At 72.4% G+C, this 49,414-nt stretch carries 39 protein-coding genes, 1 tRNA gene and 1 pseudogene; 16 read left to right on the top strand and 25 right to left on the bottom strand.

Translation table 11 applies throughout. From position 1 onward, the window contains the following. Both ACFCZ1_RS33370 and ACFCZ1_RS33365 read right to left on the bottom strand, forming a co-directional pair. Positions 1-1,221 (bottom strand): annotated as a pseudogene (locus ACFCZ1_RS33370) (hypothetical protein); the annotation flags it as partial. 7 nt (positions 1,222-1,228) lie between these two features. Then, a complete protein-coding gene (locus tag ACFCZ1_RS33365) occupies positions 1,229-2,242 on the bottom strand; it encodes an SMI1/KNR4 family protein (protein WP_376682017.1) in 1,014 nt (337 codons plus the stop codon). 335 nt (positions 2,243-2,577) lie between these two features. Here ACFCZ1_RS33365 and ACFCZ1_RS33360 point away from each other — a divergent pair, with 335 nt between their 5' ends. Continuing rightward, complete coding sequence (locus ACFCZ1_RS33360; RefSeq protein WP_376682016.1) at positions 2,578-3,096, top strand: YwqJ-related putative deaminase; 519 nt, start codon at positions 2,578-2,580, stop codon at positions 3,094-3,096. A 2-nt stretch (positions 3,097-3,098) separates the two neighbouring features. Beyond that, positions 3,099-3,623, top strand: coding sequence for an SUKH-3 domain-containing protein (locus ACFCZ1_RS33355; protein ID WP_376682015.1), 525 nt, complete (start codon positions 3,099-3,101; stop codon positions 3,621-3,623). 88 nt (positions 3,624-3,711) lie between these two features. Here the strand turns inward: ACFCZ1_RS33355 and ACFCZ1_RS33350 are convergent, their stop codons facing one another. Next, positions 3,712-5,004: a sensor histidine kinase gene (locus tag ACFCZ1_RS33350; protein ID WP_376682014.1), complete on the bottom strand. Its 1,293-nt coding sequence runs from the start codon at positions 5,002-5,004 to the stop codon at positions 3,712-3,714. Positions 5,005-5,135: 131 nt separating this feature from the next. Here ACFCZ1_RS33350 and ACFCZ1_RS33345 point away from each other — a divergent pair, with 131 nt between their 5' ends. The 7 genes from ACFCZ1_RS33345 to ACFCZ1_RS33315 all read left to right on the top strand — a co-directional run bounded on the left by ACFCZ1_RS33345 (position 5,136) and on the right by ACFCZ1_RS33315 (position 11,182). Next, complete coding sequence (locus ACFCZ1_RS33345) at positions 5,136-6,041, top strand: hypothetical protein (RefSeq protein WP_376682013.1); 906 nt, start codon at positions 5,136-5,138, stop codon at positions 6,039-6,041. 12 nt (positions 6,042-6,053) lie between these two features. Beyond that, positions 6,054-6,124 (top strand) — tRNA-Gln (locus ACFCZ1_RS33340). Between the two features lie 123 nt (positions 6,125-6,247). Next, positions 6,248-7,693 carry a bifunctional UDP-N-acetylglucosamine diphosphorylase/glucosamine-1-phosphate N-acetyltransferase GlmU gene (glmU, locus tag ACFCZ1_RS33335; RefSeq protein WP_376682012.1) on the top strand — a complete coding sequence of 482 codons (1,446 nt, stop codon included), beginning with the start codon at positions 6,248-6,250 and terminating at the stop codon, positions 7,691-7,693. A gap of 134 nt (positions 7,694-7,827) precedes the next feature. Then, a complete protein-coding gene (locus tag ACFCZ1_RS33330; RefSeq protein ID WP_030723354.1) occupies positions 7,828-8,805 on the top strand; it encodes a ribose-phosphate diphosphokinase in 978 nt (325 codons plus the stop codon). A 191-nt stretch (positions 8,806-8,996) separates the two neighbouring features. Continuing rightward, entirely contained in the window at positions 8,997-9,578 is a 582-nt protein-coding gene (locus ACFCZ1_RS33325) for a 50S ribosomal protein L25/general stress protein Ctc (protein WP_376682011.1), read from the top strand. A gap of 99 nt (positions 9,579-9,677) precedes the next feature. Next, positions 9,678-10,268 (top strand): aminoacyl-tRNA hydrolase, encoded by a 591-nt coding sequence (gene pth, locus ACFCZ1_RS33320; RefSeq protein ID WP_376682010.1) that lies wholly within the window; start codon positions 9,678-9,680, stop codon positions 10,266-10,268. Positions 10,269-10,435: 167 nt separating this feature from the next. Beyond that, positions 10,436-11,182: an LPXTG cell wall anchor domain-containing protein gene (locus ACFCZ1_RS33315; protein ID WP_376682009.1), complete on the top strand. Its 747-nt coding sequence runs from the start codon at positions 10,436-10,438 to the stop codon at positions 11,180-11,182. A gap of 88 nt (positions 11,183-11,270) precedes the next feature. Here ACFCZ1_RS33315 and ppc read toward each other — a convergent pair whose 3' ends face one another. Further along, positions 11,271-14,033 (bottom strand): phosphoenolpyruvate carboxylase, encoded by a 2,763-nt coding sequence (gene ppc, locus ACFCZ1_RS33310; protein ID WP_376682008.1) that lies wholly within the window; start codon positions 14,031-14,033, stop codon positions 11,271-11,273. A gap of 428 nt (positions 14,034-14,461) precedes the next feature. Here ppc and ACFCZ1_RS33305 point away from each other — a divergent pair, with 428 nt between their 5' ends. Both ACFCZ1_RS33305 and ACFCZ1_RS33300 read left to right on the top strand, forming a co-directional pair. Then, complete coding sequence (locus ACFCZ1_RS33305; protein ID WP_376682007.1) at positions 14,462-15,451, top strand: acyl-CoA desaturase; 990 nt, start codon at positions 14,462-14,464, stop codon at positions 15,449-15,451. After that, on the top strand, positions 15,448-16,122 hold the full coding sequence (locus ACFCZ1_RS33300) for a TetR/AcrR family transcriptional regulator (protein ID WP_215144732.1): 675 nt from the start codon (positions 15,448-15,450) through the stop codon (positions 16,120-16,122). The genes ACFCZ1_RS33305 and ACFCZ1_RS33300 overlap by 4 nt, the downstream gene beginning before the upstream one ends. 32 nt (positions 16,123-16,154) lie before the next feature. Here the strand turns inward: ACFCZ1_RS33300 and ACFCZ1_RS33295 are convergent, their stop codons facing one another. Then, positions 16,155-16,532: a VOC family protein gene (locus tag ACFCZ1_RS33295; protein WP_376682006.1), complete on the bottom strand. Its 378-nt coding sequence runs from the start codon at positions 16,530-16,532 to the stop codon at positions 16,155-16,157. Further along, positions 16,526-17,392 carry a trans-aconitate 2-methyltransferase gene (locus ACFCZ1_RS33290; protein WP_376682005.1) on the bottom strand — a complete coding sequence of 289 codons (867 nt, stop codon included), beginning with the start codon at positions 17,390-17,392 and terminating at the stop codon, positions 16,526-16,528. Before ACFCZ1_RS33290 ends, ACFCZ1_RS33295 begins: the two co-directional genes overlap by 7 nt. A 161-nt stretch (positions 17,393-17,553) precedes the next feature. On the opposite strand from ACFCZ1_RS33290, the gene ACFCZ1_RS33285 reads away from it, so the two are divergent. Next, positions 17,554-18,051: a MarR family winged helix-turn-helix transcriptional regulator gene (locus ACFCZ1_RS33285; protein ID WP_376682004.1), complete on the top strand. Its 498-nt coding sequence runs from the start codon at positions 17,554-17,556 to the stop codon at positions 18,049-18,051. Here ACFCZ1_RS33285 and ACFCZ1_RS33280 read toward each other — a convergent pair. From ACFCZ1_RS33280 to rsmI, 13 genes are all read right to left on the bottom strand, one after another. After that, positions 18,010-18,792 carry a LuxR C-terminal-related transcriptional regulator gene (locus ACFCZ1_RS33280; RefSeq protein ID WP_376682003.1) on the bottom strand — a complete coding sequence of 261 codons (783 nt, stop codon included), beginning with the start codon at positions 18,790-18,792 and terminating at the stop codon, positions 18,010-18,012. The two genes, ACFCZ1_RS33285 and ACFCZ1_RS33280, sit on opposite strands and share 42 nt — an antisense overlap. A 477-nt stretch (positions 18,793-19,269) precedes the next feature. Continuing rightward, the gene (galE, locus tag ACFCZ1_RS33275) at positions 19,270-20,244 is read right to left on the bottom strand and encodes a UDP-glucose 4-epimerase GalE (RefSeq protein ID WP_376682002.1); all 975 of its coding nucleotides are present in this window, start codon (positions 20,242-20,244) and stop codon (positions 19,270-19,272) included. Between the two features lie 96 nt (positions 20,245-20,340). Continuing rightward, positions 20,341-21,033 (bottom strand): response regulator transcription factor, encoded by a 693-nt coding sequence (locus tag ACFCZ1_RS33270; protein ID WP_376682022.1) that lies wholly within the window; start codon positions 21,031-21,033, stop codon positions 20,341-20,343. A gap of 124 nt (positions 21,034-21,157) precedes the next feature. Next, positions 21,158-22,909, bottom strand: a complete 1,752-nt coding sequence (locus ACFCZ1_RS33265) for a PQQ-binding-like beta-propeller repeat protein (protein WP_376682001.1) — start codon at positions 22,907-22,909, stop codon at positions 21,158-21,160. Between the two features lie 40 nt (positions 22,910-22,949). Continuing rightward, positions 22,950-24,611, bottom strand: coding sequence for a PQQ-binding-like beta-propeller repeat protein (locus ACFCZ1_RS33260; RefSeq protein ID WP_376682000.1), 1,662 nt, complete (start codon positions 24,609-24,611; stop codon positions 22,950-22,952). 156 nt (positions 24,612-24,767) lie between these two features. Further along, on the bottom strand, positions 24,768-26,570 hold the full coding sequence (locus ACFCZ1_RS33255; RefSeq protein ID WP_376681999.1) for an ABC-F family ATP-binding cassette domain-containing protein: 1,803 nt from the start codon (positions 26,568-26,570) through the stop codon (positions 24,768-24,770). A gap of 29 nt (positions 26,571-26,599) precedes the next feature. Next, complete coding sequence (locus tag ACFCZ1_RS33250) at positions 26,600-27,922, bottom strand: acyltransferase family protein (RefSeq protein WP_376681998.1); 1,323 nt, start codon at positions 27,920-27,922, stop codon at positions 26,600-26,602. Positions 27,923-28,206: 284 nt separating this feature from the next. Next, positions 28,207-29,115 (bottom strand): 4-(cytidine 5'-diphospho)-2-C-methyl-D-erythritol kinase, encoded by a 909-nt coding sequence (locus ACFCZ1_RS33245; RefSeq protein WP_376681997.1) that lies wholly within the window; start codon positions 29,113-29,115, stop codon positions 28,207-28,209. Then, positions 29,112-30,014, bottom strand: coding sequence for a 16S rRNA (adenine(1518)-N(6)/adenine(1519)-N(6))-dimethyltransferase RsmA (rsmA, locus tag ACFCZ1_RS33240; protein WP_376681996.1), 903 nt, complete (start codon positions 30,012-30,014; stop codon positions 29,112-29,114). The genes ACFCZ1_RS33245 and rsmA overlap by 4 nt, the downstream gene beginning before the upstream one ends. Beyond that, positions 30,011-31,231 carry a ubiquitin-like domain-containing protein gene (locus tag ACFCZ1_RS33235; protein WP_376682021.1) on the bottom strand — a complete coding sequence of 407 codons (1,221 nt, stop codon included), beginning with the start codon at positions 31,229-31,231 and terminating at the stop codon, positions 30,011-30,013. The genes rsmA and ACFCZ1_RS33235 overlap by 4 nt, the downstream gene beginning before the upstream one ends. Positions 31,232-31,850: 619 nt before the next feature. Continuing rightward, positions 31,851-32,732, bottom strand: a complete 882-nt coding sequence (locus ACFCZ1_RS33230; RefSeq protein WP_376681995.1) for a TatD family hydrolase — start codon at positions 32,730-32,732, stop codon at positions 31,851-31,853. 10 nt (positions 32,733-32,742) lie between these two features. Further along, entirely contained in the window at positions 32,743-33,228 is a 486-nt protein-coding gene (locus tag ACFCZ1_RS33225; protein WP_376681994.1) for a hypothetical protein, read from the bottom strand. A gap of 160 nt (positions 33,229-33,388) precedes the next feature. After that, positions 33,389-34,243 carry a 16S rRNA (cytidine(1402)-2'-O)-methyltransferase gene (gene rsmI, locus ACFCZ1_RS33220; protein ID WP_376682020.1) on the bottom strand — a complete coding sequence of 285 codons (855 nt, stop codon included), beginning with the start codon at positions 34,241-34,243 and terminating at the stop codon, positions 33,389-33,391. A 132-nt stretch (positions 34,244-34,375) separates the two neighbouring features. Between rsmI and ACFCZ1_RS33215 the strand changes: the two genes are divergently transcribed. Together ACFCZ1_RS33215 and ACFCZ1_RS33210 are read left to right on the top strand one after the other, a co-directional pair. After that, on the top strand, positions 34,376-36,142 hold the full coding sequence (locus tag ACFCZ1_RS33215; RefSeq protein ID WP_376681993.1) for a dolichyl-phosphate-mannose--protein mannosyltransferase: 1,767 nt from the start codon (positions 34,376-34,378) through the stop codon (positions 36,140-36,142). Positions 36,143-36,526: 384 nt separating this feature from the next. Next, positions 36,527-38,173 carry a penicillin-binding transpeptidase domain-containing protein gene (locus ACFCZ1_RS33210; RefSeq protein ID WP_376681992.1) on the top strand — a complete coding sequence of 549 codons (1,647 nt, stop codon included), beginning with the start codon at positions 36,527-36,529 and terminating at the stop codon, positions 38,171-38,173. Positions 38,174-38,260: 87 nt separating this feature from the next. On the opposite strand, the gene ACFCZ1_RS33205 is transcribed toward ACFCZ1_RS33210, so the two are convergent. The 4 genes from ACFCZ1_RS33205 to ACFCZ1_RS33190 all read right to left on the bottom strand — a co-directional run bounded on the left by ACFCZ1_RS33205 (position 38,261) and on the right by ACFCZ1_RS33190 (position 42,205). Continuing rightward, positions 38,261-39,427: a serine hydrolase domain-containing protein gene (locus ACFCZ1_RS33205; RefSeq protein WP_376681991.1), complete on the bottom strand. Its 1,167-nt coding sequence runs from the start codon at positions 39,425-39,427 to the stop codon at positions 38,261-38,263. Positions 39,428-39,455: 28 nt separating this feature from the next. Next, complete coding sequence (locus ACFCZ1_RS33200; protein ID WP_376681990.1) at positions 39,456-40,217, bottom strand: energy-coupling factor ABC transporter ATP-binding protein; 762 nt, start codon at positions 40,215-40,217, stop codon at positions 39,456-39,458. A 115-nt stretch (positions 40,218-40,332) separates the two neighbouring features. Continuing rightward, positions 40,333-41,094, bottom strand: coding sequence for a cobalt ECF transporter T component CbiQ (gene cbiQ, locus ACFCZ1_RS33195; protein WP_376681989.1), 762 nt, complete (start codon positions 41,092-41,094; stop codon positions 40,333-40,335). 1 nt (position 41,095) lies between these two features. After that, positions 41,096-42,205 (bottom strand): energy-coupling factor ABC transporter permease, encoded by a 1,110-nt coding sequence (locus ACFCZ1_RS33190; RefSeq protein ID WP_376681988.1) that lies wholly within the window; start codon positions 42,203-42,205, stop codon positions 41,096-41,098. Between the two features lie 183 nt (positions 42,206-42,388). Between ACFCZ1_RS33190 and ACFCZ1_RS33185 the strand changes: the two genes are divergently transcribed. After that, positions 42,389-42,787, top strand: coding sequence for an SsgA family sporulation/cell division regulator (locus ACFCZ1_RS33185; protein WP_376681987.1), 399 nt, complete (start codon positions 42,389-42,391; stop codon positions 42,785-42,787). A 95-nt stretch (positions 42,788-42,882) separates the two neighbouring features. On the opposite strand, the gene ACFCZ1_RS33180 is transcribed toward ACFCZ1_RS33185, so the two are convergent. Both ACFCZ1_RS33180 and ACFCZ1_RS33175 read right to left on the bottom strand, forming a co-directional pair. Next, positions 42,883-45,093, bottom strand: coding sequence for an MMPL family transporter (locus tag ACFCZ1_RS33180; RefSeq protein ID WP_376681986.1), 2,211 nt, complete (start codon positions 45,091-45,093; stop codon positions 42,883-42,885). A 132-nt stretch (positions 45,094-45,225) separates the two neighbouring features. Then, positions 45,226-45,804, bottom strand: a complete 579-nt coding sequence (locus ACFCZ1_RS33175; protein ID WP_376682019.1) for a TetR/AcrR family transcriptional regulator — start codon at positions 45,802-45,804, stop codon at positions 45,226-45,228. A 188-nt stretch (positions 45,805-45,992) separates the two neighbouring features. Here ACFCZ1_RS33175 and ACFCZ1_RS33170 point away from each other — a divergent pair, with 188 nt between their 5' ends. Beyond that, on the top strand, positions 45,993-49,277 hold the full coding sequence (locus ACFCZ1_RS33170; protein WP_376681985.1) for a S41 family peptidase: 3,285 nt from the start codon (positions 45,993-45,995) through the stop codon (positions 49,275-49,277). Positions 49,278-49,414 lie beyond the last annotated feature (137 nt).

The raw sequence follows: 49,414 nt of genomic DNA, 5'->3' as shown, positions 1-49,414 counted from the left end.
CTGACCCGTCACCGCAGGACCCGCCAGCATCGTCGCGGCATGATCGAGCCCACGCCCCACCGAACCCCCCGCACCACCGGGAACACCCGGAGCACCAGGAGGACCGGGCGGACCAGGAGGCTGCGGCGCACCGGCACCCGGAACCCCGGGCGGACCAGGAGGCGCCACGGGCTGACCCGTCACCGCAGGACCCGCCAGCATCGTCGCGGCATGATCGAGCCCACGCCCCACCGAACCCCCCGCACCACCGGGAACACCCGGAGCACCGGGAGGACCAGGAGGCGTCGCCGGCCGACCCGCGCCCGGACCCCCCGCACCACCGGCGGCTCCACCCTCGCCGGAGCCCGGCCGGGAGACCCGGGCCTTGCTCGTCGGCGCGTCGGCGATGCTCTCCGCCTGCGGCCCCAGCGCCGGCACCACGGCGGTCCTCGGCAGCTGGCTGCCACCCGGCATCAGCGTGGTCTGCGCCTCCGGCGCCACCCGGGACGACGGCGCCTCGTCCAGGTCCGACCCGGACAACGGCGGCGCGAACACGGTCGCGGGCAGCGGCACGGACGCGTCGTCCGCGCCGGGGTTCACATCGGTCCCGGCCCACGGCGTGGCCCCGGTCGGAACGGCCGCCGCGGCAGCCACCGGAACCCCGTCATTGGCGGTCGGCTCGTACGGGACCTCCTCCCCGCGCCGCAGCGGCACCGCGTCCACGGGCACCGGAGCCGGCGCCGAGGCGGCGGCAACGGCCTCCACGGGAACGGCCGGAGCCCTATCGGGAGCCGGGTCGGCCGGAGCCTGCGCCGACGAAGACGAAGGCGAAGACGAGGCCGAAGACGAAGACGCGGCAGCCGGAATCCCCGCCCGGTCCGCCGCCTCCTGCAGCCACTCCGGCGGACTCAGCATGAACGACGTCTGCTCCGAGTCGATCCGCGGCGGCGGGACCGAAGCCTCCGAAACCGCCGCGGCAGCCGTCGCCCCGTACTCCTCCTCGTACCGGCGGATCACCTCACCCACCGGGAGCCCCGGCCACAGCGTCACCTCGCCGCTGTCCCGCGCGATGACCAGCCGCTGCCGCCCACCACCGGACACCGGAGCGGCCGCACGGTCCTCCGCCCACACCACGAACCCGAGCCCGAACTCCCGCACACGCACCTCGCGGTGCTGGTACGCGGGCACATCACCGTTGATCCACTCCTCGGCGCGCTCCTGCGCCTGCGCAAATGTCACCACCGCGCCGTCACCCCTCATCCGAACCGGCACGCACCGCGCCCGTCGGCCCCGCCAAGGGAACCGAGCGCGCGAATCCGCCGTCCACCATCAGACCGGCCACCGTCTCAAGCTCCGGCGGATTACCCGCCAACCGCTCCAGAAAGGCGTCGAAATCACCGCCGCACGGCAGCAACAGCCGCTCCACGCGCTCCTGCACCGACCAGCCGTCCTGGTCGCGCGCGTCGTCGTACGGGGAGAACCACACCGAACCTGCGCCCTCGCCCTTCACCTTCAGGGCGAGCAGGCCCCCCTGCACGAATGCCACGCACAGGTAGTCCTTCGTCAGGTGGTCCCGCAGACACTTGTTGACGTACACGAGGTCGTTGACCGCGGCCTCCTCACGCACCGTGAAGAACGGCTGGTCCACCAGCAGGCCGAGATCCACGTCCAGCGCCGCACCGACCGGCGCGCAGCCGCCCGCGGCCTTCAGGAACGAGCGGTACGCCTCCGGCAGCCGGTAGCCGAGGTCCTCCTCGATCCCCTGCACCTGCTGCTCCGAGACCGACACCACCGACTTGGGCAGCCCCAGATGCGCCGGGCGCAGCTCCTGCAACGGCCGCGTCCCGCGCTTGGTGTGGTCCACCGGCGCCGTCGTCAGCCCCGCGTGATGCCGCAGCAGCGCCTTCACCTCGACCGGGACCAGCTCCATCCGCCGCGAACCCGACACGTGGTGCCAGGTCCAGCCGTGCGGGGTCGCCACCGGACCGACCGTGTCCCACAGATCGTGCCCGGCCGCCTTCATCGCGGCGTTCGCGGACACGTAGTCCGTCAGCCGCAACTCGTCCACGCCGAAGCCCTCCGGCGGCTCCGCGATCTCCACGGCCGCGCGCGCGTACGGGGAGAAGTCCGGATGCCCGTTGCCGCCCATCCGTACTCCGTGGGGATGCCGAGCAGCCCGGACCGGGTCCGGGAAATGCACGACCTGCCCCGAATAAGCGGCGTTGGGTGGCGCGGCCTGCTGCCCGAGCCGACCTGTCGTCATGGCGGTAGCCCCCTGCTGGATCTGGCTGGTTCACCACAGCCTATGCGCTGGGGCAAGGGGCTCACCCGCGCACGACCGGCGCACCCGGCCGACGGCCGGGAACATCCGATTTGATACGAATATTCGACCCCGCTTCCGCATCACAGGGGACATTTGGCAGGCTGTCCCCTCAGCACGGGGGCGTGCGCGACAGCGGCCACCACCGCCGCCACGGGAGGGAAAGCGCAACCATGCACAACACGGCAACACGCACAGATCCGGCCGACCCCACCCCGGGAACGCCCGGACCATCAGGCCCGCCCGGACCACCCGCACCGGTAGGACCACCGGTCCCCATGCCACCACCCGCCACCGCCACCGACACCGGCGGCCCCACGGGCGACCCCCGCCTGCGCTGGAGCAGCACCGACGGCCGCCCCGCCGCACCCGTCCTGCGCTTCCGCCGCGACGGCATCCTCCCCACCATCGCCGCCGCCCTCTCCGTACGCGGCGAAACCCTCACCGGCACCGCCGGCAAAGCCGACCACCCACCCGTACTCCACCCCCTCGTACAGGACTTCCTCGACACCCTCACCAGCGGCCAGCGCGAACGGTTCACCGGCCGGTGTCCGGAAGCGATCCTGCTCTCCCGCCACCTCGCCGCCGTCGAAGGCGCCCGCTCCCGGCGCGCCTCCCGCAAACCCCTCTCCCCGAGCGAAGCCCGCCGCTCCCTCAAACACGCGAAGATCACCGCCCGCCGCATCCGCGAGGACGGCGACCCCCTCCACGGCAGCTACGCACCCCCCTGCCGCTCCTGCGACGCACTCCTCGCCCACTTCGGCGTACGCCCCGTCGACCTCACCCCCTCCGAGTAGCCATGACCGCCGCCTCAGCCTCCTACGACCGCTCCTCGGCCACCCGCTTCCCCGTCGCCGTGGACTCAGCCCTGCGCACCGCCGGCTGGGAGCCCGGCCGCTGGGACATCAAACAGGCCGAATTCTGGGCCGACGCCCTCCGCGACCACACCACCCCCGCCGGACACCGGCACGAGGTCTTCCCCGCCGCCGTCGAGGCCTGGGCCGAATTCGGCGGCCTCACCGTGGGCGCCCCCGGCACGGGCCGCCAAATAGCCCCCGTCGCCATCCACCTCGACCCGCTCACCGGCCTGCACCTCGCCCGCACCTTCGCCGACCTCGGCCGCGCCCTGTCCACCCAGCTCTGCCCGCTCGGCGTCGAAGCCGACGCGGGCTCCCACCTCGCCATCGACCGCGAAGGCCGCGTCTACGGCATCGACCACACCGGCGACTGGTACCTCGGCGGCAGCCTCGACGAGGCCCTCAACCTCCTCCTCACCGGCCTCCAGCCGACCCGCCTCACCACCGGCCAGGACCCCGCTCCGTAACGGCCGGACGAACCGGCCCCCGAATCGCCGCCCGGCCGGAGCCCTCACACGAGGGAAGCGGCGAACCGCGCCACCACCCCCGACAGGACTACGGACAACGGCCCGGCAGCACCGCCGACACCTTGAAACCCCCCGCGTCCGTCGGCCCCGAGACGAACACCCCACCCAGCCCGAGCACCCGCTCCCGCATCCCCACCAGCCCGTTGCCCCCACTGGGCAGACCCGGCTCCGCGGCCATCCCGTCACAAGGCCCGTTCTCCACCTGCATCGCCACCTCCCCCTCCCGGTGCGCGAGCCGTACGGTCACCCGCGCCCCGGGAGCGTGCTTGTGACAGTTGGTGAGCGCCTCCTGCACCACCCGGTACGCCGTCTGCTCCACCTCCGCCGCGTACCCCGCCCCCTCGCCCAGCACCACCATCTCCACAGCCATCCCGGCCGCCCGCGACTGCCCCACCAGCACCTCCAGCTCATCCAGCGAAGGCCCCTCGTCCAAGCCCCCCGCCCGCGCGACCGCCGCGGCGGCCACGGCCGCCACCGCCGCCACCGCCGCCACGGCCGGCTTCACCGGCTTCACCGGCGTCTCCGCGGCCCGCAGGACCCCCAGCATCTGCCGCAACTCCGTCAGCGCCTGCCGGCCCATGTCCCCCACCAGCGCGGCGTTCTTCGCGGCCCGCGCCGGATCCTTCGCCGCGATCGCCTCCAACGCCGCCGCGTGCACCACCATCAACGACACCCGGTGCGCCACGACGTCGTGCATCTCCCGCGCGATCCGGGTCCGCTCCTCCGTACGGGCCCACTCGGCCCGCTCCTCCGCCCGGTCCGCCAGCAGCGACAACTCCCGCTCCAGCGAGTCCGCCCGCTCCTGCAAGCTCTCCATCAGCCGCCGCCGGGCCCCGATGTACAGCCCGAACAGCACCGGCGGCACGGTCAGCGCCACCGCCACGAACCCGGACAGCGCGACCACGAGCACGGGGTCGGCCTCGACGCCACCCCTCGTCCGCAGGTACATCACCACGAAGGTCGCGGCCAGCGACATCGAGGCCAGCGTGGCGATGATCCGCCGCGGCACCTCGGAGGAGGCCAGCGTGTACAGCCCCACCACCGCGAGCAGGAACCCCATCGCGGCCGGCGCCACGGCTATCCCCACCAGCACCACGGCGACCGGCCACCGCCGCCGCAGCACGAGCACGGCCCCCACCGCGAACCCGAACAGCACCCCGGCCACGGTCGGCACCCCGGCGTCACGCGCGAAGCCGACGCCCTCCCACGCGCACTCCAGGGCGGACACCCCGCCGAGCACCACGTCCCCGACGGCATCCCGCCGCCGCGCCCACCACAAAGGCGGCCCAGCGCGGCCTTGCTCTTCCCCCGTACTGGTCATGCCGACCAGCGTACGCAGCGCCCGCAGCACACCGACGGCCGAATTTCCGGCAACCCGACGGTAATCGCACGTACGACTGAATCGTTCGCTGACCGGGACCTGAATCCCGCATTCCGGACGACATTGAGGCCATGACCGACATCCGACGCCGCCCCGGTGACGGCACCGGCGGCCTCCGCACGGGCGCCGCGACCTTCGAATCCCTCCGCGAACAGGCGGTGGCCCTGCGCCGCGAGGGCCTCAGCCGCCGCGAGATCCGCGACCGCCTGGCCGTCCACAACAACGACATCCTCAACCGGCTCCTGGAGGGCGAGCCGCCCCCGGAATGGACCAAGCGCCCCAACGCCAAGGACGACCTGCGCGACCGGGCCCGCGAGCTCCGCCTCCAGGGCCTGACCTACGACCGGATCCAGGCCGAGCTCGGCTGCTCGAAGAGCTCGATCTCCCTCTGGGTCCGCGACCTCCCGAAGCCGGAGCGCCGGCGAACCACCGAGGAGGCTTCGGACATCGCCAAGCGCGGCTGGGAACGGACCCTCGCGGTACGGGACGAGGAGAGGCAGCGCACGAAGCGCCAGGCGGCGGCCGAGATCGACGCCCTATCGGACCGAGAGCTGTTCATCCTGGGTGTCGGCCTCTACTGGGCGGAGGGGAGCAAAGACAAACCCTACGACCGGCGCGAGAGGGTGATCTTCACCAACAGCGACCCCGACATGATTCGCGTCTACCTCACCTGGCTGCGCCGGCTCGGGGTGAAGGGCGAGCACCTGCGCTACTCCATCATGATCCACGAGACGGCCGACGTCACACGTGCAGAGGAATTCTGGGCCCGCTTCGTCGGCGTGGGCGCAGGGCGATTCCTCAAGACGACCCTCAAGGGGCACAGCCCCAAGACGACTCGGAAGAACACCGGCGAGAACTACTACGGGTGCCTGGCGATTCGCGTCCTTCAAAGCGCCGGTCTGTACCGTCGCATCGAAGGGTGGTGGTGCGGCATAGTAGGGGCTGCATCCGAAGCCGATCATCGGAATCGGACATAGCAGGGCGAACCATCCCGGATCGTCTAAGGGCAGGACAAATGGTTTTGGTCCATTGAATGAGGGTTCGAATCCTTCTCCGGGAGCTCCCAGAGCACTGATGCTCAGATTCGGGTCCTGACCTTCGCGGTCGGGACCCGCGTTCATGAGGGGCCGCCAAGCCCCCGGTATCCTGCACGGGTCCACCCCCGAAGCCGAAGGGCATCCCCGTGAGCGCCAACCGCCCGGCAGCCGTCGTCGTACTCGCAGCGGGTGAAGGCACCCGCATGAAGTCGGCCACTCCCAAGGTTCTGCACGAGATCTGCGGGCGCTCGCTCGTCGGTCACGTCGTCGCCGCCTCCCGTGAGCTGGACCCCGCCCACCTCGTCGTGGTCGTCGGACACGCCCGGGAGCAGGTCACCGCCCACCTCGGTGCGATCGACGCCGGTGTGCGCACGGCCGTCCAGTACGAGCAGAACGGCACCGGCCACGCCGTCCGGATGGCCCTCGAGGAGCTCGGCGGGGTCGTCGACGGGACCGTGATCGTCGTCTGCGGCGACACCCCGCTGCTGACCGGCGAGACCCTCAGGCAGCTCGCGGCGACGCACGGGGCCGACGGCAACGCCGTCACCGTGCTCACCGCCGAGGTGCCGGACTCCACCGGCTACGGGCGCATCGTCCGGGACGCCGGCGGCGCCGTGACGGCCATCGTCGAGCACAAGGACGCCACCGACACCCAGCGCGCCATCCGCGAGATCAACTCCGGCGTCTTCGCCTTCGACGGCGCCCTGCTCGCCGACGCGCTCGGCAAGGTGCGCACCGACAACAGCCAGGGCGAGGAGTACCTCACCGACGTGCTGGGGATCCTGCGCGAGGCGGGGCACCGCGTCGGCGCGGCCGTGGGCAGCGACCACCGCCAGATCCTGGGCATCAACAACCGCGTCCAGCTCGCCGAGGCCCGCGCCCTGCTGAACGCGCGGCTGCTGGAGCAGGCCATGCTCGCGGGTGTCACGGTCGTGGACCCGGCCAGCACGTTCGTGGACGTCACCGTCACCTTCGGGCAGGACGCCCTCGTCCACCCGGGGACGCAGCTCCTGGGCGCCACCCACATCGCCGAGGGGGCCGAGGTCGGCCCGAACACCCGGCTGAAGGACACCCGGGTGGGCCGGGGGGCGCGCGTGGACAACACGGTGGCCGACGGCGCCGTCGTCGGCGAGCTGGCTTCCGTGGGGCCGTTCGCGTACCTGCGTCCGGGGACGGTCCTCGGCACGAAGGCCAAGGCCGGTACGTACGTGGAGATGAAGAACGCGACGATCGGCGAGGGCACCAAGGTGCCGCACCTGTCGTACGTGGGTGACGCGACGATCGGCGAGTACACGAACATCGGCGCGGCGAGCGTCTTCGTGAACTACGACGGTGAGCACAAGCACCACACCACCGTCGGCTCACACTGCAAGACGGGCTCGGACAACATGTTTGTGGCGCCCGTCACCATCGGGGACGGCGCCTACACGGCGGCCGGGTCGGTGATCACCAAGGACGTTCCGCCCGGTGCGCTGGCCGTGGCCCGTGGCCAGCAGCGGAATATCGAGGGCTGGGTGGCCCGCAAGCGTCCGGGAAGCGCTGCCGCGACGGCGGCTCAGTCGGCGGTCGAGGTGGACTCCGACGGCCGTTGAGGTGAACTGACCGGAAACGGGTACGCCTGGGACGGCGTACCGTGATAGGTGCACGCAATTCGGCTGGCTCACCGTGTGCGGGACGGACGCGCACGGGGGCGAGCAGCTTTCAACACGTCTGAGGAGACAGTGCTGTGACCGGGATCAAGACGACCGGCGAGAAGAAGCTGATGCTCTTCTCCGGCCGCGCCCACCCCGAGCTGGCCGAGGAGGTCGCGCACCAGCTGGGCGTCGGCCTCGTGCCGACCAAGGCTTTCGACTTCGCGAACGGTGAGATCTACGTCCGCTTCCAGGAGTCGGCTCGTGGCGCGGACTGCTTCCTGATCCAGAGCCACACGGCTCCGATCAACAAGTGGATCATGGAGCAGCTGATCATGATCGACGCGCTGAAGCGCGCGTCGGCTCGCTCCATCACCGTGATCATCCCCTCCTACGGGTACGCCCGCCAGGACAAGAAGCACAAGGGCCGCGAGCCGATCTCGGCCCGCCTGGTCGCGGACCTGCTGAAGACCTCGGGTGCGGACCGCATCCTGACGGTCGACCTGCACACCGACCAGATCCAGGGCTTCTTCGACGGCCCGGTGGACCACCTTTCGGCCCTGAACGTCCTCGCGGACTACGTGGGTGCCAAGGTGGACCGCACCAAGCTGACGATCGTCTCCCCGGACGCCGGCCGTGTGCGTGTGGCCGACCGCTGGTGCGACCGTCTGGACGCGCCGCTGGCGATCGTGCACAAGCGCCGCGACAAGGACGTCGCCAACCAGGTGACGGTCCACGAGGTCGTCGGTGAGGTCAAGGGCCGCGTCTGCGTCCTGGTCGACGACATGATCGACACGGGTGGCACCATCTGCGCCGCGGCCGACGCGCTGTTCGCGCACGGTGCCGAGGACGTCATCGTGACGGCCACGCACGGCATCCTGTCGGGCCCGGCGGCCGACCGTCTGAAGAACTCCAAGGTCAGCGAGTTCGTCTTCACGAACACCCTGCCGGACCCGTCCGACCTGGAGCTCGACAAGATCACGGTGCTGTCGATCGCCCCGATGATCGCGCGCGCGGTGCGCGAGGTCTTCGAGGACGGCTCGGTCACCAGCCTGTTCGAAGAGCAGCAGTAGGCGTCACAGCAGATCTCTCTGCTGTGATCATTTTTGTGGGCGGCCTCCCCGCCGGGTAGACTCATGAAGTTGCTCGGCGAGGGAGGCCGCACTTTCATGTGCGGGCACTCCGTTATCGACGCGCTCTTCGTAGCAGGCCGTTCCGGCCGGGTGACCGTTGTCCTTTTTCCGTCACCCCACGAGGAGTGAGCATGTCCGAGGTCAAGCTTTCCGCCAAGCTCCGTGACACCTTCGGCAAGGGCTCTGCCCGCCAGGCCCGTCGTGACGCCCTGACCCCGGGTGTCATCTACGGCCACGGCACCGAGCCGAAGCACGTCAACGTCGACGCCCACGCCCTGCAGCTGGCGCTGCGCACCCCGAACGTCCTGATCTCCCTGGACATCGCGGGCGAAGGCACCGAGCTGGTCATCCCGAAGGCCGTGCAGAAGCACCCGCTGAAGCGTTCGGTCTCCCACGTCGACTTCCTGATCGTCAAGAAGGGCGAGAAGGTCACCGTCGACGTCGCGATCGTCACCGAGGGCGAGCTGGCCGCCGGCGGCAACATGCTGGAGACCCTCCAGAACACCATCTCCGTCGAGGCCGAGGCCACCCACATCCCGACCGAGGTCACCGTCTCGATCGCGGGCCTGGAGGCCGGCGCCACCATCCACGCCAAGGACCTGGTCCTCCCGGCCGGCACCACCCTGGCCGTCGACGGCGACATCGCCGTGCTGCAGGTCGTGGCCCCGCAGGCCGAGGAGCCGGCCGCCGAGGCCGAGGGCACCGAGGCCTGAGCCTCGCCTTCTTCCCTCAGCAGTTGCTGACCGACCGCCGTCCGGCTCCACTGGAGCGGGACGGCGGTCGTGTTTCGCCCAGGACCTAAGGAGCTTTTGATGTCGGACGACGCGGCGCCCTGGCTGATCGTCGGCCTCGGCAATCCGGGGCCGGAGTACGCGGGCAACCGCCACAACATCGGTTTCATGGTGGCCGATCTGCTGGCGGAGCGGATCCGCGGGAAGTTCAAGGCGCACAAGGCCCGGGCGCAGGTGGTCGAGGGCCGGATGGGTCCGCCGGGGCCGGCCAACCGCCGGGTGGTGCTGGCGAAGCCGATGACGTACATGAATCTGTCCGGCGGTCCGGTGACGGCGTTGCGTGATTTCTACAAGGTGCCGGTGGAGCGGATCGTCGCGGTGCACGACGAGCTCGACATCGACTATCCGACGCTGCGGCTGAAGCTGGGTGGCGGGGACAACGGCCACAACGGCCTGAAGTCGATGACGAAGGCGATGGGCCCGGACTACCACCGGGTGCGGTGCGGGATCGGTCGGCCGCCGGGCCGGATGCAGGTGGCGGATTTCGTGCTGAAGGACTTCTCCTCGACGGAGCGCAAGGAGCTGGACTGGTTCGTGGACCGGGCGGCGGATGCGGTGGAGTGTCTGATCGCGGAGGGGCTGGAGCGCGCGCAGTCGGCGTACAACTCCTGAGTGGCCGGGGGGTGCGGACCGATCGTTACTTCGGACATACCGTCATACAGGCACACAGGAGCGTACGAATACCGACGAGTACCTCTTGACCGGTGCGGGGCGTCATCAGCAAGCTGAGCGGCGCCACCCCCACGGCCCATTGTCCTCACTTGTGCCAGAGGTACTCCATGTCCCCTTCCAGGATGCGCCGGGCGGCCTTCGCCGTGGCCGCGACCTCCCTCGTCCTCGCCGCCGGCGCGACTCCCGCTCTCGCCACCGACGCGTACACCGTTCCGCTGCACCAGCAGCTCCCCATCACCGCGGCTTCGTTCGGATCGACGGAGAAGAAGTGCGCTGACATACCGTCGACCCAGGACGGGTGGCACTTCATCGCTCCGGGCAACCCCAACGACATCTCCTTCGTGGAGCTGACGGTGACGTTCGAGCCCGGCGGCCAGAAGGTGGTCACCTCCTTCGGCCCGCCGAACGACAACCACGCCTACGTGGCTTCCGAGCCCGGCGCCAAGCTCACCTCGGCCGTCGCCAAGGTGAAGGGCGGCAACCTGGAGTGGTTCAACCTGTCGCACACCTGCCCGTCGACCGTGACGCCGAGCGGGACGCCTTCGCAGACCCCTTCGAAGACCCCGTCCGGTACGCCGTCCGGTTCGGCGTCGGGCACGCCCTCGGGCACCCCGTCGACGACGCCGTCGCGGTCGGTCTCCCCCTCCGGGTCGGTGACCCCGAGTCAGAGCGTGAGCGGTACCCCGTCGGGTACGCCGAGCGCCACGGCGACCTCGCCGGCCCCGGTCCCCGGCGGTGACCTGGCCAACACCGGTTCCGGCCTGCCGGTCGCCCTGGTTTCGACGCTGGCCGTCGCGCTGGTCTCGGCCGGTGGGGTGCTGGTGGTCCGCCGCCGCCGCCGCACGCAGTCGTAGCCGTAGCCGTTACACGGTTGGCCCGTAAGGGCGAAGCCCCCGCACCGTCGGTGCGGGGGCTTCGCCGTGTCCGTGGGCGGTCGCGGAGTCAGCCGGTGTTGCGCAGGCCGGCGGCGACGCCGTTGACGGTGAGCAGCAGAGCGCGGGCGAGCAGCGGGTCCGGCTCCTCCCCGCGGGCGGCGGCGGCGCGCTGGCGGGCGAGGAGGGAGACCTGGAGGTAGGAGATGGGGTCGAGGTAGGCGTCGCGTACGGCGAAGGTCTGCTGGAGCACCGGGTGGGAGTCGAGGAGCTTCTCGCCGCCGGTGATGCGCAGGACTTCGCGGACGGTGAGTTCGTGCTCGGCCTCGATGCGGGTGAAGACCTGCTTAAGGTGTTCGGGTACGAGGGTGTCGACGTAGTGGCGGGCGATGCGCAGGTCGGTCTTGGCCAGCGTCATCTCGACGTTGGACAGGAAGTTGCGGAAGAAGTGCCAGCGCTCGCCCATTTCGGCGAGGACGTCGCCCCGGCCGGCTTCGCGCAGGGCCTTGAGGCCGGAGCCGACGCCGTACCAGCCGGGGACGATCTGGCGGGACTGGGTCCAGCCGAAGACCCACGGGATGGCGCGCAGGCCGTCCAGGCCGGCGCCGGAGTCGGGGCGGCGGGAGGGGCGCGAGCCGAGGTGGAGGTCGGCGAGCTGGTCGACCGGGGTCGCGGCGAAGAAGTACGCGGGGAGGTCCGGGTCCTCGACGAGTGCGCGGTAGGCGGCGTGCGCGGCGTCGGAGACGGTGTCCATGGCCGCGTCCCAGCGGGCGAGGTCGTCGTGGGACTGGCGGGGCGCGGTGTGCAGGGCGGAGGCCTGCAGGGTGGCCGCGACGGTGAGTTCGAGGTTCTCGCGGGCGAGGGAGGGAACGAGGTACTTGTCGGAGATGACCTCGCCCTGTTCGGTGACCTTGATCTCGCCTTCGAGGGTGCCCCAGGGCTGGGCGAGGATCGCGTCGTGGGAGGGGCCGCCGCCGCGGCCGACGGTGCCGCCGCGGCCGTGGAAGAGGCGCAGGCGGACGCCGTAGCGGTGGGCGACGTCGCGCAGCCGGCGCTGGGCGCGGTGGATCTCCCACTGGCTGGTGGTGATGCCGCCGAACTTGCTGGAGTCGGAGTAGCCGAGCATGACCTCCTGGACGTCGCCGCGCAGGGAGACCAGGCGCCGGTAGGAGGGGTCGGCGAGCATTTCGTCGAGGATGACGTCGGCGGCGCGCAGCTCGTCGGTGGTTTCCAGGAGCGGGACGATGCCGATCTTGGCCCAGCCGCTGTGGAGGTCGATGAGGCCGGCTTCGCGGGCCAGCACCGCGGCGGCGAAGACGTCGTCGGCGCCCTGGCACATCGAGATGATGTAGGACTCGATGACCTCGGGGCCGAACTTCTCGAAGGCGTCCTTGATGGCGGAGAAGACGCCGAGGGTCTTGTGGCCGGCGGCGTCGAGGGGGGCCGGGGTGGGGGCGAGCGGCCGGCGTGAGCGGAGTTCCTTGGCGAGCAGCTTCTGCCGGTAGTCGCGGGGCATGTCGGCGTAGCGCCAGGATTCCTCGCCGAGCCGGTCGAAGAGCTGGCCCAGCGCGTGGTGGTGGGCGTCGGCGTGCTCGCGTACGTCCATGGTGGCGAGCTGGAGGCCGAAGGCGGCCAGGGTGCGGATGGTGCGGTCCATGCGGCCGTCGGCGAAGAGCGCGCCGCGGTGTTCGCGCAGGGACGTCTGGATGAGGGTGAGGTCGGTGAGCAGTTCGGCGGTGCCGAGGTAGTCGCGGCCTTCCTCGTGCGGGATGCCCTTGGCGAGGCGCTCGCGGGTGTTGAGGAGCTTCTGGCGGATGCAGGTGGCCTTGAGGCGGTAGGGCTCCTCGGCGTTGAGCCGCTTGTAGCGCGGGCTGATCTCGGGGAGGCGTTCGAGGTCGGCCTGGAGGGAGGCGAGGAGTTCCTCGGTGGCCCCGGTGTAGCGGATCGAGTTGGACAGCAGTCCGCGCAGGAAGTCGATGAGTTCCAGGGCGTCGGTGATGCCGTGTTCGTGCTGGAGGATCAGGACGTCCCGGGTCACGTCGGGGGTGACGTTGGGGTTGCCGTCGCGGTCTCCGCCGATCCAGGTGCCGAAGGTCAGCGGGCGGGTGCCCGCGGGCAGCTCGACGCCGACGCGCTGGAGCTCGGCGGCGAGGTCCTCCAGTACGTCTCCCACCGCGCCGGCGTGCAGCTCGTCGAGGTAGTAGATGGCGTTGCGGGCTTCGTCGGCGGGCTCGGGGCGTACGACGCGCAGTTCGTCGGTCTGCCAGACGAGGTCGATGTTCTCGGCGAGGCGCAGGTCGTGGCGGCGGCGGTCGCCGGCGCCGGTGACGGGCTCCTCCAGGAGGGCGGCGATGCGGCGCAGCTTGTTGAGGACGCTGCGGCGGGCCGCCTCGGTGGGGTGTGCGGTGAAGACGGGCCGGACGTTGAGGTTCTTGACCGTCTCGCGCAGGTGCTCGGGGTCGGCGTCCTTGAGCATGTCGGCGGTGCGGGCGAGGAGCCCGCCTTCGGCGGCGCGGTGGGCGCGCAGTTCCTTGCCGCGGTGCACCTGCTCGGTGACGTTGGCGAGGTGGAAGTAGGTGGAGAAGGCGCGTACGAGCTTGGCGGCGGTCTCCAGGTCGGTGTCGCCGAGGAGGGCGGCGGCGGCCTCGCCGTCGGTGCGGGTGAGGGCGCGGACGCGTTCGACGAGGTCGAGGAGGTCCTGGCCTTCCTGGCGGACGAGGGTCTCCCCGAGGAGGTCGCCGAGGCGGCGGATGTCGGCCCGCAGCTCCGCGTTGGCGGTGGCGGCCGGGGTGACGGGGGCCTGGCCCTGGGGGGCCTGGTCAGCACTGCTCACAGGTGCGGCTCCTTGCAGTGTTCGAGCGCTACTGGGCGGTGGGCTCCCGGCCGTGCGCGGGTGCGCTGCATCGCCTCCCCCAGACTACGTCCGGGGGGATCCCCACCTGCTGCACAGCTCGGGCTGCCCGTGCGGACCGCGCTGTCCGACGGGACCAGGATAGGTGTCCGGGGCGCGTGCCTGGGCAAATGTCTCAGCAGGCGGCTACGAACGGCTCGCGGCTCGCTGTGGTGCGCTCGCCGCGGTGCGCTCGTCCGGCCGCTTCGCCGGCGTCGGGCCCGCTTCGCCGCCGTCCGGCCGTCCCGGCCGCGCTCCTGTTGCCCCGGGCCCGGCCTTTGCCATACTTACGATGCCGTAGGTTACGGGTCCGTAGGGTCCGCGATCCGGCTCCCTGCTCCCAACCCTCTCCTCACCCCCAGGGGACACCCATGACCACCAGTCCCGATCTGGCCGAGGACGTCACCACGTCCTGCGGCACGTCAACGCAACCCGTGCCTTCCGCGACGCTCGGCGGCGAGAACAAGCGGTCCATCGAGCAGATCGCCCTCCTCCTGTTCATCACGGTTCCCTTCCTGGCGCTGCTGGCCGCGGTTCCGCTGGCCTGGGGCTGGGGGGTGAGCTGGCTGGACCTCGGCCTGATGGTCTTCATGTACTTCCTGGCCTGCCACGGGATCACCATCGGCTTCCACCGTTACTTCACGCACGGTTCCTTCAAGGCGAAGCGGCCGCTGCGGATCGCTCTGGCCGTGATGGGTTCGATGGCGGTGGAGGGCCCGCTGGTGCGCTGGGTGGCGGATCACCGCAAGCACCACAAGTACTCGGACCACGAGGGCGACCCGCATTCGCCGTGGCGGTTCGGCGAGACGCTGCCTGCGCTGATGAAGGGCCTGTGGTGGGCGCACATCGGCTGGCTCTTCGACGAGGAGCAGACCGATCAGCAGAAGTACGCCCCCGACCTGATCAAGGATCCGGCGATCCGGCGCGTCTCGCGGGACTTCATCCTCTGGACGATGGTGTCGCTGGCGCTCCCGCCGCTGGTGGGCGGTCTGGTGACGATGTCCTGGTGGGGGGCGTTCACCGCGTTCTTCTGGGGCTCGCTGGTGCGTGTGGCGCTGCTGCACCACGTGACGTGGTCGATCAACTCGATCTGCCACGCGGTGGGCAAGCGGCCGTTCAAGTCCCGGGACCGGTCGGGCAACGTGTGGTGGCTGGCGGTGCTGTCCTGCGGGGAGTCCTGGCACAACCTGCACCACGCCGACCCGACCTCGGCCCGGCACGGGGTGCTGCGCGGCCAGGTCGACTCCAGCGCGCGGCTGATCCGCTGGTTCGAGCAGCTGGGCTGGGCCACGGACGTGCGCTGGCCCTCACAGGGCCGCATCGACGCCCGGCGCAAGGAAAACGAACCGAACCCGGCATGATGGGGGATGTGGCGATCGACGGCGGTAACTCCAGCAGCGACAAGCCCAGGCGCGGCCGCCGGGTGAGGATGACGGGCGCGGAACGGCGCCAGCAGCTGCTGGACATCGGCCGGACCCTGTTCGCGGAGAAGGGCTTCGAAGGCACCTCGGTGGAGGAGATCGCGGCGAAGGCCGGGGTGTCCAAGCCGGTGGTGTACGAGCACTTCGGGGGCAAGGAGGGGCTGTACGCGGTCGTCGTGGACCGGGAGATGCGCCAGCTGCTGGACGGGGTGACGGGCGCGCTGACGGCCGGGCACCCGCGGGAGCTGCTGGAGCAGGCGGCGTTCGCGCTGCTGGACTACATCGAGTCCTACACGGACGGCTTCCGGATCCTGGTCCGCGATTCCCCGGTCGCGCAGTCGACCGGCACGTTCGCCTCGCTGATCAGTGACATCGCCACGCAGGTGGAGGACATCCTGGGCCTGGAGTTCAAGGCCCGGGGCTTCGACCCGAAGCTGGCCCCGCTGTACGCGCAGGCGCTGGTGGGGATGGTGGCGCTGACGGGTCAGTGGTGGCTGGACGTGCGCCGCCCGAAGAAGGCGGAGGTGGCGGCTCACCTGGTGAACCTCGCGTGGCACGGGCTGGACGGGCTGGAGTCGAAGCCGCAGCTGGTGGGCCGGCGCAAGAGCTGAGCCGCGTACCGTTCGCGACCTGTACGACGGCGTCAGCCGACCGGATCCGGGCCGTACGGTTCGAGGAATTCGAGCCGGTTGCCGACGGGGTCCTCGGAGTAGAAGCGGCGGTGGCCCGGCAGGTCGTCGTCCCAGACGACCTTGGCGCCCCGCTCCTGCAGTCGGCTCGCGTAGGCGGCGATCGCGGTCACCCTCAGTCCGGGGTGGGCCTTGCGGGCGGGCCGGAAGTCCTCCTCGACGCCGAGGTGCAGCTGGACCGGGCCGACGGCGAACCAGCAGCCGCCGCGCGCGGCGAGGACGGCCGGTTTGGGGATCTCGTCCATACCGAGGACCTCGGTGTAATAGGCCCGCAGCCGGTCCTCCGATCCGGGCGGCGCGGCGAGTTGGACGTGGTCGACGGCGGTCAGCACGGTCGGGCCTCCTTGCGGGCGACGGCGAAGATCCTTCGGAACGGGAAGACGGTGCCGCGCGGCCCGGCCGGGTAGGCCTCGCACAACCGGTCGCGGTATTCGGCGAGGAAGGCGTCCGCGGCTTCGCGGTCGTCGCCGAGTTCGGTGAGGACGGGCCGCAGCGCGGTGCCCTTCACCCAGTCGAGCACCGGGTCGGGGCCCTGGAGCAGCTGGTGGTAGGTGGTCTCCCAGACGTCGGCGGCGCAGCCGAGCTCGGTGAACCGGGCGAGGTATTCGGCGGGCTCGAGGAGATGGGTGTAACGGGCGCCGTGCCCGGCGAGCCGGGCCCGCCAGCGCGGGGCGTCGCAGAGTTCGGCGAGCAGGGCGTGGCTGGGGGCGCCGGAGTTGCCGGGGACCTGGAAGGCGAAGGTGCCGCCGGGGCGCAGGGCGTTGATCCAGGCGCCGAAGGAGCCGGGGTGGCCGGGAACCCATTGGAGGGCGGCGTTGGAGACGATCAGGTCGTAGGGCTCTTCGGGCAGCCAGGCGGCGAGGTCGCCGTGGCGGAATTCGAGGCTGCCGCCGCCCGCGGTGGGGCCGGCGTACTCCGCAGTGGCGCGGTGGAGCATGTCCGGGGAGAGGTCGAAGCCGGTGATGCGGGCCTCGGGCCAGCGTCCGGCGAGCAGGGCGGTGACGTTGCCGGGGCCGCAGCCGAGGTCGGCGATGCGGGCGGGCCGGGAGGGGAGTTCGGGTATGCGGGTCAGGAGGTCCAGGAAGGGGCGGGTGCGGTGGCCGGCGTGCCGGAGGTACTGCCGGGGGTCCCAGGTGGGGGTGGAGGGCGCGGTGGCCGTGGGGATCCCGGCCCGTGCCGTATCGGAATACATGTTCGTGCCTCCCTGCTGGCGGGTCCGTCGGTAACGGAATTCGGTTCCGGCCCCTCCATGCCCCATGGTCGCTCCGTTTATATCTCGATGTCAAGATACTTGATCACGAGATGCATGACATGAAGAGACTTCATGTCGACAGACCCCTTACACTGATCGGCATGGAGGACGAGGTCGACCGACTGGTAGCGGCATGGCGGCGGGAGCGCCCTGACCTCGACGTGGAACCGCTCGAGGTACTGAGCCGCGTGAGCAGGCTCGCGCGCCACCTCGACCGGGCGCGTCGGCTGGCCTTCTCCGAGCACGGCCTGGAGCCGTGGGAGTTCGACGTCCTGACCTCGCTGCGGCGCGCGGGCGCGCCCTACCAGCTCTCTCCCGGCCAGTTGCTGACGCAGACCCTGGTCACCTCCGGCACGATGACCAACCGCATCGACCGGCTCGCCAAGAAGGGCCTCGTAGAGCGGCTGCCGGACCCCAGCGACCGCCGGGGGGTCCTGGTGCGGCTGACCGGCGAGGGCCGGGACCGCGCCGACCAGGCCCTCGCCGGACTGCTGGCCCAGGAGCGGGCGATCCTGGCCCAGCTCTCCCAGGGCCAGCGCGGCGATCTCGCGGCGCTGCTACGCCAGTTGACCGCTCCGTTCGACAACGTCCCCGGCTAGGTCGGCGGGCCGTACGCCCGCCCGCCGGGCCAGCGCCACCGCGGCGAGGGTCGAGTGCACCCCGAGCTTGCCCAGCACGTTCTGCATGTGGGTGCGGACCGTGTGCGGGGACAGGAACAGCCGCGCCGCCACGTCCTTGCGGCCCAGCCCCGCCACCATGCAGCGCAGCACCTCGTGCTCGCGCGGGGTGAGCGACTCGACGAGCCGTTCGCTGTCCGTGCGGTGCTTGCGCGCGGCGGTCAGTTCGCGCAGGACGCCGGTGAGCAGCGCGGGCGGCAGGTGGGTCTCCTCGCGCAGGACCCCCCGGATGACGGCCAGCAGCCGCGAGAGGGAGCAGTCCTTCGCCACCCAGCCCGAGGCTCCCGCCTGCAGCGCGTGGGCCGCCCGTCGGGGGTCGTCGCGCTCCGCGAGGACGACCGCGCGCACCCCGGGGTGGGACACCCGCACCCCGGCGACCAGCGCGATCCCGTCCGGTGCGGGCGGCGGACCGGAGCCGGAGCCCGGCTCCCGCTGGCTGGGTACCGCCCCGGCCGCGGTGCCCGCGACGGCACCGAGATCGGCGTCGACCAGCATGACGTCGAAGCGGCGGCCCTCGGCCGTCGCGCGTTCGAGACAGCGCAGCGCGGCGGGGCCGCTGCCGGCCGCGGACACGTCCACGTCCGGCTCGGCCGCGAGCGCGGCCGCGAGCGATTCGGCGAAGATGCGGTGATCGTCGACCACCAGAACCCGGATACGAGCCACAAAACCCCCAAGGGTCGGGGAACGGACGACGGCGGGTACGACGCCCGGACCGGGTGATCCGCAGCTGCCGCGACCGCCGCCGTGACATCTCTGCACTACCCCGGAGCGGACGTCGTACCCGACTTGTCTCGACCCCTGAATCAACACCGGCCCCCACCGGCGTCACGCATCAGCGTAGGGCTCCGGGCGCTCGCGGTTGGCCGAATAGCGGAAGTTTTTCCAGCGATTTTCCGGCGCGGGCGGGCTGAAGGGCCTTTGTCGTGGCTTGATTTCACCTGCACAGATGGCCCGGATGGCGGCTACCGGACCGGCGTGTGCCATAGGCAGTTGCACGCTGCGCGTTTCACCCGGCGTGTGCACGCCGGGCGCCCGCGCAGAGAGCCCGGCGCCCGCGCGTGCCGGATGTGCGCACGCCCCCCGTACCGGAGGGTCGGGGGGCGTGCGGGGAAAGCGGTGGTGCGGGGGAACACCCGTGGTTCAGGAGGTGTGCGTCCGGGCGAAGTTCCACGCGTCCGTGATGATGTCGGTGAGGTCCGGGCGGCTCGGGGTCCAGCCCAGGCGTTCGTGGGCGGTGCGGGCGGAGGCGACCAGCGTCGCCGGGTCGCCGGCCCGGCGCGGGGCGATCACCTCGGGGATCTCCCGCCCGGTCACCTTGCGGACCGTCTCGACGACCTCGCGGACCGAGAAGCCGGCCCCGTTGCCCAGGTTGCAGATCAGGTGCTCGCCGGCGGTGGCCGCCCCCAGCGCCGCCAGGTGGGCCTGCGCCAGGTCCGCGACGTGGATGTAGTCGCGCACGCAGGTGCCGTCCGGGGTCGGGTAGTCCTCGCCGAACACCGAGATCGACTCCCGCTCGCCCAGGGCGACCTGGAGGACCAGCGGGATCAGGTGGGTCTCGGGACTGTGCCGCTCTCCGAACTCCCCGTACGCGCCCGCCACGTTGAAGTACCGCAGGGACACCGCGGCCAGGCCGTGCGCCACGCACTCCCCCGCGATCATGTGGTCCACGGCCAGCTTCGAGGCGCCGTACGGGTTGGTCGGCGCGGTCACCGAGGCCTCCGTCAGCAGGCCCTCCGTCGGTTCCCCGTAGGTGGCGGCGGTGGAGGAGAACACCAGCTTGCGCACGCCGGCACCGCGCATGGCGGCGAGCAGGGCGAGGGTGCCGCCGACGTTGTTCTCCCAGTACTTGCCCGGGTTCACCACGGACTCGCCGACCTGCGAGAAGGCAGCGAAGTGCAGCACCGCGTCGTAGGAGGGGTCCAGGTACGCGGCGGCGTCCTGGATCCGGCCCTCGATGAACTCGGCGCCCGCCGGCACTCCGGCGCGGAAGCCGGTGCTGAGGTCGTCGAGGACGGTGACCTCGTGGCCCGCCTCCAGGAGGTGGGCCGCGACCACGCTGCCGACGTAGCCGGCGCCGCCGGTCACCAGGTACTTGTGCTTCGCCGTCTTGCTCACTCGCCTACTGCCTCTCGCGGGGGACCACGCGCCGGGTGCCTGCGCATGCAGACACTGGCTTACCCGATTCGGCGCCCGCGGGGAAATCGGCCCCCGTCAGGCCTGGGCGGCGGCGGACGGCCCCGTCGGCAGCGCCCGGTCCAGCAGGCCGGTACGGGCGGCCAGCGCGGCCGCCTCCAGCCGGGAACCCACGCCCAGCTTCATCAGCACCCGCTGTACGTGGGTCCGGGCGGTGCTCGGCGCGATGGCCATGCCCTCGGCGATGAGCCGGGTGTCCTCGCCCTCGGCGACCCGGACCAGCACCTCCACCTCGCGGGGGGTGAGCAGCCGCAGCAGCCGGCTGCCCTCGTCGTCGGGCTGGGCCGCGGGGTTGAGGAGCTCCGCGAAGGCTCCTTGCAGCAGTTGCGGGGCGATGGCCACCTCGCCCGCCCTGGCCTTGGCCAGGGCGCGCTCCACGCCCTCGATGCGCTCGTCGTGGCGTACGTACCCGGAGGCGCCGGCGGCGAAGGCGGCCGCGATCCCGCGCGGGCTGGGCACCGGGCCGAGGACGACGACGGCGATCTGCGGGCGCTCCCGCTTGACGCGGACGACGGGCTCGAAGACGCCGGGCTCGGCGGGGGTGGCGGTACCGAAGAGGCAGACCTCCGGGGCGCGGCCGATGACCAGTTCGGCGGCTCCCGCGGCCGGGGCGGCGGCGGCGAGCACCCGGTGGCCGCGCAGTTTCAGGGCAGAGGCGAGCGCCTCGGCCAGCAGCCGGTGCTCGTCGACCACCACGACCCGTACGCCCATTGCGGCACCCACCCCCCACCCTTCTGCCCCGGCAAGCTACACGCTTGTTCGACGGCGCGCGGGTGTTACCGCGCAGAAGCCCCCGGAAGGCGGACCTTCCGGGGGCTTCGGGGACGCGGGCCGGTCAGCTCGCGGTGAAGGCGGTGAAGATGTACTCCGGGTCGGACGTGGCGGAGTACGGCTTCTTGACCGTCGTACGCGCCATGAAGAGCTTGCCGTTGTGGTAGCGGTACTCGTGGTGGTCGGGCAGGTAGGCCGTCTCGATGCGCTGGGTCGTCTTGTCCGACGGGTTCTCCATCAGGACGGTTTCCTTCATCGTCTTGCCGTCGATGCTGACGATCTGGCCGCCCTTGTCGTACGGGGGGTCCTTGTAGACGATGATGTTCGACCCGTCCATGCGCAGCGGGTACAGCTGGTACCGCTCGCCCGCGTCGGCGCGGTCGCTGGTCTGCTTGCCGGTCTCCAGGTCGAAGGAGAGCAGCTCGTTGGTCTTGGCGTAGGGGTCCTGGCCCTGGTGCTCGTACGAGGGCAGGTAGAGCTTGCCGTTGCCGACGAGGAAGCCGGAGCACTTCTCGACCTCGGTGTTGCACTCACCGCCGAAGTTGCCGGAGGAGAGCGAGATGCGCGCCTTCAGCTGGCCCGCGGGGTCGACGACGAAGAGGTCGCTGACGCCGCTGGCGTTCTTGGCGGTCTTGCCGACGTCGGCGGCGACGATCAGGGGCTTGGTGGAGACGATGCTGGCGGTCTCGATGCCCGCGGAGAGCTTGTACGAGGCCTGCGGGGCGCCGGTGGCCGGGTCGAGGACCTGTGCGTACAGGGTCTGGTTGGGGCTCCGGCCGCACTTGCGGATGACGCCGAGGGCCTCGCCGCCGGCGTAGCCCGCGTCGTAGCAGCCTTCACCGTCCGTCTTGGGCACCCACAGCGACTTGCCGTCGGCGAGGTTCCAGGCGGCGCCGCCCGAGGAACCGCCGGCGGCGACCGTCTGCCCGCTGAGGGTGACCTCGTAGTAGGACGCGGGCTTGTCGCCGCTGGTGGCGCTCTTGGCGTTGCCGGTCCAGACGAGCTTGCCGGTGTTCAGGTCGACGACGCCGACCTCGGTGCACGGCGGGTACTTGTTCTCCGGTGTGCCCATCGCGGGCCTGAAGAGCACCGCCGACTTGTTGTCGGTGACGTGAGGGGTGGCGCCGCAGATCTCACCCGGGAGCGGCAGCTCCCACTTCTTGCCGCCGTCGACGAGGTTGTAGCCGACGATCTTCGCGACGTCGGACTTGATGTAGGTGGAGTCGGTCAGCCAGGAGCCGGGGACCTGGAACATCTCCTCCGGAGTCGGGCTCGGCTGGTTGACCAGCACCTTCGACTTGGGGTTGGCGGGCACCTTCTCGCTGCCGCCCGCGCCGGCCTGGCCGCCCTTGTTCTCGCCCGGTGCGGCGGGACCGCTGTTCGCGGTGTTGTCGGTGCCGCCGCCACCGGTGTCGCCGGAGACGTACCAGAGGCCGCCGCCGACGATGAGGACGATGGCCAGGAGGGCCGCGCCGACGATCATGAGCTGGGTGCGCTTGTCGTTGCCGCCACCGCCGCCGCCCGCGCCGCCGGCCGGGGGCTGGGCGGTGTACATGGGCGTGGTGGGCGGTCCGAAGGGCGCCGGGGCCGGGGTGCCGGGCTGCTGCGGGTAGCCGTAGCCGGGCGCGGGCTGCTGGGGGTAGCCGTACGCGGGCTGCGCGGCCGGCGGCTGCTGCGGGGGCGCCGGCGGGACGGGCGGCGTCGGTGGCGCGAACCCGCCGGGAGCGGGGGTCGCCCCGGGGGTGGCCGGGGGAGGATCCTGCGGCGCTCCGAAGCCGCCGGACGGCGGCTGGCTGGGGGGCGGCGGGGTGCTCATGTGTGGCTACTGCCTCTCGGTGGACTGCTCGGGGACGCGTTCACTTGCCGAAGACCATCAGGAACTTCTCGTCCTTGCCCCGGGCGAGCAGATGCGTGACGGAGAGGAAGAACCGCCCGTCGGCGTATTCGGTCTTCGGGGAGTAGAAGGAGCTCTCTACCGGAGCGGCCGGGCCTGAGGGGTGGCGCAGGAGCGCGGTGGGCTCGCCGCCGGCGGCCGGGATGGACAGGACCTCGCCGCCCTTTTCGTACTCGGCCTTGCGGTAGGCGATCAGCTGCCCGTTCGCGGCCTTGACGAGGGTGAGGGTGCGCTTGTCCCCGGCCGGGGTACGCCACTTGGCCTTGCCGGAGGCCAGGTCGAAGGCGACGATCTCGTTGCCGGTGCCCGCCTCCGTGGCCGTGGGCAGGTAGAGCGTGTTGGAGTCGACGAGGCCGGCGGCGCAGCCCTGGAGGGAGCGGCTGAAGGAGCTTCGGCAGCCGCTGGCGAAGCTGCCTTCACCGGTGACGGTGGCGCGCTGCTTCCCGTCGGGTCCGATGACCACGATGGAGCGCTCCTTCTTCGCCTCGTTGCCGATGTCGAGGACGAGCGGGTCCACGGAGTAGACGCTGGAGACGGTGAAGCCCTTGGGGAGCTTGAAGGACCAGGTCGACTTGCCGGTGGCCGGGTCGGCGTCCTTGACCTCGACGGTGCGGTCGGCGTCCTGGCAGGTGGCGACGCCGATCATCTTGCCGTTGCCGCCGAGGTAGGAGCCGGTCATGCAGCCCTCGGCCGGGGTCGCGAAGAGCTTGTCCCCGGTGCTGACCTTGAAGACGCTTGCGCGGGTGACCCGGTTGACGGCGACGGTGTCCCCGGTGAGGCTCAGGCTGGGACCGGCGAAAAGGTCGAAGAGGCCTTCCTTGGGTACTTCCTTCGTCCAGCCCTCCTTGCCCGTCTTGAGGTCGACCATGCGCATCTGGTTGCAGTCGGCGGTGTCGCCCTCGCCGTTCCTGAACATGACGACGGTCTTGCCGTCGGCGGTCATCTGGTCCGTGACGGCGCAGATGTCACCGGGGAAGGAGATCGTCCACTTCTCCTTGCCGTCGGCCGCGCCGTATCCGGTGAGGTTCTTCCAGACGGTCTTGGCGACGGTGTCGCCGACGACCCACTGGCCGCTGGCGTCGGCGCCGACGCCGGGGCCGTCGATCTTGGTGGTCCTGAGCCAGAGGACCTTGTCCTCGCCCTGCTTGCGGGCGGAGTTGAGGTCTCCGTCCCCGGCTCCGTTGCCGCTTCCGTCGCCCGTGTCGACGGAAGGGGAGGCGGAGGGCTTGGCGTCGGGGGACGCGGACTCCTGCGCGACGGGCGGCTTCGGGTCCTTGCCCTCCGTGAAGAAGCCGGCGTAGGCGACGGTCCCGGCGACGAGGACGGCGGCGGCGACCGAGACGGCGATGACCACGGTCCGCTTCTTCTTCGGCGTCATGCCGGAGGAAGGCTGCGGCGTGCCCGGCGGGCCGGGGGGCGGCGGCGGGTAGTAGGCAGGCTGCTGCGCGGCGGTGGGCGGCTGTTGCGCGGCGGTGGGCGGCTGCTGGGCGGCGGTGGGCGGCTGCTGGGCGTACGGGTTCTCGCCCTGCTGCGGGTAGCCGTAGCCGGGCTGGGGCGGGCCGGGGAGGTGCCCGTAACCGGAAGGGGCAGGCGGCTGGTTCGGCGGCTGGGGCGGCTCGGTCATCAGCGCGTACCTTCGGTGTCCGGGGGTGTGGAAGATGACCTTTCTATCACTCACACAGGGCTTACGCCGGGCCGGTCCGCCCCCTGTTCCCAAGGGAGGACCGGCCCGTGACGCCGCCGTTATCCGGCCGGTCGGCCGCGCGGGGAGGCCCGGGCTCTAGGCCTCTTCGGCCAGCTCCAGCCAGCGCATCTCCAAATCGTCGCGGTCCGCGAGGAGTTCCCGGAGCTCCGCGTCGAGCTTGGCCACCTTGTCGTAGTCGGTGGAGTTCTCGGCGATCTGGGCGTGCAGGCCGCTCTCGCGGTCGGAGAGCTTGTTCAGCTGCCGCTCGATCTTCTGGAGTTCCTTCTTCGCGGCGCGGGAGTCCCCCGAGGCGGTGGACTTCGCCGCGGCGGCGGCCGGGGCGGGCGCCGGGGCGGCCGCCTCGATCATCCGCTGGCGGCGCTCCAGGTACTCGTCCAGGCCGCGCGGCAGCATCCGCAGGCTCGCATCGCCGAGCAGCGCCATGACGGTGTCGGTGGTGCGCTCGATGAAGAACCGGTCGTGGGAGATCACGATCATCGATCCGGGCCAGCCGTCGAGGAGGTCCTCCAGCTGGGTCAGGGTCTCGATGTCGAGGTCGTTGGTGGGCTCGTCGAGGAACAGGACGTTGGGCTCGTCCATCAGCAGGCGCAGGATCTGCAGCCGGCGCCGCTCACCGCCGGAGAGGTCGCCGACCGGCGTCCACTGCTTCTCCTTGGTGAAGCCGAACTGCTCGCAGAGCTGACCCGCCGTCATCTCGCGGCCCTTGCCGAGGTCGACGCGGTCACGGACGCGCTGGACGGCCTCCAGGACGCGCAGGGAAGGGTCGAGTTCGCCGACCTCCTGGGAGAGGTAGGCCAGCTTGACGGTCTTGCCGACGGTGACCCGTCCGGCCGCGGGCTGGGTCTCGCCCTGGGTGCGGGCGGCCTCGGCGAGGGCGCGCAACAGGGAGGTCTTGCCGGCGCCGTTGACGCCGACGAGGCCGATGCGGTCGCCGGGGCCCAGGTGCCAGGTGAGGTGCTTCAGGAGCGTCTTGGGGCCGGCCTGGACCGTGACGTCCTCCAGCTCGAACACGGTCTTGCCGAGGCGGGCGTTGGCGAAGCGCATCAGCTCCGAGCGGTCGCGCGGCGGCGGCACGTCGGCGATGAGCTCGTTGGCGGCCTCGATGCGGTAGCGGGGCTTGGAGGTCCGGGCGGGGGCGCCGCGGCGCAGCCAGGCCAGCTCCTTGCGCATCAGGTTCTGCCGCTTGGACTCCTCGGTGGCGGCGATCCGCTCGCGCTCGGCGCGGGCGAAGACGTAGTCGCTGTAGCCGCCCTCGTACTCGTGCACGTCGCCGCGCTGGACGTCCCACATGCGGGTGCAGACCTGGTCGAGGAACCAGCGGTCGTGGGTGACGCAGACGAGCGCGGAGCGGCGCTCCTGGAGGTGCCGGGCGAGCCAGGCGATGCCCTCGACGTCGAGGTGGTTGGTGGGCTCGTCGAGTACGAGGAGGTCCTGGTCGGCGATGAGCAGCTTGGCGAGCGCGATGCGGCGGCGCTCGCCGCCGGAGAGCGGGCCGATGACGGTGTCGAGGCCCTGGCCGAAGCCGGGCAGGTCGAGTCCGCCGAACAGGCCGGTCAGCACGTCGCGGATCTTGGCGTTGCCGGCCCACTCGTGGTCGGCCATGTCCCGGATGATCTCGTGGCGGATGGTGGCCGCGGGATCGAGGGAGTCGTGCTGGGTGAGGACGCCCATGCGAAGGCCGCTGTTCTGGGTGACGCGGCCGCTGTCGGGCTCCTCCAGCTTGGCCAGCATCCGGATGAGGGTGGTCTTCCCGTCGCCGTTGCGGCCGACGACGCCGATCCGGTCCCCCTCGGACACGCCGAGGGAGATGCCGTCGAGCAGGGTACGTGTGCCGTACACCTTGCTGACTGCCTCGACATTGACCAGATTGACGGCCATCAGACGCGCTCCAGGGAAGGGTTTGTGGATCAGCCCCTCAGCCTAACGCTCCGGGACGACGTCGACCGTTCCACCAGGACCCAGCCGCCCAGCGCCATGGCGATCGCGGCGGGCGCGGTGACGGGGAGCGCGACGAGGGTGGCGCTGTGGCCGTCGAGCAGGCCCCCGAGGCCGGTCATGGACAGGCCCAGGACGCCGAGCAGGCAGAGGGTGATGCCGGCGGCGGCGCGGGGGCCGCTGCCGGGGGCCGCGGTGCTCCCGCCGGGTGCCTCGAAGCGGCGGAAGAGGGCGACGAGCACGCCGGTCAGCGCCGCGGCGGCGAGGAACCTGACCGGGACCTGGGCCCACCAGGCGGCGGAGGCCGGTACGGGGAGCCCGATCCCGAGGGCGAGCTGGGCCGCGTACACGGCGAGCATGGCGGTGAGGTGCCAGAGGAACGCGGTCATGGCGATCCCGTTGGCGGCGACGACGCCGCGCCAGACGCGGGGGCGGGCGAGCCAGGCGGCGGCGGGGCGGGCCAGGAGCTGGACGGCGCCCACGAGCCACATGCCGTGTGCGAGCAGGGCGAGGGTCGGCGGGGCCATGTTGGACACCTTCTCGCCCGGCATCCCGACCATGGACAGCGGGTACGGGCCGCAGGCGACCAGCGCCGCGGCCGCGGCGAGCCCGGTTGCGGCCAGGGCGGCGGGGACGCGGATCCGCCCGTCGGCGCGCAGGAAGCCGAGCTGGTGGACGGCGAGCCAGACGAAGGCGAAGTTCAGGAACTCCACGTACGGGATCCCGAGCGCGAAGCGCAGTACGTCGACGAGCGCGGCGGCGGCGAGGAGCCCGGCGAAGGCCCCCCACCCCCATCGCTCGTGCAGCTTGAGCAGCGGTGGGGTGAAGGCGACCATCGCGAGGTAGATCCCGATGAACCAGAGCGGCTGCGTGACCAGCCGCAGCGCGGCCCCGGCCAGCCCGCCCGCGCCGTGGCCCGCGAGCTGGACGGCGAGCGCGGCCGCGGTCCAGACGAGGACGAAGACGAGGGTGGGCCGCAGCAGCCGCTGGAGCCGGGCCCGCAGGAAGGCGGCGTAGACGGGCCCCGTGCCGGCCCTGCGGGCCAAGGAGCGGTAGGACAGGGCGTGCGAGAACCCGCCGACGAAGAAGAAGACGGGCATGACCTGGAGCCCCCAGGTGAGGACCTGGAGCGGGGGCACGAGGGCGAGCAGGTTCCCCATGCCGTCGCCGCTCACGGCGGCCATCAGCCAGTGCCCGGCGATGACGGTGGCGAGGGAGGCGACCCGCAGGAGGTCTACGTACCGGTCGCGGCCTGCGGGGGTGGCGGCGGCCGTGTCGCGTGCGCTGGCTGTCATGGCCCTACGGTCGCCGCCGGTGGCGGACGCCCGACAGGGTGCGGGTACTCAACTCCCGCGTAGGTACGTGGGCGAGCCCGCCCGCCGGGGCTCCGCGTCTCAAGCGCCGGCGGAGCCCCTGGCAGCGGCGCGGCCGGGTCAGGACGGCAGGACCGTGGCTCCGGGAGCCGGGGAGGACGCCACGCGGCTCGGCCACGCCGGCGTTCGAAGCTACGGCGGTCCGGGGCGGAGCCCCCGGCAGCGGCGCTGCGGGGGGCGGCGGGGCGGAGCCCCGCGCGGCCGGGTCAGGACGGCAGGACCGTGGCTCCGGGAGCCGGGGAGGACGCCACGCGGGTGGCGCGGCAGGTGCCCGAGGCTTCGAGGGCCGCGGCCACCTTCGCGGCGGATTCCGGGTCTCGGACCAGGAAGGCCGTCGTCGGGCCCGATCCGGAGACCAGCGCGGCGAGCGCCCCGGCCTCCGTGCCCGCGGCCAGCGTCCCCGCCAGCTGCGGGCGCAGCGACAGAGCCGCCCGCTGGAGGTCGTTCGCCAGGACGGGGGCCAGCGCGTCCGGGTCGCCCGAGGCGAGGGCCGCGAGCAGGGCCGGCGAGGCCTCGGGCCCGGGGATCTGCGTACCGGCGGTGAGGCGGTCGAACTCGCGGAACACAGCCGGGGTGGACAGGCCCCCGTCGGCCACCGCGAACACCCAGTGGAACGCCCCCGCGTCCACCGGGGTCAGCAGCTCGCCGCGGCCGGTGCCGAGCGCGGCGCCGCCGACGAGGCTGAAGGGGACGTCGCTGCCCAGCTCCGCGCAGATGTCGAGCAGTTCGGCGCGCGGGGTGCCCAGGCCCCACAGGGCGTCACAGGCCAGGAGGGCCGCCGCGCCGTCCGCGCTGCCGCCCGCCATGCCGCCCGCGACCGGGATGTTCTTCGCGATGTGGAGGTGGACGGCGGGGTCGGTGCCGGCCCGGGCGGCCAGGATCTCGGCGGCGCGCGCCGCGAGGTTGGTGCGGTCCAGGGGGACCTGGTCGGCGTCGGGGCCCGCGCAGGTCACGGTCAGGGCGTCGGCCGCCGTCGCCGTGACCTCGTCGAAGAGCGAGACGGCGAGGAAGACGTTCGCCAGGTCGTGGAAGCCGTCGGGGCGCGCCGCGCCCACCGCCAGCTGCACGTTGACCTTCGCGGGGACCCGTACGGTCACGCTCGTGCGGGCGCTCACAGCGCGGGCCTCTGCGCCTCGGGCTTGTTCTCGGCGATCGCGGCGAACTCCTCGACCGTCAGCGACTCCCCGCGCGCCTGCGGCGAGACGCCCGCGGCGACGAGCGCGGCCTCGGCGCCGGCCGCCGAGCCGGCCCAGCCGGCCAGCGCGGCGCGCAGGGTCTTGCGGCGCTGCGCGAAGGCCGCGTCCACGACCGCGAAGACCTCGGCCTTCGTGGCGGTGGTCTTGATCGGCTCCGCGCGCCGCACCAGCGAGACGAGGCCGGAGTCGACGTTCGGCGCGGGCCAGAAGACCTTGCGGCCGATGGATCCGGCGCGCTTGACGTGCGCGTACCAGTTGGCCTTGACGGAGGGGACCCCGTACACCTTGTTGCCCGGCTCGGCGGCGAGCCGGTCGGCGACCTCGGCCTGCACCATCACCAGGGTCCGCTCGATGCTCGGGAAGCGGTCGAGCATGGTGAGCAGCACGGGCACGGCCACGTTGTAGGGCAGGTTCGCGACGAGCGCGGTCGGCGCCGGGCCGGGGAGTTCGGTGACCAGCATGGCGTCGGAGTGGACCAGCGCGAAGCGGTCCTTGCGCCCGGGCATCCGGGCCTCGATGGTGGCGGGCAGCGCCGCCGCCAGGATGTCGTCGATCTCGACGGCGGTGACCCGGTCGGCGGCCTCCAGCAGCGCGAGCGTCAGCGAGCCAAGCCCCGGACCGACCTCGACGACCACGTCGTCCGGCCGCACCTCCGCGGTGCGCACGATCCGGCGCACCGTGTTGGCGTCGATGACGAAGTTCTGGCCCTTCTGCTTCGTCGGGCGTACGCCGAGGGCGGCGGCCAGCTCCCGGATGTCGGCGGGGCCGAGGAGGGCGTCAGAAGGGGTCTCGTTGGGCTGCTGCTCTGCGGTGCTCACCGGCTAAGCGTACGGCCGCAGTGCGGCCACGGACTCGCCCCCCGCTGCACGTAGAGCTTCTTGGCCCGGTAGGTCTGCTCGGCACCCGAGGCGTCCTGGGGGCGGCCGCTGCCGCCGAGGGCGTGCCAGGTGTGGACGTCGAACTGGTAGAGGCCGCCGTAGGTGCCCGAGGGGTCGGTGGCGGACGGGCGGCCGCCGGACTCGCACTGGGCGAGGGCCGCCCAGTTGAGGCCGTCGGCGCCGGAGACGGACGTCGGCAGCGGCCTCGTGCCGACCTTGACGAGCTGGGTGACGGGCTCGCGGACGGTCTCCTCCGCGATGCGGCGGGGCTTTTGCCGGACGCCGTTGACGGTGCGCAGGCTGTAGGTGACCCGGCGCGCCCCGGGACGGCCGGCCCGCTCGACGACCTCGGTCCCGGCGAAGAGGGTGTCGTCCCCGGTCCGCTCCGTCGCGAACGGGACGCGTTCCTCGCGGACCTCCCGGGTTCCGGTGATGCGCAGCACGGTGACGGTCTGGCCGTCGCGCGGGAAGGCGGTGGGGGGCACGGAGGTGGTGTCCTGGCCCTGCAGGGTGATGCCGGCCTGGTCGAGGGCCTCCTGGACGGTGGAGGCGTTGGTGCGGATGGTGCGTTCGCGGCCGTCGGCCATGAAGGTGACGCTGCGTTCGGTGCGGACGCTGAGGGTCAGGCCGGCGCGGGGGACGGGGGCGGTGCGGGGGGCGGAGAGGTAGGCGCCCTCGGCGCGGATGCCGAACTGGCGCAGTGCGCCCTCGACGGTGCGGGCGGTGGTCCACATCTGGCGCCGCTGTCCGTCGAGGGTGAGGAGCAGGGGGCGGCCGTAGCGGACGACGACCTGCTCGCCGTCGTCGAGGGGTTCGCCGGGTGCGGGGGCGACGAGGTCGTGCGGTCCGATGCCGAGGCCTTCGGCGGCCAGCAGCGCGTCCACGTCGTCGGCGAACGTGTGGAGGGTGCGGGGGACGCCGTCCACGGTGAGGCGTACCGATTTGTCGGCGGCGACGAAGGCGGTGGTGCCGCCGGCGAGGAAGGCGACGACCAGCGCCTGGGGCACGATCCGCCGCCAGGTTCCGCCGACGGCGTCCGGGGTGAGGAGCCCGGGCCCCGCGGTCCGGCCGCGTGAGCGGTGGCTCCTGCCGGTGGTGGCGCCCCCGGCCGGGGGGTCCGCCGCGCGACGGCGCCCGGTGCCCGCCGCGGTGGGCACGGGGGCGGGGCCGGCCGGATCTCCCGGGGCGCGGCGCCGGCCGGTCCCCGGCGGGGGTTCGTCGGTGGTGGTACGGCCACGGGCCCGGCGGCCCGAGCCCCCTGTGCCTGTGCCTGTGCCTGTGCCTGCGCCGGTGCCGGTGCCGGTGCCGGTGCCGAAGCCCGTGCCTGTGCCCGTGTCAAAGCCGGTGCCTGTGCCGAAGCCCGTGCCTGTGCCGGTGTCAAAGCCGGTGCCGGGCGCCGGCCGCGGGGCCCGGCGGCGGCCCGAGCCGGGCGCGGTGGCGGCGTCGGACCACGAGGTGTCCGGGTCCCCGGTGTCCGGCCACGCGGCAGGGGCCGGGCCGCCGCGGGCGCGGCGTCGGGCCGCCCGCCGGTCGCCGCCGCGCGGCCCGGGGACCGCGGTCTGCGGGTCCCCCGGTCCGGTCGGCCGGGCCACGGGCTCGTACGCCTCCGGGACGGGGCCGCCGCGGCGGTGACTGCCCTGTGTATCGCTCACGAAGCTCGCTCCACTGGTCCGGACCCTCATGGTTCGGGCACGGCACGATAGCGGAGGAGTCGTCACGCTCCAAAGTCGTACGACTACACGGCGTTTCGGAGCGCCGGGGGCTGGGCGGGGTGGGTCAGTAGGCGAAGGCGCGGGCCGTGTTGGCGGCCAGCGCGGTGGCCATCGCGTCCTCGTCGAGGCCGCGGACCGCCGCCATGGCCCGTACGGTCAGCGGAATGAGGTACGGCGCGTTGGGCCGGCCTCGGTACGGCGCCGGGGTCAGGTAGGGCGCGTCGGTCTCGACGAGGACCAGTTCCAGCGGGGCCACGGCCAGGGCCTCGCGCAGCGGCGCCGCGTTCTTGAAGGTGACCGTCCCGGCGAAGGACATGTAGTAGCCGGCGGCGGCGCACTCCCGGGCCATCTCGGCGTCCCCGGAGTAGCAGTGGAAGACGGTGCGCTCGGGCGCGCCCTCCTCGCGCAGCACGCGCAGCACGTCCGCGTGGGCCTCGCGGTCGTGGATGACCAGTGCCTTGCCCTGCCGCTTGGCGATCTCGATGTGGGCGCGGAAGGACCGCTCCTGCGCGGCCATGCCCTCCGGCCCGGTGCGGAAGTAGTCCAGCCCGGTCTCGCCGACGGCCTTGACGTGGTCGAGCGCGGCGAGCGCCTCGATCTCGGCGAGCGCGTCGTCCAGCGCCGCCTCGCCGCCGCCGGTCCGGGCGCCCTGCCTCGACCACCCGTCGGGATCCCCGTGAACGATCCGGGGCGCTTCGTTCGGGTGGAGGGCCACGGCGGCGTGGACGTTCTCGTACGCGGCGGCCGTCTCGGCGGCCCACCGGGAGCCCTTCACGTCGCAGCCCACCTGGACGACGGTGGTGACGCCCACCGAGGCGGCCTTCGCGAGACCCTCCTCGACGGTGCCGGACTGCATGTCCAGGTGGGTGTGCGAGTCCGCGACCGCCACCCGGAGGGGTTCGGGCAGCGGCGGCGGTGCGTCCTTCGAAGCAGCAGAAGAGCTCATACGGCCGATCTTATGACCGGCGGAAGAGCCCCAGCAGACGGGAGATCGGGCCCCCGCGCTTCTCGGCCTCGTCGACGGCGACGGGTCCGGGGGCGTCGTGGTGCCGGGACGCCCTGTGCGGCTTCGGGGGGCGGGGGACGTCCGCGCCCGCCGGGACGGGCCCGGCGATCCCGGGCGCGATGCGGTGGTGGTAGAGCTGGTCGATCGTGCCGAGCACCGAGGAGACCTGGCCCGCGCGCATGATGCGTACGACGTGTCCGCCGCAGTTCAGGCAGGTCGGGTTGGACAGCGGGGAGGGCACCCGCTCACGGTTGACCGTGTACATGATGAACGGCTGACCCTTGCCGTCGACGTGGTGTTCGATCGTGTACGCCTGCTCCCAGCCGTATCCGCACTTCATGCAGGCGAAGGAGTACGCCTCGCGGACGGTATGCACACCGTCCGCGGTCTCGACGGGTGCGGACACGGGTACCGGGGTGTCAGCGATCTCACTCATGCCAGCTCCTCTTGTTCCACTGGTGCCATTGCCAGTGGACGCCTCTTCGGGCGGGAGCGCATCAGGCCCTGTCTAGTGTTGGACGGACTTTGGGCGACTCATGCCCAAAGCGCCCGGTGCGCGGTCTGAGCTTTGCTTTTCAGGTTATCTCTTTACCGACCTACGACACCTTTTGTGCCGCATTCTTTGCCGCCACGACCGCGTCGAACACCTCGCGCTTGGGTAGCCCCGCCTCGGCGGCGACCGCCGCGATGGCCTCCTTGCGCCGCTCCCCCGCCTCCTCGCGCACCCGTACCCGGCGCACCAGCTCCTCGCCGTCCACGTCTCCGGGGGCGGCCGCCGGGGCGCCCTCGACGACGACGGTGATCTCGCCGCGGACGCCCTCGGCGGCCCAGGCCGCCAGCTCGCCGAGCCCGCCGCGCTTGACCTCCTCGTAGGTCTTGGTCAGCTCGCGGCACACGGCGGCACGGCGCTCGGCGCCGAAGACCTCGGCCATCGCGGCCAGGGTGTCGTCGAGCCGGTGCGGGGCCTCGAAGTAGACGAGCGTGCGCCGCTCGCCCTCGACCTCGCGCAGCCGGCCGAGGCGCTCGCCCGCCTTGCGCGGCAGGAACCCCTCGAAACAGAACCGGTCCACCGGGAGCCCGGACATGGCCAGCGCGGTGAGCACCGCGGACGGCCCGGGGACGGCGGTGACCTTGATGTCCCTCTCCACGGCGGCGGCGACCAGCCGGTAGCCGGGGTCGGAGACGGAGGGCATCCCCGCGTCGGTCACCAGCAGCACCCGCGCGCCGCCGGCCAGGGCCTCGACCAGTTCCGGGGTGCGCGCCGACTCGTTGCCCTCGAAGTACGACAGGACGCGCCCGGTGGTGTGCACGCCGAGCCCCTGGGTCAGCCTGCGCAGCCGCCGGGTGTCCTCGGCGGCGATCACGTCGGCCCGCTCCAGCTCGGCCGCGAGCCGCGGCGGGGCGTCCGCGAGGTCGCCGATGGGGGTGCCCGCGAGGACGAGCGTGCCCATCCGGCCGGCGGCGGAGGCGGGGGGTTCGGAGCCGAAGGGCTGGTCAGTTGTCACCCGTCCATCCTCTCAGCCCCGCGCCCCGACCCTCCCCGCCACTGGGGCACTCACAGATCCTTTCCCTACGATGGCCCGGTGACCAAGACCGCGACGCCGCCGCCCAGCCCCGCGGGGGCCGCTCCCGCCCCGCCGGCGGGACGCGAAGAAGAGCCGCCCACGTGGCTGCGCCGCCTGCGTGCCTTCGGCTACGCGCCGCAGGGCGCAGCCTCGCGCACGGACCTCCGCGCCCGCCTGGTGCCCCCGTACGCCCAGCCGTCCCCGCAGCTGTGGATGACCTTCGGCCTGCCGCCGCAGGTGTGGGGCACGTGGCAGCGCGTCCTGTCGTGGGCGGGCCCGCTGCTGGTGGCGCTGGTCGCCGGGGTGCTGCGGTTCGTGCACCTGGGCAGCCCCAAGGCGGTGATATTCGACGAGACGTACTACGCCAAGGACGCCTGGGCCACCATCAAGCAGGGCTACGAGGCGAGCTGGCCCAAGGACATCGACAAGTCGATCCTCGCCAACCCGGACGGGGTCAGCCTCCCGCTGGACCCGGGCTACGTCGTGCACCCGCCCGTCGGCAAGTGGGTCATCGGGCTCGGCGAGTGGATGTTCGGCTTCACCCCCTTCGGCTGGCGGTTCATGACCGCCGTGCTCGGCACCCTGTCGGTGCTGATGCTGTGCCGGATCGGGCGGCGCCTCTTCCGCTCGACGTTCCTGGGCTGCCTGGCGGGAGCGCTGCTCGCGGTGGACGGACTGCACCTGGTGATGAGCCGCACCGCGCTGCTCGACCTGGTGCTGATGTTCTTCGTGCTCGCCGCCTTCGGGGCGCTGCTCATCGACCGGGACAGGGCGCGCGCTCGGCTCGCGGACGCGCTCCCGGTGGACGGGGAGGGCCGGACGCGGCCCGACCCGCAGATCGCCGAGACGCTGCGGCTGGGCTGGCGTCCGTACCGGATCCTGGCGGGCGTCTGCCTGGGCCTGGCCGCGGGCACGAAGTGGAACGGCTTCGTCGTGCTGGCCTTCTTCGGCATCCTCACGGTGCTGTGGGACGCGGCCGCGCGGCGCACGGCGGGCGCGGGCGCCCCCTACGCGGCGATGCTGCGCCGCGACGCGCTGCCCGCCTTCGTGTCGACCGTGCCGGTGGCGATCGTGACGTACCTGGCCTCCTGGTCGGGCTGGATCTTCAGCCCGGACAACGGCAAGGGCGGCTATCTGCGCGACTGGGCCGCCAAGAACGACCAGGGCGGCGCGCTGTCGTTCCTGCCGGAGTGGGTGCGCAGCCTGTGGCACTACGAGACCGAGGTGTACAAGTTCCACGTCGGTCTGACGTCGGGGCACACCTACGAGTCGAACCCGTGGAGCTGGCTGGTCCTGGGCCGGCCCGTGTCGTACTTCTACGAGTCCCCCGAGCCGGGCACCGACGGCTGCCCGGCCACGGCGGCCGGCAAGTGCGCCCGCGAGGTGCTGGCCCTGGGCACACCGCTGCTGTGGTGGGCGGGCTGCTTCGCTCTGCTGTACGTGCTGTGGCGGTGGTTCTTCCGCCGCGACTGGCGTGCGGGCGCGATCGCGTGCGCGCTGGGCGCGGGCCTGCTGCCCTGGTTCAACTACCAGGAGCGGACCATCTTCTTCTTCTACGCCGTGGTCTTCGTCCCGTACCTGTGTCTGGCGGTGGCGATGATGATCGGCGCGCTGCTCGGTCCGGCGGGTTCGACCGAGAGGCGGCGGACGCTGGGCGCGATCGGGGCGGGGGTGCTGGTCCTGCTGATCGTGTGGAACTTCATCTACTTCTGGCCGATCTTCACGGGCCAGACCATCCCGATGGACTCCTGGCGCGCCCGCATGTGGCTGGACACCTGGGTCTAGGGAGCAGCACGAGGAGCGGTACCCACGACGGCCCCGGCGCCCGCGAGCGCCGGGGCCGTCGTGGTTGCCCGGGTCGTCCGGGCCCGTCGGCGGGCGTCGCCGGCCGGCTCCGCCGGCCCGTCGTCAGGGGTGGCGCCACGTCGGCTGACAGCCGAGGGCCGTCCCGTCGGGGCAAGACCGTGCGGCCAACGGCGCGCTTCCGGCGCGGTGTTCACGGGAGGGCCCGCCCGATCCGGGTGGCCCTCGTGACGTTTGACGCTCCTTTTCGGCCATCGTTGTTCCGGTCCGGTAACAAGCAGGCACCCGTCCGCTCGCGGAGCGTAAGGTCCGCACCAGAGGTTCTTTGAACACGTTCAGAGAACGGGGACTCTGGAGGGGACGCAAGTGAACGGGGCAGCGAAGGGCGCCGTCATCGGCGGGGTATTCCTCGCGATGGTCGGCGGCGCCGGGTACGGGGTGTACGCCCTGGTCGGGGACGCCGGCAACGGCGATGGCAAGGGGAGCGGGAAGGCGGAGGCCTCCGCCCCGCCGGCGAAGGGCAGCGGGCCCGTCACCGAACAGGAGACCGCCGCGACCGCCAAGGCCTTCCTGGCCGCGTGGGCGGCCGGGGACGGGCAGGCGGCCGCCCAGCTGACCAACAACGAGCAGGCCGCCCGGACCGCGGTGGCGGACTTCGGGGCCAAGGCCCACGTCTCCAAGGCCGTGATCACCCCCGGCACCCCGAAGGGCGACACCGTGCCCTTCACGGTCGCCGCGGACATCACGTACGAGGGCACCACCAAGCCCCTCGCCTACGAGTCCCGGCTGACCGTGGTGCGCGGCCTGACCAGCGGAAAGCCGCTGGTCGACTGGCAGGCCTCGGTGATCCACCCGCAGCTCCAGCGGGACGAGGCGCTGCGCGCCGGCGCCCCGGCGAACCCGCCGGTCAAGGCGGTCGACCGGAACGGCGAGGAGCTGACCGCGGAGAAGTACCCCTCGCTGCGGCTGATCCTCGACCAGCTGCGAGAGACGTACGGCAGCAAGGCGGGCGGCAAATCCGGTGCGGAGGTCTGGATCGAGCCGGCCACCCCGAACGCGCCCAAGCGGACGCTGCTGACCCTGGTCGAGGGGGAGCCGAGCACCATCAAGACGTACCTGGACGCGACGGTGCAGGCGGCCGCCGAACAGGCGGTCACCAGGTTCCCCGAGGCGTCGGTGGTCGCCGTCAAGCCCAGCAACGGGCACATCCTGGCCGTCGCCAACCACCGCAAGGACGGCTACGACGCGGCGCTGACGGGCAACCGGGCACCCGGCTCGACGATGAAGATCGTGACCGCCGAGATGCTGATGGACCGCGGCAAGGTGGCGGCCGACAAGCCGGCGGAGTGCCCGAAGGCCGTGTCCTGGGGCGGCCGTTCCTTCCACAACCTGGACAACTTCGACCTGCCCGGCTCCGCGACCTTCGCGACCAGCTTCGCCAAGTCCTGCAACACCGCCTTCATCAAGCAGATCCAGGCGGTCGGCGACGACGGCGCGCTGGCGAAGGAGGCCACGGAGGTCTTCGGCATCGGGCTGGACTGGAAGACGGGCGTCAAGTCCACCGACGGCAAGGTCCCGCCGGCGACGGGCGCGGAGGCGGCCGCCGCGTACATCGGCCAGGGCAGGATCACCATGAACCCGCTGAACGTCGCGTCCATCACCGCGACCGCCCGCACCGGCGTGTTCCGCCAGCCGCTGCTGGTCTCTCCGGACCTCGACGGCCGTACGGTCGCCACGGCGCAGCGTCGGATGAAGTCCTCGGTGCAGCAGCAGCTGGTCTCGATGATGCGGCTGACGGCGACGAGCGGCACGGGCCAGAAGGCGATGTCCTCGGTCAGCGGCTCGGACAAGGGCGCGAAGACCGGCTCCGCGGAGGTCGGCGGCTCGGGCAGCCCGGACAGCTGGTTCACCGGCTACAGCGGTGACGTGGCCGCGGCGGCCATGGTCGAGGGCGGCGGCCACGGCGGCGACGCGGCGGGCCCGATCGTGGCCGCCGTCCTGAACGCCGGCTGACGCGCGGGGACCGGGCGCCGCACCCGCCCCGGCCCGGTCCCCGCGATCCTTTCCGTCCTTGCGGTCCCCGCGGTCCCCGCGGTTCCGTCAGAGCGCGGAGCGCAGGGCGCGGACCAGCGCCTGCGCGCGCGGGTCGGCGGTGACCGACTTGGCGTGCGCGTTGGTGACGTAGCCGAAGCCGATGCCCGCCTCCGGGTCCGCGAAGGCCAGCGAGCCGCCGCGGCCCGGATGGCCGAAGGAGGCCGGGGACAGCAGCGGCGAGGCCGGCCCGTGCAGCATGTAGCCGGGGCCGAAGCGGGTGTTGACCACCAGGACGCGGTCCGGGCCCGCCGAGAACTCCTTGCCGGCGAGTGCGGTGGTGGCCGGTGTGAAGATCCGTGCCCCGTCCTCCACCACGCCGATGGTGGCCCCGTAGAAGCGGGCCAGTGCGCGGGCCGTGCCGATGCCCGCCGAGGCCGGCAGCTCGGCCGCCTGGTAGGCGGGGTCGTTCTCGTCCGGCGCGGGGTCGATGGCCGCGAAGGCGCGGCGGGTGAGGGAGTCCGGGTCGGCGTAGGCCTCGGAAACGTTTCGCCTCGGCCGGGTCCTGAGCAGGCCCGCGCTCTCCGGCGGGTCGACCGGGGCCACCCGGCCCACCCGGTGCGCCTGCGTCTGCGGCAGGCCGATCCAGAAGTCGAGGCCCAGCGGCTCGGCGATCTCCTCGGCCAGGATGCCGCCGACCGTGCGGCCGGTCGCCCGCAGCACCAGCTCGGACAGCAGCCAGCCGAAGGTCTGCGCGTGGTAGCCATGCGCGGTGCCGGGCTCCCAGAAGGCCCGCTGCGCGGCGACCGCGCGCGGCCCGGACACGCCGTCCGCGGCCTCGGCCACGGTCAGCCCGCGGTCCAGGGCCGGGACTCCGGCGCGGTGCGCGAGCAGGTCGCGGACCCGGGTCCTCTCCTTGCCGCCCGCCTTGAACTCCGGCCAGTACGTGGCCACGGGCGCGTCCAGGTCGAGCAGTCCGCGCTGGTGCAGCAGCAGCGGTACGGCGGCGGCCACGCCCTTGGTCGCGGAGCGGACGACCTGCGCGGTGTCTGCGGTCCAAGGGGGCCGCGGCTCGGTGCCGTCGGCGTCCTTGCTACCGCCCCAGAGGTCGACGACCTTGCGCCCGTCCCGGTACACGGCCACCGCCGCGCCCCGGTCCCCGAGTACCTCGAAGTTGCGTACGAACGCGTCCCTGACGGGCTCGAAGCCCTCCGTCACCACACCCTGGATCTCCACGGGCAGTCCAACAACCGGCGACCGGCGCTTATGCCACCGAGACCGAACGGGGATCGAAGCCGAAGGGCAGCTCAAGGCGGTGGGCGCGCATCAGGTCCTCGTCGCACAGGAGGTCCTGGGTGCGTCCGTCGGCCGTGATCGCGCCCTCGCTCAGGATGACCGAGCGCGGGCACAGCTCCAGTGCGTACGGCAGGTCGTGGGTCACCATCAGGACCGTCACGTCAAGCGAGCGCAGGATGTCGGCGAGCTCCCGCCGCGAGGCCGGGTCCAGGTTGGACGAGGGCTCGTCCAGGACCAGGATCTCGGGCCGCATGGCCAGTACGGTCGCCACCGCGACCCGGCGGCGCTGCCCGAAGGACAGGTGGTGCGGGGGCCGGTCGGCGAATCCGGCCATCCCCACCTGCTCCAGCGCGTCCCGGACCCGCTCCTCCAGTTCGGCGCCGCGCAGGCCGGCCGCGGCCGGGCCGAAGGCCACGTCCTCGCGGACGGTCGGCATGAACAGCTGGTCGTCGGGGTCCTGGAAGACGATGCCGACCCGGCGGCGGATCTCGGCGAGGTTGCGCTTCTCCACGGGCAGCCCGGCCACGGCCACGGTGCCGACGCCGCCGCTCAGGATGCCGTTGAGGTGCAGCACCAGGGTCGTCTTGCCCGCGCCGTTCGGTCCGAGCAGGGCGACCCGCTCGCCCTGTGCGACGGCCAGGTCGACCCCGAAGAGGGCCTGGTGGCCGTCGGGGTAGGCGTAGGCGAGGCCGGTCACTTCCAGTGAGGGTGGTGCCTTCAACAGGTCCATTTCCATCTCCCGTCGGGGGGTTCTCCGCTTTGTTCGGTCATCTGCTGCGACAGCGGTCAGGGCTCGGCCGTCATGAGCCTCCGGGGCAAGTGAGAAACCGCCCCGGGCGGAGGAGTCACCCCATCAGACAGACGGCCAGGACGGCCAACGCCGTCAAAGGGAGCGCAGAGGCGCGCGCCCACTCAGTGGGCGTTGCCGCCACCTCGTCGATCACCGGCATCGAACCGGCGTAGCCGCGGCTGACCATGGCCAGGTAGACCCGCTCGCCGCGCTCGTAGGAGCGGATGAACAGCGCGCCCGCCGTCTTGGCCAGCACCCCCCAGTGCCGGATCCCCCGCGCCTCGAACCCGCGCGATCGCCGGGCGATGGACATCCGCCGCAGCTCGCCGGTGACCACGTCGCCGTACCGGATCATGAACGAGGCGATCTGCACCAGCAGCGGCGGCAGCTTCAGCCGCTGCAGGCCCAGCAGCAGCGCCCGCAGCTCCGTCGTCGAGGCGAGCAGGACGGAGGCGGCCACCCCGAGCGTGCCCTTGGCCAGGACGTTCCAGGCGCCCCACAGTCCGGAGACGCTGAGCGACAGGCCCAGTACGTCCACCCGTTCGCCCCCGGCCACGAACGGCATCAGCACCGCGAACGCCACGAACGGGATCTCGATCAGCAGCCGCCGCAGCAGGAAGCCGGCCGGTACCCGGGCCGCGGCCGCGACCCCGGCGAGCAGGACGGCGTACAGCCCGAAGGCCCACACCGCCTCGCGCGGTGTGGAGACGACGACCAGCACGAAGGCGAAGACCGCGGCGAGCTTGCAGTGCGGCGGCAGCGCGTGCACCGGTGAGTGCCCGTGCCGGTAGAGCCGGTGGGCGTGGCCCGCACCCATCTCAGACCGCCGAGGCGCCGGCCGCGGCCGGTTCGGCGGTACGGCGGCGGCGCACGGCCCAGAAGACGCCGCTGCCCACGACGACGGTCGCCCCGACGCCGAGGGCGCCCGCGAGGCCGCCGGAGAGGCGGGCGTCGGCGACGTCCCTGACGGCGTAGTCGGCGAGCGGGGAGTCCTTCGCGGCGTGCTCCTCGGCCTTGGCGTCGATGCCCTTGTCGGCGGCGACCTTCTCCAGGCCGTCGGGGCTGGCCGAGGCGTAGAAGGAGACGAACCCGGCGAGGACGAGGGCGGTGACCAGGCCGGTGGCCCACACCTTCGTGGTGGAGCGGGCCGCGACGGGGGCGGCGGCGGGGGCGGCGGCCGGTGCGTCGACGAGGACGCCGCCCACGCGCAGCTTCAGCCGCGTGGTCAGTCCGCGCGCCCCGTACACCAGGTCCGGCCGTACGGCGATCACGGCGCCGACGGTCGCGGCGGTGATGGCGGCCTCGCCGATGCCGATGAGCACGTGCACCCCGACCATGGCGGTGAACACCTTGCCGATGGCCACGTCGGTGGTGCCGCCGATCGCGTAGATCGCGGTGAAGGCGGCGGCCGCGCCGGGCACCGAGAGCAGGGCCCCGGCGAAGGCGGCGACGGTCACGGAGCGGCGGGTGCGGGGCAGCACCCGCAGCAGCCCGCGGAAGACCGCGTAGGAGACGACGACGGTGACGACGCCCATGACGGTGACGTTCACGCCGAGGGCGGTCAGTCCGCCGTCGGCGAAGAGGATGCCCTGCATCAGCAGGACGACGGACACGCACAGCACGCCCGTGTACGGGCCGACGAGTATCGCGGCGAGCGCCCCGCCCAGCAGGTGCCCGCTGGTTCCGGCGGCGACCGGGAAGTTCAGCATCTGCACGGCGAAGATGAAGGCGGCGACCAGACCGGCGAGGGGCGCCGTGCGCTCTCCCCCGGAGCCTTCGGCCCGGGTGGGGGTCCCCCCGGCGGTAGCCGGGGGATGATCCCCGAGCTCCCGCCGGGCGCCGCGGAGGCTGACGGCCACCGCGGCGGCGGCCGCCACTCCGGCGGCCACCGAGACGGGTGCGTTGATGAATCCGTCGGGCACGTGCATGGAGTGGCTCCGCTTCTCACAGTTTTCAGCCGTCCAAGAATAGTGCCCTCTTGCAAATGGTTGGCAACAGCGTCTCGGACACAAATACGCCCTCGCACTTCCGTCGGAATGTGCGAGGCTGGACGGGACAAAAGAGCACAGAAGGCACTTTTGTTCAACGCTCCGACGCGAGGAGTCTTGTCGATGTCAGCCACCGCCGAGAATCCATCAGCCACCGCGACAGCCACGGCGACCGTCCGCCTCGTCGAGGAGCGCGTCAGAGCCCGCGTGATCACCGACGATCCGCTCTACCGGGCGATCCCCGTCATCCTGCGCTTCGTCCCCGCAGAACCGCTGGCGGTACGGATCGTCTTCCCGGCGGACCTGTCCCCCGAGGGCACCGACAACGAGTGGGTCTTCCCCCGCGCCCTCCTGGAGGCGGGCCTCCAGGCCCCGAGCGGGACCGGGGACGTGCGCGTCTGGCCGTGCGGCCGCGTGCAGGCGGTCGTCGAGTTCCACTCCCCCGAAGGCGTGGCCGTGGTCCAGTTCGACATCGCCGGGCTGCGCCGCTTCCTGCGCCGTACGTACGCCGTCACCCGATAGGCGCAACGGACCCGGCCCCGCACCTCAGGTTCAGGTGCGGGGCCGGGCTGTCGTTGCCGTTGCCGTTGCCGTTGCCGTACGGACGGGTCCCGACGTCAGGCGTTGACCAGCTCGCGGTCCTTGTCGTGGCCGTCGGAGGCGCCGGAGAGGTGCCGGCGCAGGCTGTCGCCCTCCACGTCCACGTTGGGCAGCAGCCGGTCCAGCCAGCGCGGCAGCCACCAGGCCTTGTGCCCGAGCAGGGCGAGCACCGCCGGGACGATCGCCATCCGGACCACGAAGGCGTCGAAGAAGACGGCGACGGCCAGACCGAAGCCGATCATCTTGACCATCTGCTCACTGGCTCCGATGAAGCCCGCGAACACCGCGATCATGATGACGGCGGCGGCCACGACCACCCGCGCGCTGTACTGGAAGCCGGTCACCACGGCCTGGCCCGGACGCTCGCCGTGTACGTACGCCTCGCGCATCCGGGTGACGAGGAAGACCTCGTAGTCCATGGCCAGGCCGAAGACCACGCCCACCATGAAGATCGGCATCATCGACATGATCGGGCCGGTCTGCTCCACGCCGAAGAGCGAGCCGAGCCAGCCCCACTGGAAGACCGCGACGACCGCGCCGAGGGCGGCGACGACCGAGAGCAGGAAGCCGAGGGCCGCCTTGAGCGGGACCAGGACCGAGCGGAACACGAGCATCAGCAGCAGGAAGGCGAGGCCGACGACGAGCGCGAGGTAGGGCAGCAGCGCGTCGTTCATCTTCTGCGAGAAGTCGATGTTCATCGCGGTGGCGCCGGTGACGAGGACGTCGTCCCCGCTGCCGTCGCGGATCGTGTGGACCAGGTCCTCCGTCTGCGTGGAGGACGGACGGTCCTTCGGGATGACGGTGATCACCGAGGCGTCGCCGCCCTGGTTGGGGGTCGGCGGGGTGACCGCGGCCACGCCCTCCAGGCCCTTGATCCGCTCGACGGTCCGGTCGGCGAGCGCCTTGTCGCCGTCGACGACCACCATCAGCGGGCCGTTGAAGCCCGGGCCGAAGCCGTCGGACAGCAGGTCGTACGCCTGGCGCTGGGTGGTGGAGACCGGCTGGGCGCCGTCGTCCGGCAGGCCCATCTCCAGCTTGCTCGCCGGGACGGCGATGACGCCGAGGCCGATCACACCGGCCAGCAGGACCATGACCGGGCGGCGCAGGACGAAGCGGGCCCAGCGGGTGCCGCCGTTGGCCTTCTTCCCGGCGGCGGCCGCCGAGCCGGAGGCCGCCTGCCTCCCCTTGCCGAACAGCTTGCTCTTCTCGCCGGCGGGCAGCACCTTCTTGCCCGCGAAGCCCAGGATGGCCGGGACCAGCGTGAGGGCGACCAGCACCGCGATGACCACGGTGGCGGCGGCCGCGAAGCCCATCTTGGTCAGCATCGGGATGTTGACGACGGCCAGGCCCACGAGGGCGATGACCACGGTCAGACCGGCGAAGACGACGGCGGATCCGGCGGTTCCGGCGGCACGGCCGGCGGCCTCGTCGCGCTCGCGGCCCTCGGCGAGCTCCGCGCGGTAGCGGGAGACGATGAACAGGGCGTAGTCGATGCCGACCGCGAGGCCGATCATCATCGCGAGGGTGGAGGTGGTGGTACCGAGGTCCAGCACGTTGGCCAGCGCGGTGATGGAGGAGACGCCGATGCCCACGCCGATCAGCGCGGTCAGCAGCGGCAGCCCGGCCGCGATCAGCGAGCCGAACGTGATGACGAGGACGATCGCGGCGATCAGGATGCCGATGACCTCGCCGGAGCCGGTCTCGGGGGCCGCCATCAGCGCGTCGCCGCCGATCTCGACGGTGAGCCCCTGCGCCTTGGCGTCCTTGCCGGACTCCTTGAGCGCGTCGCGGGTGGCGTCGGTCAGCTCCATACCGCTGACCTGGTACTTGGCGCTGATGTAGGCGGTGGAGCCGTCCTGGCTCACGGCCTGGCTCTGGTACGGGTCGGCGACCGAGGAGATCTGGTCCTTGCCCGCACCGAACTTCAGGCCCTCGACGATCTTCTCGACCTCGGCCTTGGCGCCGGGGTCGGTGACCTTGGCGCCCGCCGGGGCCTTGATGACGATCCGGGCGGTGGCGCCGTCGGCGGCCATCCCCGGGAACTTCTTGTCGAGCACGTCGAAGGCCTTCTGGGCCTCCGTGCCGGGTATCGAGAACGAGCCGGAGGTGGGGGCGGACGCCGAGGCCGCGCCGAAGCCGGCGACGAACAGCAGCGCCACCCAGACGAGGGCGACGAGACGGCGGCGCCGGAAGGCGCCCCGGCCGAGTCGGTAGAGGAAGGTGGCCACGTCGGTGGTTCTCCCGTTCGGGTCGTGGGATGGATCCGGAGACCGGATCTGGGCATGAGGAGCCGGCCCGACGACGAGAGCGGCGTGTCAGGAACAGCGGGAAAGCGGCGGGGACGGGATGGAGGAGAGGAGTCAGACGCCGAGGGCGGGGAAGACCACGGCGTCGATGAAGTCACCGAGGAAGGCCCGGTCGACCGGCCGGTCCTCGATCAGCGGGAGCGCGATGAACGCCCCGATGAGCATGTGCGGTACGAAGTCCAGCGCCGGGCAGTCGGGGCGGATCTCGCCCCGGTCCACCGCGCGCCGGAGCATCGCCTGCAGGCCGTTGATCTCCGGGTCGACCAGCAGGTCACGCAGCGCCTTGTGGAGCTCCGGGCTCTCGTGGACCGCATGGGCCAGACCCCGCATCAGCGCGGTGTCCTTGGCCATCTGCGCGTCGTCCGAGTGCTCCACCATGCGCGCGAAGTCCATGCGCAGGCTGCCCGTGTCGATCTCCCGCAGCGAGACGGGCTGGGTACACCGCAGGGCCTTGGCGACCAGCTCCGGCTTGCTCCCCCACTGGCGGTAGAGGGTGGCCTTGCTGGACTTGGTGCGGGCGGCGACCGCGTCCATGGTCAGCGCCTCGTAACCCACCTCGCGGAGGAGGTCGAGCACCGCCCCGTGGACTTCGGCCTCCCGTTCGGGGGTGATCCGGCTGCGCCGGGCCGCCATCGCCTCGGTCATCTCCGTGCCTCCGTCCGAACGTCCGAACACGTCTCTTATCGAAACGAAAGTGTTCCGTACACATACGACGATACCCCCGCCCCCATCGAAACGAAACCGTTCCGTTTCGCTTCGGGCAGTGGCATGGATCACCTGTACGAGTTGCCAGGCCCCCCTGGCGCGGAAAGCATTGGGGGGTGAGTCACGACGTCGCGTACCTCCGCTTCCCGCACCTTCACGACGACCTGCTGTGCTTCGCCACCGAGGACGATCTCTGGGTGGCACCCCTGGTTCCCCCCGGAGATCCGGCCGGGCGGGCCTGGCGGATCACCGTCGACCGGACCCGGGTCAGCCACCCGCGCTTCTCCCCGGACGGCAGGCACATCGCCTTCACCACCTGGCGGAGCCTCGACCCGGAGATCCACCTGGCCCCCGTGGCCGGCGGCCCGGCCCGCCGGCTGAGCTACTGGGGCGCCACCGACACCCGCGTCTGCGGCTGGACCCCGCCCGACGAGGACGGCCGCAGCGACATCCTGGCCGTCTCCTCGCACGGCCAGCCCTTCTCCTACTTCGCCTGGGCCTACAGCCTGCCCACCGACGGCAGCCCCGGCGGGCGCCTGCCCTGGGGGCCGGTCTCCGACATCCAGGTCCACGACGACGAGTCGGGCGAGCGGCGCACCCTGCTGCTGACCGGCAAGCCCCCGCACGAGCCCGCCGCCTGGAAGCGCTACCGCGGCGGCGCCACCGGCCGGCTGTGGCTGCACGGGCAGCGGCTCCTGGAGGAGATCGAGGGCCACCTCGACTCCCCGATGTTCGTCGGCGGCCGGATCGCCTTCCTCTCCGACCACGAGGGCATCGGCAACCTCTACTCCTGCCTGCCCGACGGCACCGACCTGCGCCGGCACACCGACCACGAGGAGTTCTACGCCCGGCACGCCTCCAGCGACGGCTCCCGGATCGTCTACCAGTGCGCGGGCGACATCTGGCTGGTGGACTCCCTGGGCCGGGGCGCCGCCGCGCGCAAGCTGGAGGTACGGCTCGGCGGCCCGCGCGCGGGGAGGCGTACGTACCAGGTGCCGGCCGCCAGCCACGTCGACTCGCTGTCCGTGGACACCACCGGGCGGGCCAGCGCGGTCGTGGTGCGCGGCAGCCTGTACTGGCTGACCCACCGCGACGGCCCCGCCCGGACCATCGCCGACACCCCGGGCGTCCGGGTGCGGCTGCCCGAGATGCTCGGCAGCGGCGGGCAGGTCGCCTACGTCACCGACGCCGAGGGCGAGGACGCGATCGAGATCGCCTACCTGCCGCGGGCCTCCGGGGAGCGGGAGCCGCGCCGGCTGGCCTCGGGCGAGCTGGGGCGCGTGCTGGAACTGCTGTCGGACCCGGACGGTGAACGCCTCGCCGTCGCCTCCAACGACGGGCGGCTGCTGCTGCTCGACGCCACCGAGGAGTCCGACGGGGAGGTCACCGAGCTGATCCGGTCCATCAACGGGCCCGTCACCGACCTGGCGTTCTCCCCCGACGGATGCTGGCTGACCTGGTCCCATCCGGGCATCGGGCGGTCGCTGCGGCAGATCAAGATGGCCCGGATCTCCGGCCCCGGCGGACGCACGGTCATCGACGTCACCAACGGGCGCTTCGAGGACGAGAGTCCGGTCTTCACCCGGGACGGGCGCTATCTCGCCTTCCTGTCGTGGCGCGGTTTCGACCCGGTGTACGACGTGCACACCGGCGACCTGTCCTTCCCGCTGGGCTGCCGCCCGTACCTGGTGCCGCTGTCCTCGGCGACCCCCTCGCCCTTCGCGCTGTCCGCCGAGGGGCGGCCCGCGGCGGGCGGACTCGACCCGGTGGAAGGGGACTCGGGCGACACGGGCGACGGCGCGGTCATGGTGGAGGTGGAGGGGCTGGAGAGCCGGGTCACGCCCTTCCCGGTGTCGGCGTCGAAGTACTCGGCCCTGTACCCGGTGCACGGCGGCGGGCTGGTGTGGCTGCGCTGGCCGATCTCGGGCGCGCTCGGCGAGACGTTCGCCAACCCCGCCGACATCAGCGGCAAGCCCACGCTGGAGCACTTCGACCTCACCAAGGCCCGCAAGACGGAACTGGCCTCCGGACTGGACTGGTTCGCCCTCAGCGGCGACGGCACCCGGCTCGTGATCAACGACGACGGCGATCTGCGGGCCGTCCCGGCCACCGAGTCGGGCGACAGCGATTCGACGGTCTACCTGGACCTGCGGCGCATCCTGCACGAGGTGGACCCGGCGGCCGAATGGCGCCAGGCCTACGAGGAGGCCGGGCGGATCATCCGCGCCTACTTCTGGGAACCGAAGATGTGCGGCATCGACTGGGACGGGGTGCTGAGCCAGTACCGCTCCCTGGTCGAACGGGTCGCGTCCCCCGACGAGTTCGCCGACCTGCTGCGCGAGGTCCTCGGCGAACTGGGCACCTCGCACGCCTACGTGTCCCCCGCCCGCCGCAACGAAGGCCCCCCGCACTACCAGCGGGCGATCGGGCTGCTCGGCGCCAACCTCGTGCCCCGGGAGGGGACATGGGTGGTCAGCCGGATCCTGCCCGGCGAGTCCTCCGACTCCAAGGCCCGCTCCCCGCTGGCCGGCACCGGCATCCGGGACGGCGCGGTGCTCACCCATGTCGACGGGCGCCCGGTGGACCCGGTGGCCGGCCCGTACCCGCTGCTGTCCGCGGCGGGCGGAACGACCGTGGAGCTCACCTTCCGGCCCGCCGAGGGCGAGGGCGGGGCCCGCAGGGTCGCGATCGTGCCGCTGATCGACGAGCGGCCGCTGCGCTACCAGGACTGGGTGTCCAAGCGGCGTGCGGTGGTCCGGGAGCTGAGCGGCGGCCGGTGCGGCTACCTGCACATCCCCGACATGGGCGGCTCGGGCTGGGCACAGTTCAACCGCGACCTGCGGATGGAGATGTCCCGGCCCGCGCTGATCGTGGACGTACGCGGCAACGCGGGCGGGCACATCAGCGAGCTGGTGGTGGAGAAGCTGACCCGCTCGATCCTCGGCTGGGACCTGACCCGCAACGCCCAGCCGGTCAGCTACGCCTCCAACGCGCCGCGCGGTCCGATCGTGGCGCTCGCCGACGAGGCGACCTCCTCGGACGGCGACATGATCACCGCGGCGTTCAAGCTGCTGGGGCTGGGCCCGGTCGTGGGCCAGCGCACCTGGGGCGGGGTGGTCGGCATGACGGGCCGGCACACCCTCGGCGACGGCACGGTGATCACGGTGCCGATGAATGCCGCCTGGTTCCCGGAGTACGGGTGGTCGGTGGAGAACCACGGCGTGGAACCGGACTTCGCGGTCCTGCGCACGCCGCTCGACTGGGCGGAGGGGCGGCACGCCGGCCTGGACGACGCCGTGCACCTGGCGCTGGAGCTGCTGGAGCAGGACCCGGCCGCCGTGCCGCCCGGCTACACGGACGTGCCGGACCTGCGCCGCCCGAAGCTGCCGCCCAGGCCGTAGGCGCGCGGAAGGGGCGGGGGGCGGGGGCCAACACACGGGGGCGGCCCGCTGGGGCCCGGGGAAGGCGGGGGGGGTGGGGGGGCGGGGGTGGGATGGGGGGGGGGGGGGGGCGCAGGGGGGGTGGGGGGGGGGCGAGT

It is taken from the genome of Streptomyces sp. NPDC056224 (assembly GCF_042267665.1).
GTDB lineage: Bacteria > Actinomycetota > Actinomycetes > Streptomycetales > Streptomycetaceae > Streptomyces.
The sequence above is the reverse complement of the archived record's forward strand: the minus strand, read 5'-3'. Positions and strand labels throughout refer to the sequence as shown.

Coding starts and splice junctions, on each gene's coding strand:
- ACFCZ1_RS33365 (WP_376682017.1), bottom strand. CDS start 2,242: ATGACGACAGGTCGGCTCGGGCAGCAGGCCGCGCCACCCAACGCCGCT.
- ACFCZ1_RS33360 (WP_376682016.1), top strand. CDS start 2,578: ATGCCACCACCCGCCACCGCCACCGACACCGGCGGCCCCACGGGCGAC.
- ACFCZ1_RS33355 (WP_376682015.1), top strand. CDS start 3,099: ATGACCGCCGCCTCAGCCTCCTACGACCGCTCCTCGGCCACCCGCTTC.
- ACFCZ1_RS33350 (WP_376682014.1), bottom strand. CDS start 5,004: ATGACCAGTACGGGGGAAGAGCAAGGCCGCGCTGGGCCGCCTTTGTGG.
- ACFCZ1_RS33345 (WP_376682013.1), top strand. CDS start 5,136: ATGACCGACATCCGACGCCGCCCCGGTGACGGCACCGGCGGCCTCCGC.
- ACFCZ1_RS33325 (WP_376682011.1), top strand. CDS start 8,997: ATGTCCGAGGTCAAGCTTTCCGCCAAGCTCCGTGACACCTTCGGCAAG.
- pth (WP_376682010.1), top strand. CDS start 9,678: ATGTCGGACGACGCGGCGCCCTGGCTGATCGTCGGCCTCGGCAATCCG.
- ACFCZ1_RS33315 (WP_376682009.1), top strand. CDS start 10,436: ATGTCCCCTTCCAGGATGCGCCGGGCGGCCTTCGCCGTGGCCGCGACC.
- ACFCZ1_RS33305 (WP_376682007.1), top strand. CDS start 14,462: ATGACCACCAGTCCCGATCTGGCCGAGGACGTCACCACGTCCTGCGGC.
- ACFCZ1_RS33300 (WP_215144732.1), top strand. CDS start 15,448: ATGATGGGGGATGTGGCGATCGACGGCGGTAACTCCAGCAGCGACAAG.
- ACFCZ1_RS33290 (WP_376682005.1), bottom strand. CDS start 17,392: ATGTATTCCGATACGGCACGGGCCGGGATCCCCACGGCCACCGCGCCC.
- ACFCZ1_RS33285 (WP_376682004.1), top strand. CDS start 17,554: ATGGAGGACGAGGTCGACCGACTGGTAGCGGCATGGCGGCGGGAGCGC.
- ACFCZ1_RS33270 (WP_376682022.1), bottom strand. CDS start 21,033: ATGGGCGTACGGGTCGTGGTGGTCGACGAGCACCGGCTGCTGGCCGAG.
- ACFCZ1_RS33265 (WP_376682001.1), bottom strand. CDS start 22,909: ATGAGCACCCCGCCGCCCCCCAGCCAGCCGCCGTCCGGCGGCTTCGGA.
- ACFCZ1_RS33260 (WP_376682000.1), bottom strand. CDS start 24,611: ATGACCGAGCCGCCCCAGCCGCCGAACCAGCCGCCTGCCCCTTCCGGT.
- ACFCZ1_RS33255 (WP_376681999.1), bottom strand. CDS start 26,570: ATGGCCGTCAATCTGGTCAATGTCGAGGCAGTCAGCAAGGTGTACGGC.
- ACFCZ1_RS33250 (WP_376681998.1), bottom strand. CDS start 27,922: ATGACAGCCAGCGCACGCGACACGGCCGCCGCCACCCCCGCAGGCCGC.
- ACFCZ1_RS33230 (WP_376681995.1), bottom strand. CDS start 32,732: ATGAGCTCTTCTGCTGCTTCGAAGGACGCACCGCCGCCGCTGCCCGAA.
- ACFCZ1_RS33225 (WP_376681994.1), bottom strand. CDS start 33,228: ATGAGTGAGATCGCTGACACCCCGGTACCCGTGTCCGCACCCGTCGAG.
- rsmI (WP_376682020.1), bottom strand. CDS start 34,243: ATGGGCACGCTCGTCCTCGCGGGCACCCCCATCGGCGACCTCGCGGAC.
- ACFCZ1_RS33200 (WP_376681990.1), bottom strand. CDS start 40,217: ATGGACCTGTTGAAGGCACCACCCTCACTGGAAGTGACCGGCCTCGCC.
- cbiQ (WP_376681989.1), bottom strand. CDS start 41,094: ATGGGTGCGGGCCACGCCCACCGGCTCTACCGGCACGGGCACTCACCG.
- ACFCZ1_RS33190 (WP_376681988.1), bottom strand. CDS start 42,205: ATGCACGTGCCCGACGGATTCATCAACGCACCCGTCTCGGTGGCCGCC.
- ACFCZ1_RS33185 (WP_376681987.1), top strand. CDS start 42,389: ATGTCAGCCACCGCCGAGAATCCATCAGCCACCGCGACAGCCACGGCG.
- ACFCZ1_RS33175 (WP_376682019.1), bottom strand. CDS start 45,804: ATGGCGGCCCGGCGCAGCCGGATCACCCCCGAACGGGAGGCCGAAGTC.